43 protein-coding genes, 2 tRNA genes, 2 rRNA genes, 1 other RNA gene and 1 pseudogene (2 of these 49 only partly in view) are annotated in these 54,307 nt (G+C 71.2%); 22 read left to right on the forward strand and 27 right to left on the reverse strand.

The features are described 5' to 3' along the window. Positions 1-625: the 3' portion of an ionic transporter y4hA gene (locus O7612_RS28455; RefSeq protein WP_282268964.1), read on the forward strand. The gene continues 566 nt to the left of window position 1, outside the view; the window shows 625 of its 1,191 coding nt (coding positions 567-1,191); its start codon lies beyond the left edge, outside the window; the stop codon is at positions 623-625. 47 nt (positions 626-672) lie between these two features. On the opposite strand, the gene O7612_RS28460 is transcribed toward O7612_RS28455, so the two are convergent. The 3 genes from O7612_RS28460 to O7612_RS28470 form a co-directional block, all read right to left on the reverse strand. After that, the gene (locus O7612_RS28460) at positions 673-1,149 is read right to left on the reverse strand and encodes a hypothetical protein (protein WP_282268966.1); all 477 of its coding nucleotides are present in this window, start codon (positions 1,147-1,149) and stop codon (positions 673-675) included. A 245-nt stretch (positions 1,150-1,394) separates the two neighbouring features. Continuing rightward, on the reverse strand, positions 1,395-1,853 hold the full coding sequence (locus O7612_RS28465; protein ID WP_282268969.1) for a lamin tail domain-containing protein: 459 nt from the start codon (positions 1,851-1,853) through the stop codon (positions 1,395-1,397). A gap of 142 nt (positions 1,854-1,995) precedes the next feature. Continuing rightward, complete coding sequence (locus O7612_RS28470) at positions 1,996-2,679, reverse strand: histone deacetylase (protein WP_282268971.1); 684 nt, start codon at positions 2,677-2,679, stop codon at positions 1,996-1,998. A gap of 176 nt (positions 2,680-2,855) precedes the next feature. Between O7612_RS28470 and O7612_RS28475 the strand changes: the two genes are divergently transcribed. After that, positions 2,856-4,277 (forward strand): diguanylate cyclase, encoded by a 1,422-nt coding sequence (locus tag O7612_RS28475; protein ID WP_282268973.1) that lies wholly within the window; start codon positions 2,856-2,858, stop codon positions 4,275-4,277. A 109-nt stretch (positions 4,278-4,386) separates the two neighbouring features. Here the strand turns inward: O7612_RS28475 and O7612_RS28480 are convergent, their stop codons facing one another. Beyond that, positions 4,387-5,445 (reverse strand): aspartate-semialdehyde dehydrogenase, encoded by a 1,059-nt coding sequence (locus O7612_RS28480; protein ID WP_282268975.1) that lies wholly within the window; start codon positions 5,443-5,445, stop codon positions 4,387-4,389. A gap of 5 nt (positions 5,446-5,450) precedes the next feature. Then, positions 5,451-6,716, reverse strand: coding sequence for an aspartate kinase (locus O7612_RS28485; RefSeq protein ID WP_282268977.1), 1,266 nt, complete (start codon positions 6,714-6,716; stop codon positions 5,451-5,453). A gap of 327 nt (positions 6,717-7,043) precedes the next feature. Between O7612_RS28485 and O7612_RS28490 the strand changes: the two genes are divergently transcribed. The 3 genes from O7612_RS28490 to leuA all read left to right on the forward strand — a co-directional run bounded on the left by O7612_RS28490 (position 7,044) and on the right by leuA (position 10,451). Beyond that, a complete protein-coding gene (locus O7612_RS28490) occupies positions 7,044-7,808 on the forward strand; it encodes a hypothetical protein (protein ID WP_282268979.1) in 765 nt (254 codons plus the stop codon). 84 nt (positions 7,809-7,892) lie between these two features. Further along, on the forward strand, positions 7,893-8,423 hold the full coding sequence (locus O7612_RS28495; protein ID WP_282268983.1) for a nitroreductase family protein: 531 nt from the start codon (positions 7,893-7,895) through the stop codon (positions 8,421-8,423). A gap of 276 nt (positions 8,424-8,699) precedes the next feature. After that, positions 8,700-10,451 (forward strand): 2-isopropylmalate synthase, encoded by a 1,752-nt coding sequence (gene leuA / locus O7612_RS28500; RefSeq protein ID WP_282268985.1) that lies wholly within the window; start codon positions 8,700-8,702, stop codon positions 10,449-10,451. Positions 10,452-10,560: 109 nt separating this feature from the next. Here leuA and O7612_RS28505 read toward each other — a convergent pair. Then, positions 10,561-11,991 (reverse strand): annotated as a pseudogene (locus tag O7612_RS28505) (MFS transporter); the annotation flags it as partial. A 107-nt stretch (positions 11,992-12,098) separates the two neighbouring features. On the opposite strand from O7612_RS28505, the gene O7612_RS28510 reads away from it, so the two are divergent. Continuing rightward, positions 12,099-12,758: an HNH endonuclease family protein gene (locus O7612_RS28510; RefSeq protein ID WP_282274085.1), complete on the forward strand. Its 660-nt coding sequence runs from the start codon at positions 12,099-12,101 to the stop codon at positions 12,756-12,758. Beyond that, on the forward strand, positions 12,740-13,219 hold the full coding sequence (locus O7612_RS28515) for a hypothetical protein (protein WP_282268989.1): 480 nt from the start codon (positions 12,740-12,742) through the stop codon (positions 13,217-13,219). Before O7612_RS28510 ends, O7612_RS28515 begins: the two co-directional genes overlap by 19 nt. Before the next feature lie 69 nt (positions 13,220-13,288). On the opposite strand, the gene O7612_RS28520 is transcribed toward O7612_RS28515, so the two are convergent. The 5 genes from O7612_RS28520 to O7612_RS28540 all read right to left on the reverse strand — a co-directional run bounded on the left by O7612_RS28520 (position 13,289) and on the right by O7612_RS28540 (position 19,638). Continuing rightward, the gene (locus O7612_RS28520; RefSeq protein WP_282274086.1) at positions 13,289-14,365 is read right to left on the reverse strand and encodes an ABC transporter ATP-binding protein; all 1,077 of its coding nucleotides are present in this window, start codon (positions 14,363-14,365) and stop codon (positions 13,289-13,291) included. Positions 14,366-14,628: 263 nt separating this feature from the next. Then, entirely contained in the window at positions 14,629-15,615 is a 987-nt protein-coding gene (locus O7612_RS28525) for an ABC transporter ATP-binding protein (protein WP_282268990.1), read from the reverse strand. 172 nt (positions 15,616-15,787) lie between these two features. Then, on the reverse strand, positions 15,788-16,729 hold the full coding sequence (locus O7612_RS28530; protein WP_348774314.1) for an ABC transporter permease: 942 nt from the start codon (positions 16,727-16,729) through the stop codon (positions 15,788-15,790). A gap of 125 nt (positions 16,730-16,854) precedes the next feature. Next, entirely contained in the window at positions 16,855-17,862 is a 1,008-nt protein-coding gene (locus O7612_RS28535; protein ID WP_282268993.1) for an ABC transporter permease, read from the reverse strand. Between the two features lie 99 nt (positions 17,863-17,961). Then, positions 17,962-19,638 (reverse strand): ABC transporter substrate-binding protein, encoded by a 1,677-nt coding sequence (locus O7612_RS28540; RefSeq protein WP_282268995.1) that lies wholly within the window; start codon positions 19,636-19,638, stop codon positions 17,962-17,964. Between the two features lie 714 nt (positions 19,639-20,352). Here O7612_RS28540 and O7612_RS28545 point away from each other — a divergent pair. Continuing rightward, positions 20,353-20,943 (forward strand): hypothetical protein, encoded by a 591-nt coding sequence (locus tag O7612_RS28545; protein WP_282268997.1) that lies wholly within the window; start codon positions 20,353-20,355, stop codon positions 20,941-20,943. A 204-nt stretch (positions 20,944-21,147) separates the two neighbouring features. Here O7612_RS28545 and recR read toward each other — a convergent pair whose 3' ends face one another. From recR to ffs, 4 genes are all read right to left on the reverse strand, one after another. Next, entirely contained in the window at positions 21,148-21,741 is a 594-nt protein-coding gene (gene recR, locus O7612_RS28550) for a recombination mediator RecR (protein WP_067309855.1), read from the reverse strand. 7 nt (positions 21,742-21,748) lie between these two features. After that, on the reverse strand, positions 21,749-22,057 hold the full coding sequence (locus O7612_RS28555) for a YbaB/EbfC family nucleoid-associated protein (protein ID WP_067309858.1): 309 nt from the start codon (positions 22,055-22,057) through the stop codon (positions 21,749-21,751). 108 nt (positions 22,058-22,165) lie between these two features. Next, positions 22,166-25,006 (reverse strand): DNA polymerase III subunit gamma and tau, encoded by a 2,841-nt coding sequence (locus O7612_RS28560; RefSeq protein WP_282269000.1) that lies wholly within the window; start codon positions 25,004-25,006, stop codon positions 22,166-22,168. 106 nt (positions 25,007-25,112) lie between these two features. Next, positions 25,113-25,202, reverse strand: an RNA gene (gene ffs / locus O7612_RS28565) — signal recognition particle sRNA small type. 82 nt (positions 25,203-25,284) lie between these two features. Between ffs and O7612_RS28570 the strand changes: the two genes are divergently transcribed. Next, positions 25,285-25,369, forward strand: a tRNA-Ser gene (locus O7612_RS28570). 1,363 nt (positions 25,370-26,732) lie between these two features. On the opposite strand, the gene O7612_RS28575 is transcribed toward O7612_RS28570, so the two are convergent. Next, on the reverse strand, positions 26,733-26,864 hold the full coding sequence (locus O7612_RS28575) for a hypothetical protein (protein ID WP_282269002.1): 132 nt from the start codon (positions 26,862-26,864) through the stop codon (positions 26,733-26,735). Between the two features lie 435 nt (positions 26,865-27,299). Between O7612_RS28575 and O7612_RS28580 the strand changes: the two genes are divergently transcribed. The 7 genes from O7612_RS28580 (at position 27,300) to O7612_RS28610 (ending at position 34,005) form a co-directional block, all read left to right on the forward strand. Continuing rightward, positions 27,300-27,425 (forward strand): hypothetical protein, encoded by a 126-nt coding sequence (locus O7612_RS28580; RefSeq protein WP_282269004.1) that lies wholly within the window; start codon positions 27,300-27,302, stop codon positions 27,423-27,425. Positions 27,426-27,642: 217 nt separating this feature from the next. After that, positions 27,643-28,845 carry a helix-turn-helix transcriptional regulator gene (locus O7612_RS28585; RefSeq protein ID WP_282269006.1) on the forward strand — a complete coding sequence of 401 codons (1,203 nt, stop codon included), beginning with the start codon at positions 27,643-27,645 and terminating at the stop codon, positions 28,843-28,845. Between the two features lie 21 nt (positions 28,846-28,866). Then, entirely contained in the window at positions 28,867-29,394 is a 528-nt protein-coding gene (locus tag O7612_RS28590) for an NUDIX hydrolase (protein WP_282269008.1), read from the forward strand. Between the two features lie 115 nt (positions 29,395-29,509). Further along, the gene (locus O7612_RS28595; RefSeq protein ID WP_282269010.1) at positions 29,510-30,124 is read left to right on the forward strand and encodes a hypothetical protein; all 615 of its coding nucleotides are present in this window, start codon (positions 29,510-29,512) and stop codon (positions 30,122-30,124) included. Beyond that, positions 30,121-30,651: a hypothetical protein gene (locus tag O7612_RS28600; protein WP_282269012.1), complete on the forward strand. Its 531-nt coding sequence runs from the start codon at positions 30,121-30,123 to the stop codon at positions 30,649-30,651. The genes O7612_RS28595 and O7612_RS28600 overlap by 4 nt, the downstream gene beginning before the upstream one ends. A 452-nt stretch (positions 30,652-31,103) precedes the next feature. Further along, positions 31,104-33,458, forward strand: coding sequence for a hypothetical protein (locus tag O7612_RS28605; RefSeq protein ID WP_282269014.1), 2,355 nt, complete (start codon positions 31,104-31,106; stop codon positions 33,456-33,458). 349 nt (positions 33,459-33,807) lie between these two features. Next, positions 33,808-34,005 carry a hypothetical protein gene (locus O7612_RS28610; RefSeq protein ID WP_282269015.1) on the forward strand — a complete coding sequence of 66 codons (198 nt, stop codon included), beginning with the start codon at positions 33,808-33,810 and terminating at the stop codon, positions 34,003-34,005. 130 nt (positions 34,006-34,135) lie between these two features. Here O7612_RS28610 and O7612_RS28615 read toward each other — a convergent pair. After that, positions 34,136-34,222, reverse strand: a tRNA-Ser gene (locus O7612_RS28615). Positions 34,223-34,297: 75 nt separating this feature from the next. Here O7612_RS28615 and deoD point away from each other — a divergent pair. Continuing rightward, a complete protein-coding gene (gene deoD / locus O7612_RS28620) occupies positions 34,298-35,008 on the forward strand; it encodes a purine-nucleoside phosphorylase (protein WP_282269017.1) in 711 nt (236 codons plus the stop codon). Between the two features lie 163 nt (positions 35,009-35,171). On the opposite strand, the gene O7612_RS28625 is transcribed toward deoD, so the two are convergent. The 4 genes from O7612_RS28625 to O7612_RS28640 all read right to left on the reverse strand — a co-directional run bounded on the left by O7612_RS28625 (position 35,172) and on the right by O7612_RS28640 (position 37,032). Then, the gene (locus tag O7612_RS28625; protein WP_282269019.1) at positions 35,172-35,627 is read right to left on the reverse strand and encodes a nucleoside deaminase; all 456 of its coding nucleotides are present in this window, start codon (positions 35,625-35,627) and stop codon (positions 35,172-35,174) included. A 136-nt stretch (positions 35,628-35,763) separates the two neighbouring features. Next, positions 35,764-36,300, reverse strand: coding sequence for a tRNA adenosine deaminase-associated protein (locus O7612_RS28630; protein ID WP_282269021.1), 537 nt, complete (start codon positions 36,298-36,300; stop codon positions 35,764-35,766). 111 nt (positions 36,301-36,411) lie between these two features. After that, entirely contained in the window at positions 36,412-36,579 is a 168-nt protein-coding gene (locus tag O7612_RS28635; RefSeq protein WP_168222581.1) for a hypothetical protein, read from the reverse strand. Between the two features lie 72 nt (positions 36,580-36,651). Beyond that, a complete protein-coding gene (locus O7612_RS28640; protein WP_282269023.1) occupies positions 36,652-37,032 on the reverse strand; it encodes a hypothetical protein in 381 nt (126 codons plus the stop codon). 128 nt (positions 37,033-37,160) lie between these two features. Between O7612_RS28640 and O7612_RS28645 the strand changes: the two genes are divergently transcribed. The 3 genes from O7612_RS28645 to O7612_RS28655 all read left to right on the forward strand — a co-directional run bounded on the left by O7612_RS28645 (position 37,161) and on the right by O7612_RS28655 (position 42,127). Then, a complete protein-coding gene (locus tag O7612_RS28645) occupies positions 37,161-37,922 on the forward strand; it encodes a peptidoglycan DD-metalloendopeptidase family protein (protein WP_282269025.1) in 762 nt (253 codons plus the stop codon). A 142-nt stretch (positions 37,923-38,064) separates the two neighbouring features. Beyond that, positions 38,065-40,983 (forward strand): glycosyl hydrolase, encoded by a 2,919-nt coding sequence (locus tag O7612_RS28650; RefSeq protein ID WP_282269027.1) that lies wholly within the window; start codon positions 38,065-38,067, stop codon positions 40,981-40,983. Between the two features lie 73 nt (positions 40,984-41,056). Continuing rightward, positions 41,057-42,127, forward strand: a complete 1,071-nt coding sequence (locus O7612_RS28655; RefSeq protein WP_282269029.1) for a PHP domain-containing protein — start codon at positions 41,057-41,059, stop codon at positions 42,125-42,127. A 33-nt stretch (positions 42,128-42,160) separates the two neighbouring features. On the opposite strand, the gene O7612_RS28660 is transcribed toward O7612_RS28655, so the two are convergent. Next, the gene (locus O7612_RS28660) at positions 42,161-43,153 is read right to left on the reverse strand and encodes a DMT family transporter (RefSeq protein WP_282269031.1); all 993 of its coding nucleotides are present in this window, start codon (positions 43,151-43,153) and stop codon (positions 42,161-42,163) included. A gap of 161 nt (positions 43,154-43,314) precedes the next feature. Between O7612_RS28660 and O7612_RS28665 the strand changes: the two genes are divergently transcribed. Continuing rightward, positions 43,315-44,985: a DUF885 domain-containing protein gene (locus tag O7612_RS28665; RefSeq protein WP_282269032.1), complete on the forward strand. Its 1,671-nt coding sequence runs from the start codon at positions 43,315-43,317 to the stop codon at positions 44,983-44,985. A 69-nt stretch (positions 44,986-45,054) separates the two neighbouring features. Here the strand turns inward: O7612_RS28665 and O7612_RS28670 are convergent, their stop codons facing one another. Together O7612_RS28670 and O7612_RS28675 are read right to left on the reverse strand one after the other, a co-directional pair. After that, the gene (locus O7612_RS28670; RefSeq protein ID WP_282269034.1) at positions 45,055-46,614 is read right to left on the reverse strand and encodes a DUF6114 domain-containing protein; all 1,560 of its coding nucleotides are present in this window, start codon (positions 46,612-46,614) and stop codon (positions 45,055-45,057) included. An 80-nt stretch (positions 46,615-46,694) separates the two neighbouring features. Next, positions 46,695-47,237 carry a DUF6230 family protein gene (locus O7612_RS28675; RefSeq protein WP_282274087.1) on the reverse strand — a complete coding sequence of 181 codons (543 nt, stop codon included), beginning with the start codon at positions 47,235-47,237 and terminating at the stop codon, positions 46,695-46,697. A 669-nt stretch (positions 47,238-47,906) separates the two neighbouring features. On the opposite strand from O7612_RS28675, the gene O7612_RS28680 reads away from it, so the two are divergent. After that, the gene (locus O7612_RS28680) at positions 47,907-49,736 is read left to right on the forward strand and encodes a VanW family protein (protein ID WP_282269036.1); all 1,830 of its coding nucleotides are present in this window, start codon (positions 47,907-47,909) and stop codon (positions 49,734-49,736) included. Positions 49,737-49,912: 176 nt separating this feature from the next. Here the strand turns inward: O7612_RS28680 and O7612_RS28685 are convergent, their stop codons facing one another. From O7612_RS28685 to O7612_RS28695, 3 genes are all read right to left on the reverse strand, one after another. Then, positions 49,913-50,539: an NAD(P)-binding domain-containing protein gene (locus O7612_RS28685; RefSeq protein WP_282269038.1), complete on the reverse strand. Its 627-nt coding sequence runs from the start codon at positions 50,537-50,539 to the stop codon at positions 49,913-49,915. Positions 50,540-51,136: 597 nt separating this feature from the next. Further along, positions 51,137-51,253, reverse strand: a 5S ribosomal RNA gene (gene rrf, locus O7612_RS28690). Positions 51,254-51,346: 93 nt separating this feature from the next. Further along, positions 51,347-54,307, reverse strand: a 23S ribosomal RNA gene (locus O7612_RS28695) (it continues 149 nt past the right edge of the window).

The following is a 54,307-nucleotide window of genomic DNA, read 5'->3' on the forward strand; positions in this document are numbered from 1 at the left end:
CCGGCACCGGGACTACTTCCTCCCGGTGACCGGCGACGGCAGTGTGCCCGACTCCGACGGCAGCACGCCCGCCCCCGCCGGCAGTGTGCCCGACTCCGACGGCAGCACGCCCGCCCCCGCCGGCAGTGCGCCCGACTCCGACGGCGACGGGCACGCCGATCCGCCGTCGACGCGGACCGCCGTGACGAGTCTGGTGCTGCTCCTCGTCGCCCTGGTCGCCGTGGTGGGCGACGCGAAGACCGTCTCCCCGACCATCGAGGCCGGGGTCGCGGCGGCGAACCTGCCGCAGGCCTTCGTCGGGGTGGTCATCGCGCTGCTGGTGCTCCTGCCGGAGACCCTCGCCGCCGCCCGCGCGGCCCGGCGGGACCGGGTGCAGATCAGTCTCAACCTCGCGCTCGGCTCCGCGATGGCGAGCATCGGCCTGACCATCCCGGCGATCGCGCTCGCCTCGATCTGGCTGGACGGGCCGCTGCTGCTCGGCCTCGGTGGCACCCAGTTGACCCTGCTGGCGCTGACCGTCGTCACCGGGGTGCTGACCGTGGTCCCGGGCCGGGCCACCGTGCTCCAGGGCGGGGTGCACCTGGTGCTGCTCGCGGCGTTCGTCTTCCTCGCCGCCAGCCCCTGACCCGGCGGTGACGCCGCAGCGGCCGGGCGGTACCGCCCGGCCTGCGGTCAGTCGTCGTGCCGTTCGGTGCGGGCCACCTCGCTGAACGCCGCCTCCAGACAACCCGCGAACGGGATCCCGGTCACCTCGAGCAGGTCGGTCACCAGCAGCGGGGCGTGCCGGGCGATGGTCACCGGGTCGGGCGAGGCGTCGCCGTCACCCGGATCGTAGATCCCGAGCGCGCCGGCCAGCAGCACCAGCACGACGTGCGGATCGACGTCGGACTGCCAGGTCTCGGCCGACCGGATGCAGTGCTCCAGCACCCGCCGGACGTCGCTGCCGTCGAGCCCGTCGGGGTGCGCCTGTTCGAGCAGGAGCCGGACCATCCCGCCGAGGACCAGCCCGGCGCGGTCGGCACCGGCGAGCCGGAGCACCGCCCGGTCGTACGTCGCGCCGTCGTGGGCCTGTGCGGCCTCCACCGCTTCGGTGGCGGCCACCGCGATCTCGCGGGCCGGAGTGGGTAGGTGTCGCCAGGTCACCGTCACCCGCCCAGCATGGCAGAAACGACCGATACGCACCCGCCCGCAGGCCCGGGGCAGGGTCGGCGCGGAGACCCGGGGCAGGGTCGCCGGACGGTGGAGACGGGTCGACCGCCCCGGGAACCGGCCCGCGACCCCCGGTGCGAGGAGTCGCCGGCCGTCTTCCCGGGACGGTCGGACGACAACCGGAGTACGCCCCTCAACGCTCCGGCCATCGTGGGTACCGCGCGGGCCGTCACCGGCCCGGGTGGTCAGCAGTACGTGTAGCTGCCCTTGCTCCCCCAACCGCAGGAGTCGATCCTGGTGCCGGCGGAGTTGCGCAGGTAGGCGGTGTCCCCGGTGTTGTTCCAGACGTAGTTCCCGGAACCCCAGTACCGGTGCGCAGCGCTGTTGGTGCCCTTACCGGTGTGGACGTAAACGCTGGCGCCCTTGGCGAGCCGGACGTCGCCGGAGAACGTGTAGACGTGGTTGGACTTGTCGCGCAGCGTCCAGGACTTCAGGTTGAGCGTCGAGCTGCGCCGGTTGGTCAGCTTGACGTACTCGGCGTTCAGGCTGGTGTTGGAGCGGTTGTCGGTGCCCGGCGAGTTGTAGTAGACCTTCGTGATCTCCACGGCGGGCGTGGCGGCCTGGGCCGGGGCGGCGACGGTGAGCGAGCAGCCGATGGCGACGGCGAGCGCTGCGGTGAATCCGACGAGCCTGTTGTTCTTCACACGTACCCCCACAGGTTCACGGGCCGGCGTCGGAGGACGCCGACCACGGAAAGTGGGCCGAGGCTATCGGTGCCGACCGTCAACTGTGGACTCGAAAGGCGTCGCGCCGGCAAACCGGTCCGCCAGTCCCGGCAGTGGGACCTTAATGGCGATCATGGTCGACGCGATCGTCCGGCGACGGCGGCCCTTCCACCGACCCGCACTCCCCCGCCGGGTGGAGCAGGGTGGCCAGCCGGGTCCGGGTCCAGTGGCCGGCGATCCCCGGCCGGTCGGCCAGGTAGTCGACCGTTGCGGTCGGCGACCAGCCGTGGGCCTCCCGCAACCCGTCGGCGATCATCCGCAGGTAGACCGGGGCGGGTGGGGTCCACGCCACGTCGGCCGCCCGCCACGGGGCGGTGAAGGTGAGCATCGGGAGCCCGTCGCGGGTGCCGACCCGCAGCAGGGTCTCGTAGCGTCCCGGCCCGAGGGCGGCCCGGCCGTCGGTCACCGCCTCGTCGAGCGCGGGCAGGTCGTCGCCGGGTGGGCGGTACATCTCCTGCGCGGCGAGGTCGGCGAACTGTGCCCGGCTGAGCAGGTAGCCCCGGGCCGCCGCGACGCCGGGCAGCGCCGGGTCGTAGAAGGCCATCCCGCCGGTCCAGGCCCGGGACTCCCCGGCGAAGTAGACGCCGCCGGGGATCCGTACCGGCAGGGTCCGGCGGGGTGGTCGCCGGTCCCGACAGCCGGGGTACGCCCGCAGCCCGCCGGGCGGGCGGCCACCGGCGAGGTAGTAGCCGAGCCGGGCGGCGTGCAGGTTCGAGCCGTAGGCGACGTACCACAGCAGTTCCACCCCGGCTCCTCCCCGCCCGCCCGGCATCCCACGCTATCGACCGCCGGGACCGCCCGTCCCCGGCGGAACGGGTCGCGGGCAGCCATAAATGATCTTGGCATGGCGGCCCGTGCCCTGCTGAGTACGCTTGATCGCAGCTCCCGGCACCCGCCGGGTCCTGTTGACCTGGGAAGAACGTGGATCACGAGCGAGTCGTCCGGGACGTCACGGTCCGCCTGCCGATGGCGTCGACCCCGGCCGAGGCCTGCCGGTGGACGGTGACCGCGCTCGCCCGGTACGTCCCCGCCACGGTCGCCGTCCTGCTCCAGGTCCACGACCGGCTCCGCTGTGTCGCCGCGACCGGTGCCTGGCAGGTCTTCTCCGCCGTCCCGCCCAAGTCGGGCATCGTCGGCCGGGTGTACGCCTCCGGCGCGGGTGCCACCGTCGCCGACGTCAGCGCCGACCCCGACTACCTGCCGCTACGCCCGGACGTCACCGCCGAGGTCTGCGTGCCGGTACGCGACCCGGCGGGCCGACCGGTCGGCGTGCTCGACCTCCAGTGGAGCGGAGCGGTGGATCTCGCCCCGTGGCGGGAGACCGCCGAGCGGGTCGCCGAACGACTCGGCGCGCGGATCGCCGCGCTGGGCGGACCACCGGCCGAGAGCCGCAGCGAGAAACTGCTCCGGCACGCCACCGCGATGACCTCCGCCCCCACCGACTGGGACCTGATGACCGCCGCGCTCGCCGCCGCCCGGGAGGTCTCCACCCTCTCCGCCGCCGTGCTGGTGCTCGCCGGCCGACGCGGTCCCCGGCTCGGCGCACCCACCGGCACCCCCGGGGAGCTGGAGTCGCGGGTGCGGGCCGCCCTGGCCGACGCACCGGTCGGGCAGCTCGGTCGGCTCGTCGCGCGGGCACACCGGTACGGCGCGGCGTACACGCTGGGCGAGGCGGGGTGCCCGCCCACCGAGGAGCATCTCGCCCTGACCCGCGCCGGGGTACGCACCCTGGTGTCGGTGCCGGTCGGCCCACCGGACGGCGGCGGCGTGCTGCTGGTCGCCGACGACCGGCTGCTGCGTCCCGACCCGACCACGGTCAACCTGATGGAGCTGCTCGCCGGCCAGGCGTGGGCCGCGTTGGAGCGGCTGCGCACCCTGGCCCAGCTCCGGGAACAGGCCAGCCTCGATCCGCTCACCGGGCTACGGCACACCGGCACGTTCGGGCGACGGATCGCGGCGGCCAGCCCCGGCAGCACCGCGCTGCTCGCCATCGACGTGGACGGCTTCAAGACGGTCAACGACACCTACGGCCACCAGGCCGGGGACCGGCTGCTGGTGGGGCTGGCCCGCGCCCTGGAGGCGGCCCTGCGGCACGGCGACGAGCTGTACCGCACCGGGGGCGACGAGTTCGTCGCGGTGATCGACGTGGGCCACCCCGACGAGGCGGTCCGGATCGCCGGACGGCTCGTCGAGGCCGCCCGCCGCACCGGCCGTACGATCAGCGTGGGGGTGGCCCTTCCCCACCCGGGCGAGCCGGCGGACCGCACCCTGCACCGCGCCGACCAGGCCCTCTATGCCGCCAAGAGCCGGGGGCGGGACACCGTGCACCTCTCCACCCCCTGAGGCGGGGCGGGTGCGCGGTGCCGTGGCGCGGACGGGCCGGTCCCGGTGACGGCAGGGCACCGGCGGGCGACAGGCATGTCCCGGTGACCGCGAGGGACCGGCGGGCCGGTCAGCGGGAGCGGTCCCGGACGACGAGTTCGGCGATCTGGGCGGTGTTGAGGGCGGCGCCCTTGCGGAGATTGTCGCCGGTGACGAAGAGGTCGAGGGCGCGCGGGTCGTCGACGGCCCGGCGGATCCGGCCGACCCAGGAGGGGTCGGTGCCGACCGCGTCGATCGGCATCGGGAACTCGCCGGCCGCCGGGTCGTCGACCAGGATCACCCCGGGGGCGTTACGCAGCGCCTCCCGGGCGCTCTCCGCGTCCACCTCGACGCCGAAGACCGCGTGCACCGCGACCGAGTGGCCGGTGACCACCGGCACCCGTACGCAGGTGGCGGAGACCTTCAGGTCGGGCAGGCCGAGGATCTTGCGGGACTCGTTGCGGATCTTCATCTCCTCGGAGGACCATCCCTGGTCGACCAGCGAGCCCGCCCACGGCACCACGTTCAACGCCAGCGGCGCCGGGAAGGGCCCCAGCTCGTCGCCGACCGCCTGCCGGACGTCGCCGGGTCGGGAGCCGAGCACCCGGTCCCCGGCGACCTTGCCGAGCTGCCGCTGCAACGCGTCCACCCCGGCCTGTCCCGCCCCCGACACCGCCTGGTACGACGCGAGCACCAGCTCGCGCAGGCCGTACTCACGGTGCAGCGGGGCGATCGCCACGATCATGGTCAGCGTGGTGCAGTTGGCGTTGGCGAGGATCCCCCTGGGCCGGTGGTGCACCTGCTCCGGGTTGATCTCGGGCACCACCAGGGGGACGTCCCGGTCCATCCGGAAGGCGCCGGAGTTGTCCACCACCACCGCGCCCCGGTCGGCCGCGACCGGTGCCCAGCGCGCCGACACCTCGTCGGGCACGTCGAAGACCGCCACGTCGACACCGTCGAACGCCTCCGGGGTGAGCGCGCCGACGGTCAGCTCCTCCCCCCGGCAGCGCATGGTGCGCCCGACCGAGCGGGCCGAGGCGATCAGCCGGATCTCCCCCCAGACGTTGCGCCGGGAGGAGAGCAGGTCACACAGCACGGTGCCGACAGCCCCGGTCGCCCCGACCACGGCCAGGGTGGGCAGCGACGCCACCGGGGCTACCGCCCTGTCCCCGCGTACACCACGGCCTCGGAGTCGCCGCCCAGCTCGAACTGGTCGTGGATGGCCCGGACCGCCCGGTCGAGATCGGTGTCCCGGCAGACGACGGAGACCCGGATCTCCGACGTGGAGATCATCTCGATGTTCACCCCGGCCGCGCCGAGCGCGGCGAAGAAGCCGGCCGCGACGCCCGGGTGCGAGCGCATGCCCGCGCCGATCAACGACACCTTGCCGACGTGGTCGTCGTAGAGCAGGCCCTTGAACTTGACCGGCTCCTGGATCTTGCTGAGCGCGGCCATGGCGGTCGGTCCGTCGGCCTTGGGCAGGGTGAACGAGATGTCGGTGCGGCCGGTCCCCTCGGTGGAGACGTTCTGCACGATCATGTCGATGTTGATCTCGGCACCGGCCACGGTGTCGAAGATGCTGGCGGCGGCCCCCGGCTCGTCGGGCACCCCCACGATCGTGATCTTCGCCTCGCTGCGGTCGTGGGCAACCCCGGTGATCAGTGCCTGTTCCACGGGAAGGTCCTCCATCGATCCGGTGACCATGGTGCCGGTGTTGGTCGAGTATGACGAACGGACGTGGATCGGCAGCCCCGCGCGCCGCGCGTACTCGACGCTGCGCAGGTGCAGCACCTTCGCGCCGCAGGCGGCCAGCTCCAGCATTTCCTCGTACGTGATGTGCTTGATGTGCCGGGCGTTGGGCACGATCCGCGGGTCGGCGGTGAAGATGCCGTCCACGTCGGTGTAGATCTCGCAGACGTCGGCGTGCAGCGCGGCGGCGAGCGCCACGGCGGTGGTGTCCGAGCCGCCCCGACCCAGCGTGGTGACGTCCTTGGTGTCCTGCGAGACGCCCTGGAAGCCGGCCACGATCACCACCGCGCCCTCGTCGAGCGCGCCCTTGAGCCGCCCGGGGGTGACGTCGATGATCCGCGCCCGGCCGTGCGCCGAGGTGGTGATCACGCCGGCCTGCGAACCGGTGAACGAGCGGGCCTCGTACCCCAGGTTGTGGATCGCCATGGCCAGCAGCGCCATCGAGATCCGCTCCCCGGCGGTGAGCAGCATGTCCAGCTCACGGCCCGGCGGCAGCGGGCTGACCTGGTTGGCCAGGTCGAGCAGCTCGTCGGTGGTGTCGCCCATCGCGGAGACCACCACCACGACGTCGTCGCCGGCCTTGCGGGCGGCGACGATCCGCTCGGCGACCCGCTTGATCCGCTCGGCGTTGGCGACGGAGGACCCGCCGTACTTCTGCACCACGAGTGCCACGACGGCGCACTCCCTCCCAGCGACGACCCTGAGCGTGCCGACGCCGCCGGCTGAAGTCCGGCGGCGCGTGTCAGACCACCCCAGGGTATCGGGCGGTACGTGAGTGCGGGTCAGGTGATCCCACCATCCGGCGCAGGTAGCCGATCTGGAGGGCGTCGCCGGGGGGCCGGCACCGGTCCGCCGGCCCGCCCCGGACCGGTCGCGCGCGGGGCGGTGACGCCCGGCCGCCCGGCGCAGAATGACCCGGTGCATGACCGCCCGCGCCGTATCCTCCGCCGGCCGACCGACGTCCCGACCCCGTTCCGGCCGGTGCCGCCGGTGTCACCGGTGCTGCTGACACTGCCGGTGCTGCTGACACTGCCGGTGCTGCTGGCGTTGCTGACCGGCTGTGCCGCCGACGGCCCGGGCGCACCGCCGACCGGGCCGGTCTCCGATCCGGTCCCCGCCCCGGGGGACACCGCCCGGGACGAGCTGGCCGCGCTGGCCGCCGCCGCCCGGGACCGGCACCTGACCGCCCGGTACACCCTGTCCGGCACCGGCGGACCGACCCGCGACATCACGGTGACCAGCGCGAACGACGGCAGTTGGCGGGTGGACGTGCCCGGGGGTGCGCTCGGCGGGACGGCCGACGTCGCGCTCGCCGCCACCCCGGCCGGGCTGTTCCAGTGCGCGCTGCCCTCGGCCGGTCGTCCCGCTCCGGCGACCTGCGCACGGTTGGGTGACCGCGACGACACGGTGCCGCGCCAGCTGGATCCCCGGGTGCAGCACCCGTTCACCGACTGGCTGACGGTGCTCACCGACCGGCGTACCGCCCTGTCGGTCTCGGCCGCGACCGCGCCGGCCGGGGTGGCCGGACGGTGCTACGCGGTGGACACCACGGCCGCCTCGCTGACCCCTCCGTTGGACGTCGGGATCTACTGCTTCGCGCCGGACGGCACCCTCACCTACGTGCGGGCCGCGCTGGGCACGTTGACCCTGGCCGGACCGCCCGGCCCGGCACCGGACACGGTGCCGCTGGCGGGGCCGGTGGTGGCCGGCGAGCCGCTGGGCCAGCAGCCGGCGGGGACCTCACCGAGCCCGGTGACGACCTGACCCGACTGACCGTTACGGGTGGTCTTGGCCACATTCACCCAGGGGTTTTAATCGGTCAAATCACCCATGGGTGATTCTTCACCCATGGCTGACCTGACCGCGCTGCTCGCCTTCCGCTGGAGCCCCCGGGCGTTCCACCCGACCGCCGAACTGACCGACGACGAGGCCGCGTCCCTGCTGGAGGCGGCCCGCTGGGCACCGTCGGCCGGCAACCTCCAGCCGTGGCGGTTCGCCCTGGGGCACCGCGACGACGAGACGTGGAAACGGATCCTGGTCAGCCTCCCCGCGGCCGACCAGCGCTGGGCCAGACACGCCGCCGCGCTGGTGCTGGGCGCGTACACCGGGGACGACCCGGAGCGGTGCGGGTACGACCTCGGCCAGGCGGTCGCCCACCTGAGCGTCCAGGCCACCGCGCTCGGTCTGTACGTGCGCCAGATCCGCGACGTCGACCGGGCCGCGCTCGCCGTCGACCTCGACCTGCCGCCGGGGATCCGCCCACTGGTGGTGACCGCGGTGGGCCGGCTCGGCGACCCGGCCACCCTGCCCGAGGAGCTGCTCCGGCGGGAGACCGCCCTGCGCCACCGGCACCCGCGCCAGGCCCTACTGCTGTCCTGACCAGGACGGGCGACCACTGGGTGCGATTCCCATCTCAGAGTCCGGACCCATCTTCCCACCCCCCGTCTCATCACGTAGGGTCACTCTGTCATGTGGCGGGCGTACCTTCTCCTTGGTCGCCGCGACGGGGCCTGACCGGCCGGCACCCCGTCGCGGAGTCGAACCGCGCCGTCCAGCAGATCCGAACCACTTCTCGGCAGCCGTCCGGGCACCGTCGCCCGGCACCGCCGACACCTTCGCATGCTGACGCCACCTGACCCACGGGAGCACTCCGTCATGGCTCAACCTTTCACCGACGTCGAGACCGACCCGATCGCCCGGCAACGTCCCAGCCGGATGCCGTACCAGCGCTACCAGCCGTACCACCAGCAGTTCCGGATCGACCTGCCGGACCGCACCTGGCCGACCCGGCACGTCGAGGCCACCCCCCGCTGGTGCGCGGTCGACCTGCGCGACGGCAACCAGGCGCTGATCGACCCGATGTCGCCGGAACGCAAGCGCCGGATGTTCCAGCTGCTGGTGCAGATGGGCTACAAGGAGATCGAGGTCGGCTTCCCGTCGGCCAGCCAGACCGACTTCGACTTCGTCCGGCAGCTCATCGAGCAGGACCTGATCCCCGAAGACGTCACCATCCAGGTGCTCACCCAGTGCCGGGAGCACCTGATCGAGCGGACCTTCGAGTCGCTGCGCGGGGCCCGCCGGGCCATCGTGCACTTCTACAACTCCACCTCCACCCTCCAGCGCCGGGTGGTCTTCGGGCTGGACCGCGACGGCATCACCGACATCGCCACCCAGGGCGCCCGGCTGTGCCGCAAGTACGCCGAGATCCACACCCCGGACACCGACATCTACTACGAGTACTCGCCCGAGTCGTACACCGGCACGGAGCTGGAGTACGCGGTGGAGGTGTGCGGCAAGGTCATCGAGGTGATCGACCCGACGCCGGACCGGAAGCTGATCATCAACCTGCCGGCGACCGTCGAGATGGCCACCCCCAACGTGTACGCCGACTCGATCGAGTGGATGCACCGGCACCTGCCCCGCCGGGACAGCCTGGTACTGAGCCTGCACCCGCACAACGACCGGGGCACCGGGGTGGCCGCCGCCGAGCTGGGCCTGCTGGCCGGCGCGGACCGGATCGAGGGCTGCCTGTTCGGCAACGGCGAGCGCACCGGCAACGTCGACCTGGTCACCCTGGGCCTGAACCTGTTCTCCCAGGGCATCGACCCCATGATCGACTTCTCCAACATCGACGAGATCAAGCGGGCCGTCGAGTACTGCAACCAGCTGCCGGTGCACGAACGCCACCCGTACGCCGGGGATCTGGTCTACACCGCCTTCTCCGGCTCCCACCAGGACGCCATCAAGAAGGGCTTCGACGCGCTGGCCAGGGACGCCGAGGCGGCCGGGGTGCCGATCGACGACTTCACCTGGGGGGTGCCCTACCTGCCGGTCGACCCCAAGGACCTGGGCCGCACCTACGAGGCGGTCATCCGGGTCAACTCGCAGTCCGGCAAGGGCGGCGTGGCGTACATCATGAAGTCCGAGCACCAGCTCGACCTGCCCCGCCGGCTCCAGATCGAGTTCTCCGGCGTCGTCCAGCAGGTCACCGACCACGACGGCGGCGAGGTCGAGCCGGGCACCATGTGGCAGATCTTCGCCCGCAACTACCTGCTCGACCACCAGGTCGACCCGGTCCTCACGCTGGCCGGCTACACGATCTCCACGATCGACGGCAAGGTCGAGATCGAGGCCCAGGTGACCGTGGACGGCACGGCGCGCACCCTCACCGCCGTCGGCAACGGCCCCATCGACGCGTACGTCAACGCACTCCAGTCGGTGGGCGTGGCGGTACGCGTGCTCGACTACCACGAGCACGCGCTCTCCTCCGGCGGCGACGCCCGGGCCGCCGCCTACGTGGAGTGCGACATCAACGGCCGGACGGTCTGGGGCGTCGGCACCGACCCCAACATCGTCACCGCCTCGATCAAGGCCGTGACCAGCGCCACCAACCGCGCCCGGCACTGATTCCGGAGCCCCCTGCGGGGCGGCGATCCCGCAGGGGGCCGGCAGTGGCCGGCCCGGCTAGGCGGCAGACCCGCTAGGCGGCAGGCCCGCTAGGCAGGAGGCCCGGCTAGGCGGCAGGCTCGGCACGGGGCGGACGGTGGACCAGCAGCGCCGCCAGCAGCGCGCCGCCGAGCAGCAGGCCGGCGCACCAGGCCATCGCGCCCCGGAACGCCCCGGTGAGGGCGGCGGCCTGCTCGTAGCCGGTACCGGAGAGACCGACCAGCAGCGGCAACGCGGCCACCGCGAGCAGCCCCCCGGTACGCGACGCGGCGTTGTTGAAGCCGCTGGCCACCCCGGCGAACCGGTCCGCCACGGCGGCCAGCACCGACGCGGTCAGCGGCGCCACCACCAGGGTCAGCCCGACCCCGAACAGCAGCACCCCGGGCAGCACGTCCCACCAGTACGACGCCCCCGGCCCGACCCGGCGCAACAGCAGCAGGCCGCCGGCGGCGACGACCGGGCCGACGGTCAGCAGCAGCCGGGGGCCGGTCCGCGCCGACAGCGCCCCGGCCCGCGCCGAGCCGAGCAGCAGCAGCACCGTCATCGGCACGGTGGCCAACCCGGTCCGCAGCGCCGACCAGCCGACGACGTTCTGCAGGTAGACGGAGAGGAAGAAGGTGAACCCGCTCAGCGCGGCGTAGACCAGCACGGTGAAGACGTTCAGCACCGAGAAGAGCCGGCTGCCGAAGATCGTGGTGGGCAGCATCGCCCCCTCGCCCCGACGCCGTTCCAGCAGCACGAAGGAGACCGCCGCGAGGACACCGGCACCGGCGGCGAGCAGCACCGGCCAGGAGCCGGCCCCGCGTACCGGGGCGTCGATCAGGGCGTAGGTGAGCCCACCCAGCGCCGCCGCGCCGAGCAGCGCACCGGCGATGTCGAACCGCCGACCGGCGCTGCGCGAGACGTTCTCGTCCCGGCTCTCCGGCACCCAGCGCACCGCCGCCAGCAGCACGCCGACCGCGAGCGGCAGGTTGATGAAGAAGATCCACCGCCAGGAGAGCGCGTCGATCAGCCAGCCGCCGACGAACGGGCCGAGCGCGGTGGACACGCCGGACAGCCCGGACCAGGTGCCGATCGCCCGGCCCCGGTCGTCGGGGTGGAAGCTCGCCTGGAGCACCGCGAGTGAGCCCGGGGTGAGCAGCGCGCCACCCGCGCCCTGGAGGAACCGCGCGGCGATCAGCTGGTTGGTGTCCTGGGCCAGCCCGCAGAGCACCGAGGCGACCGCGAACCAGACCACCCCGATCAGGAAGATCCGCCGCCGGCCGAACCGGTCCCCCAGCGACCCGCCGAGCAGGACGAAGGCCGCCAGCATCAGGGCGTACCCGTTGACCGTCCACTGGAGACCGGCCACGGTGGCGTCGAGTTCGGCACCCAGCCGGGGAAGCGCCACGTTGACCACGGTGCTGTCCAGGAACACCATGCCCGAGGCGAGGATGGCGGCGAGCAGTGTCCCCCGCCCGGCCGGGGTACGGATGCGCAGTGCGTGAGCCGGTGCGGTCATGGGTACCAATCTGCCCGGACCGGGCCGGAGACGCCACGAAACGCGGAAACCGTGCTTGGGTACTGTGCGGGATCGCCGGAAGCCCGCAAGCTGGAGAGGTGTCGTCTGTGCGTACCAGATCAGGAGGCCGCGCGGCGGTGGCGGCGGCCCTTGCCGCGCTGCTCGCCCTCGGCGTGGGTGGTTGTGACGTCTCGGTCGAGGAGCCGGAGGCGCCTCCCGCCAACTCCGGCAACGTCGGCGAGCAACTCGCCGAGTTGACCGTCGCCGAGGCCGGCTCGATGAAGGGCTACAGCCGGAACCGCTTCCCGCACTGGCGGGACACCGGCAAGAACTGCGACGTCCGGGACAGCGTGCTCCAGCGGGACGGCAAGGACATCCGTCTCTCCGGCTGCAACGTGGTCGGTGGGCGGTGGGAGAGCGTCTACGACGGGCGGACCTTCACCGACCCTTCCGACGTGGACATCGACCACATGGTGCCGCTGGCCAACGCGTGGCGCTCCGGCGCCGACGAGTGGGACGACGCCAAGCGGGGCGACTTCGCCAACGACCTGACCCGGCCGCAGCTCTTCGCGGTCTCCGCCAGCTCCAACCGGTCCAAGGGTGACCAGGACCCGGCGCAGTGGAAACCGCCGAACCGCGCCTACTGGTGCACCTACGCGGAACACTGGGTAGAGGTGAAACACCACTGGCGGTTGACGGTGACCAGCGCCGAGAAGGCCGCCATCAGCGACATGTTGGGGGGGTGCACATGGGCGAGCAAGCGGTGACACCGACCGGTCCGGGCGGCGACGCCGGACCGGACCCGACCGGACCGGCCGCCGAACCCGGGGGCGGTTCCGGGGCGGACGGGGGTGGGGTCGACCGGGCCGCACCGGCGACCGGGGCGACCACCGCCGGGATGACCGCCGACGGCAGACCCGCCGCGTCGGCCGGAGTGCCCGGCGCGGGGATGACCGCCGACGCCGGCGGCACCGGCACGCCCCGGGAGTTGACCGCCGACCTGGTCCCCGGCCCCGGCGGGGTGATGACCGACGAGGTGGGCGTGGTCACCGGCGAGCTGACCCTGCTCACCCGGTACGCCGACGGCCAGGTCACCCTCACCGTGCAGTACAAGGACGCCGACGAGTGGTACGCGGTGACCGGCGGGACCGCCAAGCTGGCCGACCCGGCCGACCTGGACGCGGTGCACACCGTCGCGGTCGCCCTGCTGCACCGCCCCGAGGGCTGACCGCCCCGGCCCGTTCGTCGAGACAGGCCCCCTCCCGCAGTCCTCGGGAGGGGGCCTGTCGTCGGCCGGTCAGGGGGTGGGGATCAGTTCACCGGGATCACCCGGCGCCCCGCCGTCGTCCGGTCGGACGAGTTCCGGTTCCACCTCGTGCGGGCGGAGCCGGCCGGCGGCGATGTCCTCGGCGAAGTGGCAGGCCACCCGGTGCCCACCGACCACCTCGCGCAGCGCCGGCCGCTCGTCGGCGCAGCGGGTCGGCTGCGCCCACGGGCACCGGGTGTGGAACCGGCAACCGGGCGGCGGGTTGGTCGGCGACGGCAGGTCACCGGCGAGCAGGATCCGCTCCCGCCGGTCCTCCACCAGCGGGTCCGGCACCGGCACCGCCGACATCAACGCCTTCGTGTACGGGTGCATCGGCTCCCGGTAGAGGTCGTCGCTGGACGCCTCCTCCACCAGCCCGCCTAGGTACATCACCCCGACCGTGTCGGCGATGTGCCGGACCACCGCCAGGTCGTGCGCGATGATCAGGTACGTCAACCCGCGCTCGTTCTGGAGGTCCTCCAGCAGGTTGAGCACCTGGGCCTGGATCGACACGTCCAGGGCCGAGACGGGTTCGTCGGCGACGATCAGATCCGGGTCGAGCACCAGCGCGCGGGCGATGCCGATCCGCTGCCGCTGCCCGCCGGAGAACTCGTGCGGATACTTGCTCAACGCCGACGCGGGCAGGCCGACCGCCTTCAGGGTGTCCCGCAGCCGCTGGCTGGTCGCCTCCCGGTCGCCAGCCAGGCCGTGCGCCTTGAGCCCCTCCACCAGCAGCGACTCCACCGACTGACGGGGATCCAGGCTGGACAGCGGGTCCTGGAAGATCATCTGCATCCGGCGGCGGGTCCGGCGCATCGACTCGCCCTTGAGCGCACGGACGTCGGTGCCGTCGAAGACGATCTCGCCGTCGGTCGGTTCGACCAGCCGGAGCAGACCCCGGCCGAGCGTCGACTTGCCGCACCCCGACTCGCCGACCAGCCCGTACGTCTCACCCGCGTTGATCGACAACGACACGCCGTCGACCGCGTAGACGTATCCGACGGTACGGTCGAAGAGCAGGCCGCTCTTGATCGGGAAGTGCACCTTGACGTCGCGCAACTCGATCAGGGGGCGCTCCGCTCCGGCCCGCCCGCCACCGGCGTCGTCCCGCGCTCCGGTCGTCGCGGTCGCGGTCGCCGCCGGCTCGGGTGCGGCGGGTGCGGCTGCCGTCGGCTCGGGTGCGGCGGGTGCCGCTGCGGTCGGCTCGGCCACGGCCGGCGCGGTCGCCGTCGGCTCGGGTGCGGCGGGTGCGGCTGCCGTCGGCTCGGGTGCGGCGTGCGCCGCTGCCGTCGGCTCGGCCACGGCGTCGTCCTCAGGTCCGGTCCGCTCGGTCACAGCGCCGCCACCTCCTCCGAAACGGGGTTGTTGCATCGCAGGTCGCCGCCGGTGGCGGTGGGCTCCAACGGTGGCGGGACGTCCAGGCAGGCGTCCACCACGTTGTCGCAGCGGGGCGCGAAGGCGCAGCCCTCGACCCACGGGATGTTGTCGGCCACCGAGCCACGGATCGCGTGCAGCCGCTCGCCCCGCACCGAGTCGAGTCGGGGCACCGAGCTGAGCAACCCGTGCGTGTACGGGTGCCGGGGGCGGGCGAACAGGTCGTGCCGGGCGGCCCGCTCCACCACCTTGCCGCCGTAGAGCACGTTGACCGTGTCACAGAGGCCCGCCACCACCCCGAGATCGTGGGTGATCATGATGAGCGCGGTGCCGGTCTCGTCCACCAGTTGCTTGAGCAGGGTGAGGATCTGCGCCTGGATGGTGACGTCCAGCGCGGTGGTCGGCTCGTCGGCGATGAGCAGCCGGGGCTTGCAGGCCAGCGCGATGGCGATCAGGGCGCGCTGCCGCATGCCGCCGGAGATCTGGTGCGGGAACTCCGACAGCCGGCGGTCCGGGTCCGGGATGCCAACCGCGTCGAGCAGTTCCCGGGCCTCCCGCAGCGCCTTGCGCCGGTCCATCCCCCGGTGCCGTTCCAGCACCTCGGCGACCTGCACCCCGATCGGGATGACCGGGTTCAGCGAGGAGAGCGGATCCTGGAAGATCATGCCGATGTCCCGGCCCCGCCGGTCCCGCAGGTCGTCGGGGCGGAGCCGGAGCAGGTCGGTGCCCTCGAAGAGCACCTCGCCGGTGACCCGGTTGCCCCGCTTGGGGAGCAGCCCCATGATCGCCAGGCTGGTCACGCTCTTGCCGCAGCCGGACTCACCGACCAGGCCCACGGTCTGCCCCGGCTCCACCGTGAAACTGACCTGGTCGACCGCCGTGAACGGCCGTTCGCCCCGCCGCTGGAACACCACGCTCAGGTCGCGTACGTCGAGCAGGCTCATCGGGTCACTTCCTCACTGTGCTGGTGGTTCGCTCCCGACCGCGGTCGCCGGCCCGCCGGGTTCGCTCCCGACCGCAGTCGCAGGCCCGCCGGGTTCGCTCCCGACCGCGGTCGCCGGCCCGCCGGGTTCGCGCCCGGCCCGTGGCGACCGGTCACCCCGGCCCGCACCGCCGTCACCGCCGGTTCTTCGGGTCGATCGCCTCGCGCATCGCCTCACCGAGCAGGGTGAAGCCGAGCGCGACCACGATGATCGCCAGCGCCGGGTAGTAGGCCAGCTCGGGGCGGACCTCGAAGTAGCGCTGGCCGTCCACGCCGAGCATCAGGCCCCACTCGGCCCGGTTGATGTCCGGGTCGCCGAGGCCGAGGAAGGACAGCGCCGCCGCGTCCAGGATCGCCACCGCGAAGGTCAGGGTGGCCTGCACGATCACCGCGGTCAACGAGTTGGGCAGCATGTGCCGCAGCACGATGTTGCGTTCCTTGACGCCCAGCGCCCGCGCGGCGAGGACGTGGTCGCTCTCCCGCTGGGCCAGCATCGAGCCACGCAGCAGCCGGGCGAAGATCGGCACGCTGACGATCGCCACCGCGAAGATCACCGTCCACTGGCTCGACCGGCTGGCCATCGCGACCAGGGTGATCGCCAGCAGCAGGCTGGGCAGCGCCAGCATCACGTCGGTGAGGCGCATCAGCACCACGTCGACCCAGCCGCCGAAGGCGCCGGCGACCGCGCCGAGCAGCACCCCCAGGGTCAGGCCGATCAGGGTGGCGAGCACACCCACGAAGAGGGTCTGCCGGCTGCCGTGGATCATCCGGGAGAGGAAGTCCCGGCCGAGCGGGTCCGAGCCGAAGGGGTGACCGGCGGTGGCGCCGGGGATGCTGTCCACCGTCAGGTCCCGGGTCAGCTCGTCGAAACGCTGCACCGGGTCGTGCGGGGCGATCAGCGGGGCGAAGAGCGCCACCAGCACGAACAGCCCCACGATGACGAAGCCGATGATGGCCACCGGGTTCCGGCGCAACCGGCGCAGCGCGTCCCGGTAGAGACTGACCCCGCCCTGGTCCGCGGTGGCCCGCGCCAGCTCGTCCAGCCGGGCCCGCTTGCGGTCGCCGAGCCGGCCGATGCTGCGCTCGCCCCGGCTGCCACCGGGCTGGCCGGTGGGGCTGCCGGCCGGGTGGTCGGCCGGGTGGTCGGTGGGGGTGTCGCCGGTACGGGGCTTGCCCACGCCGGGGCGGGTGGTCGGATCGCTCATCGGACACGCACCCTCGGGTCGATGAAGGCGTAGGAGAGGTCGACCAGCAGGTTGACCAGCACGAAGACCAGCGCGGCGAGCAGGATGATCGCCTGGAGCACCGGATAGTCCCGGCCGCCGCTGATCGAGTCGGTGATCAGGGTGCCGAGGCCGCCCCAGTTGTAGACCTTCTCGGTGAGCACCGCGCCGGAGAGCAGCGCGCCGGTCTGGAGGCCGATGGTGGTGACCACCGGCAGCAGGGCGTTGCGCAGGATGTGCCGGCCCCGGATGGTGCGGTGCCGCAGGCCCTTCGCCTCGGCGGTCCGCACGTAGTCCTCGTTGAGCACGTCGAGCACACTGGCCCGGGTGATCCGCACGATCACCGCCAGCGGGATGGTGGCCAGCGTGATCGCCGGCAGGACCAGGTGCCAGAGCGCGTCGGCGCTGGCGTCGAACTCCCGGGTGAGCAGGCCGTCCAGGACGTAGAACCCGGTCACGCTGGTGTTGTCCATCCCGGTGCTGATCCGCCCGGACGGCGGGAACCAGTGGATGTCCTGGGTGAGTACGTCCTTGAGCAGGTAGCCCAGGAAGAAGATGGGGATCGAGATGCCGAGCAGGGTGCCGGCGATGGTCAGGTTGTCGAGGAGACGGCCCCGGTAGCGGGCGGCGAGGTAGCCCAGCGGCACGCCCAGGCCGACCGCGATGATCATGGCGGCGACGGCCAGCTCGATGGTGGCCGGGAAGGCGCGGGCGATGACGTCGGTGACCGGGTCACCGGAGCGGATCGAGTTGCCCAGGTCCCCGGTGAGGACCCGCTGCATGAACTTGCCGTACTGCACGAGGATCGGTTGGTCGTAACCGAGGGCCTTGATCAGCAAAGCCCGGCGTTCCGGGGTGGCCCGCTCGCCGAGCAGCGCCTCGACCGGCCCACCGGGCAGGTTCCGCAGCCAGACGAAGATCAGCGCGGACAGCGCTATCAGCGTCACCACCAGCTGCAGCAGGCGGCGGACTATGACTCGCAACATCTCTCACACACCAGACTCTCGATGGTCGCGGCATCGGCCCGGGTCGGCACTTGCTCCCGACCCGGGCCGATACACGCCTACGGCGTCAGCCGACTGACGTCACTTGTTGACGCTGACCGTGTTGAACCGCTCGTCGGTCAACGGGCTGGCGATCATCCCCTGCACGTCCTTGGTGACGACGATGGCCGGCGGAGCGTGCCAGACCGGCACGGCCGGCAGCCACTTGGCGGCGATGTCCCGGTTGACCTGCTCCCAGGCCGCCTTCTTGCCCGCCTCGTCGACGGTGCCGTCGGCCTTGGCGATCGCGTCGAACATCTCGGTCATGGCCTGGTCGCCGAACTCGACCTTGCCCCGGCCGAAGAAGGTCCCGACGAAGTTGCCCGGGTCGTTGTAGTCACCGGTCCACCCGAGGATGTGCAGGTCCTGCTTGCCGAACTGCTGCACGTCGTCCTTGAAACCACCGTTCCACGGACGCGGCACACCGTTGACCTTGATCCCGACGGCCTGCAGGTCGTTGGCGAGGACGGTGAAGATCTCCTGCGGGTTCGGCATGTACGGGCGGGAGACGTCCGGCGGGTAGTAGAAGTTGAGGGTCAGGCCCTCGGCGCCGGCCTCCTTGAGCAGCTGCTTGGCCTTGTCCGGGTTGTGCTCGTACTTCTGCACGTCCGGGGCGTAGCCGAGCACGGTGTCCGGCATGAACTCGTCGGCGACCTTGGTGCCACCCGGGCCCTTGGTCTGGACGAGCTGCTCGCGGTTGAGGGCGTAGGCGATCGCCTGCCGCACCCGCAGGTCCTTCAGCTTCGGGTTCTTCTGGTTGATGCCCAGGTAGAGGATGTTGAAGGCGGGGCGGTCCAGGACCTGGAAGCCCTCACCGGAGAGCGCCTTGCGGTCGGCCGGGGCCGGGAAGTCGATGCCCTGGACGGTGCCGGCCCGCAGCTCCTGCTTACGGGTGTTCTCGTCCTTGATCACCTTGATGATGACCTTGTCGACCTTGGCCTTCTCGCCCCAGTAGTCGGGGTTCCGGTTCAGGGTGATCTCGTTCTTGGCCTTGTCCCAGCCGCCGAAGGTGAACGGGCCGGTGCCGACCGGGGTGGTGGTCGCGAACGAGCTGTACTCGAAGGAGTCGCCGTTCTGCTTGACCGTGTCGGCGTCACCCTTCTTGAGGGCCTCCGGGCTGGCGATCGAGAGCGCGGTCAGCGCGAACGCGCCGGGGAACGCCCCCTTGTACTTGTTGAGGGTGACCACGGCGGTGCCGTCGTCCTTGGCCTCGCACTTGTTGTAGAGCGCCTCGCCGGCACCCTCGGCCTCGTTCTTGGCGAACCCGCCGAAGACGTCCTGGTAGTAGATCATCTGCGACTGGGCGGCGGCGCCCTTCATGTTGTACCAGCGGTCGAAGTTGTAGCAGACCGCGGCGGCGTTGAAGGGGGTGCCGTCGTGGAACTTCACACCCTGGCGGAGCTTGAAGGTCCAGACCTTGCCCTCGGGGTCGTGCTCCCAGCTCTCGGCCAGGCCACCTACCAGATCGGCCGTGCCGGGCTTGTGCTGGACCAGCGTGTCGTACATCTGCCGGACCGGCCGGAACGACTCACCGTCGTCGTTGAAGATCGGGTCGAAGTTCTTCGGGTCACCGGCACCGGCGAAGATGAAGGTGCCGCCCGTCTTGGCCTCGCCACTGTTGTCATCGCCGCGGTCACTCTCCGCACAGCCGGCCGCGCCGACCGCCAGGGCTGCAACGGCCACGAGGCTCACGGCCGTCCTTAGCCTTCTCGCCTGCATCTCTCACCTCTGTCATCCGCCTGAACAACGCCGGTCCATGGCTCGGTCCGTGAGCGGGAGGCTATGACACGACACACCGAAGCGGAACGGCCGTTAGGCAATCGCTACCAAGCCGACACCAACCGCTTTGTCTGACACCGGCAGATCCCGCGACAAACGGGACTGTCACAGCGACGCCCCGGCGCGATGTGGTGAAATCGGCGGATAATCCGAAACCGCGTGCCGGTGCTGCTCACCCACCGTCACCCCGCCCCCTCCCCCGCTCCGCGTGGGCCACCCGGGTGCCCGACGGACCCCCGGATGTCCGGTCCGGCGGGCTGCCCACGGGGGTTTTCGCCGGCTCCGAGCGCGGAGGGGTCGGTGTCCGGTGACCGTCGGCGCCGCCGGGCCGGAATCCCGGCCGGGCCGACGGCGTTACACCCTGCGTACGACCGCAGCAGCACCCCAGCCGGCGGATCTCCAGCCCGGCAGACCCCACCCGGCCCGGCAGGTCCCGCCGCCCCCGGTGGAATGACCCGGGGCCGGCGGTCGTTACACCTGACTCGGCACGAGAGGCCGCCCCCCGGGCAGGCCCCGCCGCACCCCCGCACCCCACCCCCCGCACGAGCGCCCGACGTGGTGCCCACACCCGCCGCGCCAGTCCCCCCGGACCGGCGCACCCCGACCCTCGCCGGCCGGGAGCCAGGGTGTCGACCCCCGAAGGAGCTACCCCCCATGAACACCACCATCCTGCGCAAGACCGCCCTCGGTATCGCCGGCCTCGCCTTCACCGGCGGCATCCTCGCCGGCCCCGCCACCCACGCCCACGCCACCACCCCCACCGCCGGCACCACCGCCGTCCAGGCCGACAAGCCGGCCGTGGACAAGGACAAGCTGATCCCGCACGGGGTGCAGGGCGAGCAGTCCCGCATCGACCTCGACGACGAGCAGACCGGCAACGTCAAGGCCATCATCGCCGCCACCAAGAAGGCCGGCATGGACGAACGCGCCGCCGTCGTCTCCCTCGCCACCGCCCTCCAGGAATCCAAGCTGAAGAACCTCGGCCACCTCGGCGACCGCAACGACCACGACTCCCAGGGCCTGTTCCAACAGCGCCCCTCCTCCGGCTGGGGCACCGTCGAACAGATCACCGACCCCGAATACGCCACCACCGCGTTCCTCAAGGGCCTCAAGCAGGTCGACGGCTGGCAGGACATGCCCCTGACCAAGGCCGCCCAGACCGTCCAGGTCTCCGCCTACCCCGACCACTACGCCCAGTGGGAACAGCAGGCCGCCGACCTCGTCACCCAACACTGGAACAGCTGACCCACACCCGCACCCGCGAAAGACGTCGCTGGCCGGCACCCCACCAGGGGTGCCGGCCAGCGGCATGTCGCAGTGAACTGTGGAGAGTTGTTGCTGCCCCAGCAACAACAACTCTCCACGGACATCGGCCTGCGGAACGCAGCGACCACCTACCCGGGGACGGTGGGCAGCAGCGCCGGACCACCCCTCCGGGCGCAGGGGGTGTCAGACCGCGCGGCGGCCCTCGAAGGCCCGGCCCAGGGTGATCTCGTCGGCGTACTCCAGGTCGCCGCCGACCGGCAGGCCACTGGCCAGCCGGGTGACCGCGATCCCCATCGGCTTGACCATCAGCGCCAGGTACGTCGCGGTCGCCTCGCCCTCGGTGTTCGGGTCGGTGGCGAGGATCAGCTCCCGGATCGTGCCCGCGCTGAGCCGGCTCATCAGCTCCCGGATGCGCAGGTTGTCCGGGCCGATCCCCTCCAGCGGGTTGATCGCCCCGCCGAGCACGTGGTAGCGGCCCCGGAACTCACCGGTCCGCTCGATCGCCACCACGTCCTTGGGCTCCTCGACCACGCAGATCACCTCGTCGGTGCGGCGCGGGTCGCGGCAGATCCGGCACTGTTCCGACTCGGCGACGTTGAAGCAGGTGGTGCAGAACCTCACCAGGTCCTTGACCTTGCGCAGCGCGCCGGCCAGCCGGTTGACGTCGGCCGGGTCCGCCGAGAGGACGTGGAAGGCGATCCGCTGGGCGCTCTTCGGGCCGACGCCCGGCAGCCGCCCCAGCTCGTCGATCAGGTCCTGGATGGCACCCTCGTACATCCGCGGGTCAGAATCCGGGCAGGCCGAGGCCGCCCATGCCGCCGGCCACCGGACCCATCTTCTGGTCGGTCAGCTCCTTCGCCGCCTCGGCCGCGTTGTGCAGGGCCGCGACGACCAGGTCCTCCAGGGTCTCGACGTCCTCCGGGTCGACCGCCTTCGGGTCGATCCTGATGCTCTTGATCTCGCCGGAGCCGGACACGGTCGCGGTGACCAGACCGCCACCGGCGGTGCCGGTCAGCTCGGCCTCGGCCAACTCGGCCTGTGCCTTGGCGATCTGCTGCTGCATCTTCTGCGCCTGCTTCAGCATCTGCTGCATGTTCGGCTGTCCACCTGGGCGCACGGAGGGCTCCTTCTCGCACTCGTCTGCTCGGCCGCGCCCAGCCTAGTCGGGGGCGACCGGTGGTCCCGTCCGGGGAACGGCGCGTCAGCGCGCGTCCACCTCGTCGATCGTCTCGGCACCGAACGCCTCCCGGAGCAGCTGCACCGCCTGCTCCTCGCTGGACTGCCGGGCGGTCCGCTCGTCGATCACCTCGTCCAGCGGCTCGTCGCCCGGATCGAACCCCTCGTAGGCCGGGGCGGTCGGGGGAACCCGGCCACCGCCCCGCACCGGCCCGTCGTAGTCCGGGTCGTACGGCGGTTCACCGGCCCAGTCCGCGTCGGCCGTCTTCCGGGCCGGCTGGGCGGAGCGCGGCCCCTTGGCGGTGCCGGCGGCAGCCGCCGCCGCAGCCGCCCGGGCCGCCGCGATCGCACTGCTCTTCGGCCCGCCGGACGCACCCGGCGCGGGAGGTGGCGGGCTGGCCGGCGGTCCGGCCGGCTTCGCTACGACCGGCTTCGCTGCGGCGGCAGCCGGCTGCTCCGGTACGGCGGGAGCCGTCGGCGCGGTGGCCGTGGCCCCGCCCGGACGGGCCGCCTCCGGCCAGTCCTCCTCGTCGTCGGCCGGAGCAGCGCCCGACGGACCGTCCCCGGCTACCGGCACACCGGTCCCCCGGGGCTCGCCCGCACCCGCCCGACCGGCGGCAGGGGCCGACCCGGCACCGGCCGGACCGCCCCGGTCCGCGCCGACTCCCGCCGGACCCGCGCCGCCGACCGGACCGCCCCGGTCCACCCCGACGCCGGCCGCACCCGCGCCGCCGGCCGGACCCGCGCCGCCGGCCGGACCGGCCAGGCCACCGGAATCGGCACCCGGAACGGCCGCCGGGCGGGGCGGGGCGGACTGCCGGGCCGGGCCGCCGAGCGCGGAGCCGCCCCGCTCACCGGCCACTTCGCAGCGGATCTGCCAGCGACCGCCGAACTCCTCGTAGAGCGCATCGGCCAGGACCGAGGTGTGCGCGCCCATCATCTGCGCGAGCACCGGCGACTTGACGGTCAGCACCAGGACGTCCCCGTCCACGTCGCGGACCACCGCGTCGCGCATCAGCGCAGCGGCCGGCTTCTTGACCCGATTGACCTTGGCCACGATCTCGGGCCACACCCGGCGCACCGCGACCGCGTCGAGGGCACCGGGCGCGGCGGCACCGGGCCGAGGCGGCTCCGGGGTCGCCGGGTCGGGCATCACCGCCGAGGCCGGCACCGAACGGCGGACCGGCGCTTCGACACCCGGCTGACCGACGGCGGGACCACCGGATCCGGTCGGCCTGACGGAGGCCGGGTCGGAGCCCGTCGGGCCTGCAGAGGCCGCCCCGGAGCCCGTCGGGCCGGCGAAGGCCGGGTCGGCGCCGGTCGGGCCGGCAGCGGCCGCCCCGGAGCCCGTCGACCCGGCGGGAGGAGCGGAGGCCGGGCCGGGCGGGCCACCCCGGGCGGGAACGTCGGCAGCCGGACCGCCTACCCCAATGCCGGCGGCCGGAGCCCGACGGGTGTCCGCCGTGCCGGCAGGATCGCCGGGAGCGGGACGCGGGCCGGGCGAGGTGGGCCGGGCACCCGCCGCCGCGGCGGCGGCACGGGCGGCGGCCGCCCCGGTCAGCCCACCGGCAGCCGCCGGCGGGCCGGCGGTCACCGGGTCGGACGCGGCGGCAGCCGCCCCCGGGGCGGGGGCCGTGGGGCGTACCTCCGGGGAGGTGGTGGGGGGTGCGGAGCCGGCGGGGGCCGGCGGCAGTTCCCCGCCCCCCAGGGTGAGCCGGCGCTCCAGCCGTTCCAGGCGCTGGAGCAGGCCGCCGGTGGAGTCGTCGGCCCCGGGGAGCAGAATCCGGGCGCAGATCAGCTCCAGCAGCAGCCGGGGCGCGGTGGTGCCCCGCATGTCGACCAGGCCGTTGTGCACGATGTCGGCACAGCGGGACAGGGTGGCCGGGCCGAGCTGCTGGGCCTGGGCGGCCATCCGCTCGATCTGGTCGGCCGGGCCGTCGATCAGGCCCTTGCCGGCGGCGTCCGGCACCTGCTGGAGCACGATCAGGTCGCGGAGCCGTTCGAGTAGGTCGGCGGCGAAGCGGCGCGGATCGTGCCCGGCCTCGGCCACCCGGTCGACGGTGGCGTACGCCGCCGCGCCGTCCCCGGCGGCCAGCGCGTCGCACATCTCGTCGATCAACGCGGCATCGGTGACGCCGAGCAGCGCGGCGGCCCGGGGGTAGCTGACCCCCTCCGGGCCGGCACCGGCGATGAGCTGGTCGAGCACGGAGAGGCTGTCCCGGGCGCTGCCGCCCCCGGCACGCACCACCAGCGGGAAGACCGCCGGATCGACCTTCACCCCCTCGGCCTGGGTGAGCTGCTCCAGGTACGGCCGGAGCACCTTCGGCGGGATCAGCCGGAACGGGTAGTGGTGGGTCCGCGACTTGATCGTGCCGAGGACCTTCTCCGGCTCGGTGGTGGCGAAGATGAACTTGACGTACTCCGGCGGCTCCTCGACCAGCTTGAGCAGCGCGTTGAAGCCGGCCGACGAGACCATGTGCGCCTCGTCGATGACATAGATCTTGAAGCGGCTCTGGGCGGGCGCGAAGAAGGCCTTCTCCCGCAGCTCACGGGCATCGTCGACACCGCCGTGGCTGGCCGCGTCGATCTCGATGACGTCGATCGAGCCGGACCCGTCGATGGCCAGCGACCGGCAGGAGTCGCACTGCCCGCACGGCTCCGGGGTCGGACCCTGCTCGCAGTTGAGCGAGCGGGCCAGGATCCGGGCGCTGGAGGTCTTGCCGCAGCCCCGGGGACCGGAGAAGAGGTAGGCGTGGTTGAGCCGCCCGCTGCGCAGCGCCTGCGACAGCGGCTCGGTGACGTGCTCCTGGCCGATGATCTCGGCGAAGGTGCGCGGCCGGTACTTGCGGTAGAGCGCCAGCGTCACTCGCCCCGCCTCCTCTCGACCGAGCCATTCTGCGCCGGTCGGGCGCGGGTGACCACCCACCACCCCGGACCAGACCCGCAGGTACGGTACCGGTGGGGGGAGACGAAAAGGCCTCCCGTGCACCCGGCAGAGCTCGCTTATCCTTGCTGCCTTCCGGCCCTGGGGAGGTTCACGAGATACCGCCGCACGGGAGGTAGGCACCACCCTACCCGACCCCTGGTGGATCTTCGGGGGGTGGTGGGGTGGCCGGGCCGACGGGGACCTGTATCCTGGCTCGCGGAGGATTCGCCTAGAGGCCTAGGGCGCACGCTTGGAAAGCGTGTTGGGATAAAACCCTCACGAGTTCGAATCTCGTATCCTCCGCTCGTCTGAGCAGCACCAACGACAGGGCCGGCCCCCACAGGACCGGCCCTGAGTCGTCTCTACCGTCGCTCTCGTCTCAGTTCGTGCCGACAGAACCCACGCTTCACCCCGGCGGTCACCGACGAGAACGGGGAGTCCGCTTTCCAGTAGTGCCGGAGCGAGGGCGACCACGAACGGCCGGCTGTCGGCCATGACGCTGCGAAGCCTGAGCAGGCCGACTGTCGCGCTGCGCCCTGGCGAGGATCACCGTGAACACACCGATCAACACCGTGAGGATGCCGCCCCCCACGAGGACCATCCATACGCTCTCGACCACGAGCTGCGAAGCAGCAACGGTCCCAGCGGCCATCATGGTCATCAGGAAGAGGCCAACCACTCCCGTAACCGCTGCCGCAGGAAGGTCACGCCCCTCCCACTCGACTCCCTTCTGGTGGATCTTGAGGCGCGCACGACGCTCATCTGAGGGGTCAGGTTGCGGCTCAGTGACGGTGAAGTCGACTTCCGTCTGCGCCGACCTGCTGTTGTCTTTCCTCGGCATGCACCTGTCCTTCTGCTCAAAAGGTACACAAGGGGGCACTTGCAGGACTTACGCTCACCGTATCGGCCAGCTCGTGTACCCGTAAGAGCTGGTCTCACCTCCGCCATGCGCAGGACGCCGAACGTAACATGTAGCCCCGACCGCCCCGATCCCCACCCCCCGTCCGGTTCCGACCCCGGAAAGTGACCCGGGCCGCCGCAGGGTCGTCTGAAGTGCAGAACAGCAAGGAGCCATACATCATATGGCTATAGGGTTGCCTTCCGGTCATACGTCCGGCAAGGTAGACGGCGCCCAAGATGACCGCCGCCACAAGAACGATCATCAGGCGCAGAGACGAAGAGACCAGCAGCCTCGCAGCAGAGGCCTCGCCCCCGGGCGGCTGCGGTAACAGCCACCCGAAGGGAGAGGATCACAAGAGGGAGAGGCAATGCCATCCGCGACCGCCGTTGCTCCAGTCCAAAATGACCGGCCACAAGAACGCGAACCCAAACAGCCAGAAGGCAATCTCGCACCACCAGCACCTCCGATGAGCCGCGGAAACGGAGGATCGCTCACTAAAGTGACCGTGAACCTACTCCCTCGGACGGTCACTGCGCTTGAGCAAGCAAGCGATGTAACGGGCGACAGCAAGACGGACACGATAAACCGGGCCGTTCAGCTTTATGCCTGGGTGCAGCGAATGATCGATTCCGGCGAATCGCTTAGGGTAGTTAGCCCAGACGGACAAACCAGAGAAATTCACCTATTTTAAGAACAAAAATGCATTAATGGCGGGCAGGCGAGCGCTGTCCGCCATTAATGCATCCACCTAATCCTGTTCCCAGATCAGCCGTTCAGGTTCTGCGCGATGTCCCCACGCACCGGGTCAGTCAAGTGCTGGTGCCGGACAGCCATCGAGTTGGACCAGCCCAAGGTGCCCATCACGGTGCGGCTGGAGACGCCGAGGACCAGGAGCACAGCGGCGATGGTTTGCCGGGCATCGTGCAACCGCCGCCCCGCACCCTGGCGAGCGCGAGCAGCAGACGATGTTTTCGGGTGGTGACGACATAAGACCCTCTCGAATGGCTCAAGTACTGACAGTGACGGACCCGAGGACGAGTCTCCAGACGAGGAAAAATGCCATAGTTGATGTCCACTCTTGGCTACGCGGCTCAACCATCTCAGTTGTCGTCTCATCCGACCACGTTCGAGGCCATCTGTCCAGCTCGTTCGAGGCGATAGCGCTGATTCTCCAATCGGCGGCAGCCCTCGGCGGACACAAGACGACAGACTTGGAAAGCGTGTTGGGATAAAACCCTCACGAGTTCGAATCTCGTATCCTCCGCTCGCCTGAACGGTCGATCCCGTCCACGGCGGTGGTCTGCGCCGGGGGACCGGGCCACCCCGCCGGAGGTGCAGCGCGCCCAGGCGGCACGGGCGGGGCGGACGGTGGAGCTGGCCACCGGGCACCACCCGATGCTCTCCCACCCGGAGCTGCTCGCCGCGCTGCTGCGGGAGATCGTCGCCGAACACGACTGACGACGTATGCGTGGGACGCATACCGTTCACCGGCCGGGGAGGTGGAATGGGCCGATCCAGCGCCTACGGAGGGGAGCCACCTGTGTCCGAGCCGTCGACGACCACCGGCTGCGCGCGGTGCGGTGGTCGCCTCGCCCGGGACAACCACACCGGCAGGTGTGCGCCCTGCCATATGGCGGAGCGGGACCGACTGGTCGCTCCGCCGGAGGTCCCGGGCATGTTCTGGGAGCACGGGCCGATTCGCCGGTCCCTGACCGAACGACATTTCGGGCGGCTACTGCGCGCCTACCGCCACCATCCCTATCACGGTCGACAACCGCTGCCCCAGACGATCGTCGCCGGCTGGCTCGGACTGACTCAGGCGCAGCTCAGCCGGGTGGAGACCGGCGCACCGGTCGTGCACCTGGATCGGCTCGTCCGTTGGGCGCGTCTGCTTCAGGTGCCCGCTGCCCAGCTCTGGTTCCGGCTTCCTCAGCCCAGGACGGAATCGGTCGTCATCGGCGACGACGCGGTGCCCGACTCCCATCTGCTGCAAGCGCTTCGGTCGGCCGACCGGCAGATCGGGGGCAGGCACCTGTACGCCACCGTGGTGGCACACCTGGACCGTTTCTCCCAATGTTCGGTAGAAGGCGGTTCATGGCCACGCCGAGCATTCGCCGTCGCCGCCTCGATGCACGAGATGGCGGGGTGGATGGCGCACGACTCCAGATCACCGAGGCTGGCCGACCGTCACTTCCGGGACGCGCTGGGGCTGGCCGAACGCAGCGGCGAAACCGGTCTCGCCGGTCAGATCCGGGGAAGCCTGAGCCATCTGGCCAGTCATCAGGGCGAGGCGGTCGCCGCGATCTCCCACGCGGTCAGCGGGCTGAACGTCCTCGCCGACGATCGCACCGACGGCGCGACCCGGGCCCGGTTGTTCGCACTCCACGCGCGCGGGTTGGCGTTGGCGGGCAGGACCGATGAGTGCCACGCTGCGCTTCAGCAGGCCGAGCGGGCGTTGACCGCACCCCACGCCCCGCGCGCGGAGTGGTTCAGCCCGTTCGACGCCAACTCGCTACAGGTCGACGTGGCCCGCTGCCTGCTCCGACTCGGCGATCTGACAGCAGCGGTCGATGTGCTTGACGGCATCATTGACGAACAACCTGTCGGACGGGTGCGTAGTCAGGCGCTCGCTCGGCTGCTGCTCGCCGCCGCGATGATCGGCCAGGGGCGGGCCGACGAAGCCTGCCCGGTGGTGCACCAGGCGATGGAGCAGAGCACCGGGCTCGGTTCGGCGGTAGTCGTCGACCACATGCGGCAGGTCGCTCTGCTGCTGCGCTCGCACGTCCGCCGTTGCGCGGAGGTGCCACCGCTGCTGGACCGGCTCCAGCAGACGTTCCAGGAGAGGAACTGGTTGGCCACCCCGCTGCCGAATGCCTGAGACCCGCCCACAATGGCTGTCATGGCCGATCAGCGCCCGCTCTACGAACGCGATCCGGACGCCTGGCAGGCGTACCTTGCGGAAGGCAACGCGAAGCAGGCCCGGAAGCGGGTCGGCGCAGACGTGCTGCTCCGCAACGAACGGGGTGACGTCCTGCTGGTCGATCCGGACTACAAGCCGGACTGGGATCTTCCGGGCGGGATGGTCGAGGCCAACGAGGCACCCCAGTCGGCGGCCGAACGGGAACTGCACGAAGAACTGGGCCTCCGGCGGCGGGTCGGTCGCCTGCTGGTCGTGGACTGGGTCGCGCCACACGGCCCCTGGGACGACAGCTTGATGTTCGTCTTCGACGGCGGGCTGCTCGATGCCGAACCGACCCCGGCGGACGGGGAGCTGCGCAGATGTGGCTTCTTCCCCGCCGATCGGGCCCGGACACTCCTGCGGCCCTACCTCTGGAGCCGGCTCCGCCATGCCCTCGACGCGGCCGAGGACGGCTGTCCGCGCTATCTGGTCGACGGCATGGACCAGGGGTCGACATCGCGCGGGTGACCGAGCGCATCGGCTGAATTGCCGCACCGAACCAGTACCGTACGGGCACTCACGGCGGCCCAGGATCCGTCGTACACATGTGCTATCCACAGGCTGTGGACGGCGGAGGAATCGGATGAGTTACCAGCTCAGCGCGGTCGTCGCGGATGTCGAGCTGCTGCGCGAGCAGACCGCCGACCTGGATCACGCGGTGCTGGCGGCGCTCCGGCAGGACTTCGCGTTGCTGCCGGTGACCCCGCACCTGGTCGAGGAGCTGACCGGCGCGCTGCCGGACTTCCATCCCGAGGAGCCGACCGCCGAGCAGCCGTTCGAGCTGGTCTTCTCACCGGCCCTCGGCGCGCTGCTCGACAGCTGGTCCCGGCGCGGTCCGGTGGCGTACCTGGAGGCGGAGTTCGCCGGCGGCCTCGGCCGTCAGGCCTCGGCGGTCTGGCTGGGCGGCCGACTGAGCTGGGGGCCGCGCTTCGACCACGCGTTCACGCTGCCGCGTGGGGAGTGGCCGATCAACGCGGCGCTGGTCCGGCTCGGCGTGGAGCCGGGGCGGTGGCTCGACCCGTTCGCCGAGCTGGGCCTGCACCTGGAGCGGAACACCGCCGGCTGGTTGGCCCACGGCCGGCGCGGGCTGACCGCCGACTACTGGGACGAGTTGGCCGAGGAATGGGAGGAGCGGCAATTCCCGGCTGACCAGCAACCTGAACGCCCCGGTCCCGTTGTGGACTGGGGGATTCTATGAAATTGCGACAATTCGCCGTGCTCGCGGCGTTACTGGTAGCTGCCTCGGCATCGGGCAGCGGCACCCATCCGTCCGGACCCGACATCCCGGCGCGGCCGATCGGCCCCGGCCAGGTGGTCGGCCTGCACGGCCTGTCCGGGGCCGAGTTCGGCGACAGCGAGACGGAGCTGACCCGACGCGGGATGCTCCGCACCGCCGCCGACACCTGCGGTACGACGCTGGCCGGGCACGGGACGGCCAGCCCGATCTTCGTCGACGACCGGCTGGTGCTGCTCTGGCTCGACGACCCGATGAGCACCCCGGAGGGGATCACCGTGGGCACCCCGGTCGGGGTGGTGCTGAGCCGCTACCCGTCGGCGGTCCGGCTGCACGCGCCACCGCGGACGTACCGGTTCGACGGGCTGCTGGCCCGCGACGGCGAGCGGGGCTACCTCTTCCTGCACGACGGCACCGCCGTCCGGGAGATCATCGCCGGGTACGCCGACTGGGCCCGCCGCCTCTTCGACGAGGGCTACGGTCCCTGCTGAGCCGAGAGCTACGGCCCCTGCTGAGCCGACGTCGCGGACCGGGCGAGAATCCGGCGGACCAGCCGAGTATCCGATGGCCCATGATCGACCACCGTGGAATCATCTGCTCGCCCGCGCAGCGGCGCGGCAGCCCACGGGGAGTCATGGTGAGAACGAAGCTGTCCACACGCCCGCACCGCCGACCGGGCGCGAGGTGGCTGGCGGTCGTCGCCACCGTCGCCGTGACCATCCTGATCGGACCGGCGGCCACCCTGGCGGCCGGCCCGAACCTGCCGAGCGGCGACGCCACGACCGGTGCGCGGCCGGCAGCACCGACGCCGGCCCCGACGCCCGCCGCACCGGGAGCGGCACCGGTCGGAGCGGGAGCGGCGGCGGTCGGACCGGGAGGTGCGACGGTCGCACCGGGAACAGCGGCGGTCGGAGCAGGAACAGCGGCGGGTCGCCCCGGGGCCGTGGTGACCACGCCGGGGGTGACGGCCGGGCGTCCGGCACCCGCCGGGAAGCCGGCGGCCGAGACGACCGAACCGCCGGTACGCACCTCCACCCGCACCGCGCCCCCGCAGGCACCCCGCCCCGGGCGCACCTGCGGTGGGATGCTCCCGCTGGGCACCGTGGTGACGTGCGCGGCGATCGTCGACACGCAGCAGCACCGGTGGACGGTCACCACCTCCGCCGACCAGGACATCCTGGTCACCCAGCTCACCCGGGGCAGCGGCGACCACGCCCAGGGCTGGGTCACCGACTCCACCGGCGCGCACGTCTGCTGGTTCGGCATCGACTCGGACAGTTGCCAGCTCGGCCCGGCCGGCACCTACACGGTCACCGTCAAGCTGCCCTACCCCACCGGCCGCGGCGACTACACCCTGGCCGTCGAGTCCACCCGTGCCCCGTCGACGTGTCGGGAACTGCCCGAGTCGTTCTTCTCCTTCACCTTCCCCGGGGTCACCGGCACCCTGCCGGCGGGCGCGGCGGCCCACTGCTTCCGCTTCGACCAGCCGGTGCACTCGGTGCTGCGGACGTACGACCCGAGTGGGGAGTTCGACGTGCGGGGGCAGGTCCTCGACGCCGACTTCCAGCCGCTGTGCGAGGTGCGGTACGTCGACCGGTGCACCCTGGACCGGCCCGGCCCGTACCGGCTCCTCCTGCGGGAGCAGTACGGCACCGCCAGCGCGTACACCCTGCGGATGCCACGGCTGTCGCACCCGGTCGGCTGCCCGGCCGTGCCGCTGGCCCCGTTCGGTGATCCCGGCGCGGCCGTGGGCAGCGGAACGGTGAGCCAGCAGGAGGAGGTCGGCTGCCACGTGGTGACCACCCCGGCCGCCGGTCCGCTGCTGGTCCGGCTCAACCAGTACCACGACCAGTACATCTCCTGGACGATGTACGACGCGGCCGGCGACCAGGTCTGCTCCGAGTACGACCCCGGCCGGGGCTGCCCGGTCCCGGCCGCCGGGTCGTACACGCTGCTGATGCTCAACCGGAACGACTTCGGCACCGCGATCGACTACCAGGTGGCGGTGACCCGTCTCGACCACACCGACGGCTGTGCCCCGGCCACCGGCACGTCCTGGGACCAGGCCGCCCTCCGGCTGCACCAGACCTCCCAGGTGCAGACCAACTGCCAGCCGTTCACCGGCACCGCCGGCCAGCGGATGGTCACCTACGTCGCGCCCGACAGGTACAACGACGCCTGGTCCTGGCTGGTCGACTCCGCCGGCACGGCGATCTGCACCGGGTCGTCGGACGAGGACGGCTGCGTGCTGCCCGCCACCGGCACCTATCGGGTGATCACGTACCTGAGCTGGTGGCAGGCCGACAGCACCGACCTGACGTACCGGTTGCAGGTGCGCCGGCTCTCCGACCCGGCCGGCTGCCCGACGATCACGCCCGGGGAGTACGATGCCCCGCCCGCCGGTGCGCTGGGCGGCATCCGGTGCCGGATCCTCGACCTGCCCGCCGCCGGCACCTACCGGGTCAAGGCGATGACCGACGACAACTACCGGCGGTACGGCAACGTCTACGACAGCACCGGGCACAAGCTCTGCACCGGCATCTCCTGCGAGGTGCCGGCGGCGGGGCGGTACACCCTGGTCCTCGACGGCAGCATGACCCGCACGGTGATCGACAACGACGCCCAGCACGCCTTCGCGCTGCTGCCCTGGCAGGTCACCGGCTGCCCGACCGTTTCCGACACGGGGTGGCGGGACGCGCCGCACCGGGGCACCTTCGAGGTCCCCGCGCAGTACCGCTGCCTGCGGCTGCCCAGCCCGGCCGGGGCCCGGGTGGTCGGGCTGCTGCCGGGTGACGCGACGGAGGCGACCACGCCGGAGATGAGCGTGGTCGACGCGACCGGCGACGAGGTGTGCGACTACTACTCGCTGCGTCAGTACGCCTGCGCGCTGACCGGGCCGGCCCCGCACTCGGTGCTGCTCAGTGCCCGTGACGGCTATCCCTCCACCTCGTACACCTTCGGGGTGGCCCGGGTGGACGGCCCGCCGGCCTGCCCGGTGCTGGCCGGCGACGCGGCGGGGTCCACGGTGACCACCGGCCCGGACCGGTTCGCGGTCTGCCTCTCGGTGCCGGCCGACCAGCACGCTGCCCGGCAGAGTTTCACCTGGTCCCGGACGGCCGGTGCCGGCGATGCGCGGCTGTCGGTCTTCGACGCCCAGGGCGTCCGCTACTGCGGCCCGAGCGGCTACTCCGTGGGGCGGACGATCACCTGCACGCTGCCGGCCGGGCCGGTCACCGTGCTGCTGGAGTCGGACGCGCTCGCCGCGACGTACCGGCTCACCCACGCGCCAGCGGAGTGACCCGTGGTGGGGTCGGCACGCGCCGGCCCCACCGCGACGCCCGAGGCCCGACGACGGCCCTGACCACAAGGAACGCGGGCCGTACCGCTGTCCGCCCTGGACACGACGTTTACGGCCCCGACCGGGGAGCACGTATGCGCCCGGTTCCGCCAGCCTGCTCCGTGTTGATCACGCACGGGGGATCCCACTGTGACGCCAGGTGCCCTATCATCAATATGCACGTGCATATGCACGTGCATATGCACAGTCCTGAGACGCCGACCGTCGCGCCGAGGAAGGCCCGAAAGCGCGACGGCACCCGCTGCCACGGGTGCCGTCAGGGATCTCCCACCAGAAAGGACATCCGCAGATGAGGCTACGTCAGCCCGCCGGAACCCCGCACTCCGCACCGGACCTTCCGCTCCGGATTCTTGTCATCACGGCGGTCTCCGCTCTGTTCGGCATGCTCGCGTGGCAGGAGCCGGGGACGGTGAACCCGATGCTCACCGCCGTCGCCGTCTACGCGGTGCTGGACCGGCTGACCGACCGCCGGCCCGACAACCGGTAGTCCCGGCCACGAGGGCACCCCGGGCCGACCCGCCGACCCGGCCCGGACAACCGAGACCGGAACTGGGACCGCGAGCGAAACGCCCGGTGCGATCCTCACGGATCGCCCGGGCGTTTCGCCTGTTCGCGAGCGGTGGCGGCGGGATTTGAACCCGCGGAGGGCGTAAACCCTCACACGCTTTCGAGGCGTGCTCCTTAGGCCACTCGGACACGCCACCGCCGACGAGGGTACAGGAACCCCGGTTCGGATGCCGCACCGGTATCGCTCCGGGCGGCCTGGCAGGATCTTTGCCATGAGTACGCACATCGGCGCGAAGCCGGGCGAGATCGCCGAGCGGGTCCTGATGCCGGGCGACCCGCTGCGGGCCAAGTGGATCGCGGAGACCTACCTCGAGGACGCCACCTGCTACTCGACGGTGCGGGGCATGCTGGGCTTCACCGGGCGGTGGAACGGCGTGGACGTCTCCGTCCAGGGTTCCGGGATGGGCATGCCGTCCGCCTCCATCTACGCCCACGAGCTGATCAACGAGTACGGGGCGAAGACCCTGATCCGGGTCGGCTCCTGCGGCGCGCTCACCGAGGACCTCCGGCTGCGCGACGTGATCGCGGCAATCGGGTCGTCGACCGACTCGAACATGAACCGGATGCGCTTCGACGGGCTGATCGACTACGCCCCGGTCGCCGACTTCAGGCTGCTGCGCACCTCGGTCGAGGTGGCCGAGCGGCGCGGCATCACCATGCACGTCGGCCCGATCCTCGCCGCCGACGCCTTCTACACCGACCGGCCGGACCTGTACGACACCCTGGCCGACTACGGCGTGCTGGCGGTGGAGATGGAGTCGGCCGCCCTCTACACGATCGCCGCCCGGTTCAAGGCCCGCGCGCTGACCCTGCTGACAGTCAGCGACCACATCAAGACCGGCGAGAAGACCACCGCGCAGGAACGCGAGCAGACCTTCGGCCAAATGGTGGAGATCGCCCTGGACACCGCCGTCACCCGCTGACCGCCGCCCCGACGCCCCGACGGCTCGACGGCTCGACGGCTCGACGGCTCGACGGGGCCGATGTTGCGGTGTCCCACCCAGGCGATACCGCAACATCGGCCCCGTCGCCCCAACCCAACCAACCCCAACCCAACCCGCCCGGTCCCGTCGGCCCGACGCGGGGTCAGCGGAAGAAGGCGCGCAGGACGGCGGCGTTCTCGGCGACCAGGACCCCGCCGTAGACCTCGGGGCGGTGGTTGAGACGACGGTCGCGCAGGACGTCCCAGAGCGAGCCGGCGGCCCCGGTCTTGGGCTCCCACGCGCCGAAGACGACGGTCGAGATCCGGGCCAGCACCAGTGCGCCCGCGCACATCGTGCACGGCTCCAGGGTCACCACCAGCGTGCAGTCGTCCAGCCGCCACCGGCCCAACCGGGCGGCGGCCCGGCGCAGCGCCAGCACCTCGGCGTGCGCGGTGGGGTCGCCGGTCAGCTCCCGCTCGTTGCGGCCGACGGCCAGCTCGGTGCCGTCCGGGCCGTAGACGACCGCGCCCACCGGCACGTCGTCCTGCGTCGTCCCGTCACCGGGGCCACCGGCGGGCGGTTCGGGGCCGGTGACGGCGATCTCCAGCGCGCGGCGCATCCACCGCTCGTGCCGCTGACGGCGATCGGTCGGGCCGGGGTCGGCGAGCGAAGCCGGGACGGGGTCGGACAGTCGAGCCGGGTCGGGGTCAGGCAGCCGCGCCGGGTCGTCGGCGGCCGGGGAGGGGGGAGGTCGGTCAGACCTCACGCAGCTCCTCGACCTCGTCGGCGCAGCCGAGCACCTGGCACACCTCGGCGGTCACGTCGGCCGGGAGCATCCCCTCGTGGGCGCAGAGCTTGAGCAGACGTTGGGCGGAGACACCCAGGTCGGCGAGGATGTCGGCCTCGCCCACCGGGTCGGCCTCGGGGTCCACGACCGGTTGCTGCCCGCTCTCCTCGTCGCCCCCGCCGACGGTGGCCGACGGCGGCTCGTCGACGTCGTCGAGGTCGGTGACCGAGGTCTTGAGGTCGCCGACGAGCAGCGCACCCAGCCGGGACTCCTCCGCGTACGCCGAGTCGGAGCCGAAGACCCGCAGGTCCTCCCCCTCGTCGAGGCGCAGCAGCACCAGGTACGCGTCGTCCGCCTCGACGAAGAGCAGTGACACCTCGGCGTCCGGCGCGACGTCGCGCAGCCGGTCGGCGACCTCGTCGACGTCGGTGGCGCCGCGCAGGTTCACCTCGGCGGCGCTCCAGCCGCCCTCGACGCGCACCACGGCGGCAGCGAAGTACGACATGGTTCCCCCAAAAGACCTCGGCACAGCCGACCCGTTACGCGTGCACGTTAACCGGTCGGGTCGGCAGCCGACCGGTCAACGCCCCGAAGGGCCGGCAATCCGGGAAATTCGTCAGCCGGCGACGCGGCGGCGGGTGGCGATGAGCTGGCGCAGCCGCTCGGTACGTTCCCGCTGCGGCCGTTCCCGCTGGCGTACCGCGCGGGCTCCCGCCAGCTCGGCGAGAATCTGCAGGCGGCGGCGGCTCCGCTCGGAGTCGAGCCGCGGGGTGTTCCAGGCCATACCAAGAGCGTCCCCAGTCACAGCGAGTACGTCAAGATGGTGCGGCAAACGAAGCCGTGCGATGACACAGTGTCACCACATCGGCCAGTCCGCGCTCACCGCCCACCGCGTGACGACGACCGCGAACGCGATGCTCCAACCACCGGCGGTGACGATCGCGACGCCGGTGCCGACCCCCCGGTCGCCGTACCGGATCAGGGCCAGCGCGACCAGCCAGGCCAGCGCGCCGGCGACGAGCGTCCACCAGGCGTACCCGCCGACGTCCCGGCCGAGCAGGCCGAAGAGCGCCAGCCAGGCGGCGGCGAGCGCGCCCCCCGCGGCCACCGCCGCGCCGGTGACCGGGTGCGGTTCCCGCCAGGTCGGCCGGCGGGGCGGCCCGGCGGGGAAGAGGCCCGACGGGACGTACGGGAACCGGGGTGGCAGGGGTCCGGGTTGCTGGTTCGTCGTGGTCACTGTTCCCCCTCCGGCCTGCCGGACCGCGCCGTACCCGCGACGCCCGGCGTGGGTCGGGGACCGGGCCGGCGGGCCGAGGTGCCGCTGTCGGTGTGCCCTCCACCGTAGCCGTCTGCCAGGATGGCCGAATGTCCTCGCTGCGGCCCGACCGACGGCGCACCCGTCCGGCGTACCCCGTCCTGCTGCTCGTGGCGGCGTTGCTGGGTGGCTGCGGGACGGACCGCCCGGTCGCGCCCCCGGTCTGGGACGACCCGGCGGCGACGGCGAGCGGCGGGCCGACGGCGACCCCGACGGGCTCGCCCTCGGCCACGCCCACCCCGACCGGCTCGCCGTCGGCCGGCCCGCCCCCCGCCGCCCTGCGCCGGGTCTTTCCGGTACGGGCGGACGACGTCTCCTACCACCCGACGCACTCGGGGTACCCGGGCACGGACATCTTCGCCGACTGCGGCGAGCCGGTGGTGGCGGTCACCGACGGGACGGTCCTGGAGGTCAGCCGGGTGGACCGGTTCGACCGGAAGGGGCCGCTGGGTCCGTACAACGGAGGCCTGTCGGTGTCGCTGCTGGGCGACGACGGGGTGCGGTACTACGGGTCGCACCTCAGCGTGGTCAGCGCGGGGATCGAGGCGGGGGTCCGGGTGTCCGCCGGGCGGCAGCTCGGCGAGGTGGGCCGGACGGGGAACGCGAACAACGTCTGTCACCTGCATTTCGGCCTGTCGCCGAAGTGCACCGGACACGACGACTGGTGGATCCGGCGGGGCGTGGTGTGGCCGGCGAAGTACCTGGACTCCTGGCGGGGAAAGGGGAACCGGTCGCCGGTCGCGGCGGTGACCGCCTGGGAGCGTGAGCACGGCTGCCCCCGGGCGCCCCGCGGCTCGTCGAGCGCCGGGTAACCGGCGGTACGCATTGACGTAGGTATTACCCGTCGGTTAACGTCCCGGAATGAGAGAGCGCTCTCTGGGATAACTATCCTCCCCAATTCCGACGAACCGCGTGTAGCTGGTCGTCCCGGCGACCCCGCGCGGAGGAGGCCCGATGACACCTCCCGTCCCCCGGCGCCGCGCCCCCTGGGTGCTCGCCACCACCACCGCGCTGACCGTCCTCGTCGGCGGACTCACCCTCGGCACCGCCGACGCCCCCGCCCAGGCGGCCACCGTCGGCGCCGGCAGCTACACCACCGACCCGGTCGGCCCGCTCCCCACCGGCTGCGGCGACCTGTCCACCAACCCCCGCCAGTACGCCACCGCCAACGCCCCCGCCGGGCCGGTCCCCACCAACGACTGGTGGTCGTCGCTGCTGTGGAAGAAGACCAACTGCTCCTACGGTGAACCGCTGCACGCCCACCCGCTGTCGTACCAGACGTTCGCCGACGGACTCGGCTTCTCGGCGCCGTCGGCCGCCACCGTGACCGGCAGCCCGACCGGCGTGGGCGAGTTCAAGTACACCTACACCGAGGACATCCGGGTCGGGGTGGCCGCGCTCGGCGCACCGGTGGTCAAGGTCGACGACTGGTCCGACTGGACGGTCACCCCGTACTGGAGCGACGGGTCACGGACCCTGCGCGCCACCATCGGCCACGGACTGCCGTTCGCCTACTTCCAGGCCAGCGGCGGGAACGCCCAGATCAACCCGACCGGCGGCGCGGCCACCGTCTGGTCGAACAGCGGCAGCACCGTCGGCTTCACCGTCCGGGGCCACGACTACGTCGGGTACGCCCCGACCGGCGCGACCTGGACCGTCGCCAACGGACGGATCACCTCCACCCTGGCCGGCAGGGGCTACTTCTCGATCGCCCTGCTGCCGCCCACCGCCGACGCCACCACCCGCGCCACCCTCGCCGCGAGCTACGGCCGGTACGCCCACGCGCACGTCACCGGCACCCGGGTCGGCTACACCTACGACCCGGCGACCAGCGCGGTGAACACCACGTACTCGTTCACCACCACCGCCCGGGAGGGCACCGCCGGGCAGACCGTGGTCAGCCTCTACCCGCACCAGTGGAAGGCGCTCGCCGGCAGCACCCCGCTCAGCCAGACCTACCCGTCGGCACGCGGCCGGATGAAGGTGCTGACCGGGGTGGCCTCCTTCCGCACCACGATGACGTTCCGCGGCGTCCTGCCCGAGGTGCCCGCCGTGGCCACCGGGTCCGGGTCCGACCTGGCCCAGCTCAGGGAGCAGCTCGCCGCCGTCCGGGGCAACCCGATGGACCAGCGCGGCGGCGACACCTACTGGACCGGCAAGGGCCTCGGCCGGGCCGCCCGGATCGCCGAGATCGCCGACCAGGTCGGCGACACCCAGACCCGCGACGCGGCGCTGACCGCCATCCGGAGCACCCTGACCGACTGGTTCACCGCCACCCCGGGCAAGACCGCGAAGGTCTTCTACTACGACCGCAACTGGGGAACCCTGATCGGCTACCCGGCGTCGTACGGGTCCGACCAGGAACTCAACGACCACCACTTCCACTACGGGTACTTCATCGCGGCGGCGGCGACGCTGGCCAAGTTCGACCCGGCGTGGGCCGCGCAGGGCCAGTACGGCGGCATGGTCGACCTGCTCATCCGGGACGCCAACAACTACCAACGCTCCGACACCCGCTTCCCCTACCTGCGGGACTTCGACATCTACGCCGGGCACGACTGGGCCTCCGGACACGGCTCGTTCAACGCCGGCAACAACCAGGAGTCCTCGTCCGAGGGGATGAACTTCGCCAACGCGCTGATCCAGTGGGGGCAGGCCACCGGCAACACGGCCGTCCGCGACGCGGGCGTGTTCATCTACACCACCCAGGCCGCCGCGATTCAGGAGTACTGGTTCGACGTCGACGACGAGAACTACCCGCAGGCGTTCGGGCACTCCACCGTCGGCATGGTCTGGGGAGACGGCGGGGCGTACGCGACCTGGTTCAGCGCCGAGCCGGAGATGATCCAGGGCATCAACATGCTCCCGGTCACCGGCGGACACCTCTACCTCGGCTACCGGCCGGCCTACACCAGGGCGAACTACGCCGAGCTGGTCCGCAACAACGGCGGTGAACCCACCGTGTGGCAGGACATCCACTGGCAGTTCCTCGCCCTCGGCGACCCGGACGCGGCGCTGGCCAAGCTGCGCGCCAACCCCGGCTACACCCCGGAGGAGGGGGAGAGCCGGGCGCACACCTTCCACTGGATCCGCAACCTCGCCGCGCTCGGCCAGGTCGACACGACGGTCACCGCCAACCACCCGCTGGCCGCCGTGTTCAGCCGCAACGGCGTCCGCACCTACGTGGCCAGCAACATCACCGCCGCGCCGCTGACCGTGCGGTTCTCCGACGGGACCGGCCTCACCGTTGCCGCCGGGAAGACCGCCACCACCGGGGCGTACAGCTGGAGTGGCGGCAACGCGGCCGGCGGCACCAATCCGAGCCCGACGCCGACCGGCTCCCCGACGACGTCGCCCACCCCGACGCCGACCAGCCCGACCCCGCCGCCGACCACCCCGCCGGCCGGCTCGCCGACCCGGTACCTGCTGGCCGGCGGCGGACTCGGGGCCGCCGGCAGCGCGGCGACGGCCACCGTGCCCGGCAGCGGGGGCGTCAACCACGACGGCACCCCGGCCAACCCGGTGGTCTTCACCGCCACCGGCCTCAACCTCACCCACACCGGGGGGCAGACCGCATTCGACCTGTTCCTCGACGCCGGCCAGTCGGTCGGCAACGGGGTGCAGGCCCGGGTCTCCTACGACCTGACCGGGGACGGCACCTTCGACCGGGTGGAGACGTACCGGTACTTCGCCACCGATCCGGTGCCCGGCTACGAGCACTACACCCAGAACGCCGGCCTGTTCTCCGCCACCGGCACGCTGGGCAACCTCTCCCGGGGCACGGTCCGGGTGGAGGTGTGGTCGGCGATCGGCGTCAACCCGTCCACCCTGGGCATCGGCAACCAGTCGGTGGTACGGCTGCCGTACTCCTGATCCGGTCCGCACCGCCACCCCCGCGCCGCCGGTCGTCACCCGACCGGCGGCGCGGGCGCGTAGGTTGCCAGACATGAGCGCCAGAGACCCCGTCGCCGACCTGCGCCGGATCGCGTTCCTGCTGGAGCGGGCCAACGAGGCCACCTACCGGGTACGCGCGTTCCGCTCGGCGGCGGCGGCCCTCGCCGCGCTGCCGGCGGCGGAGCTGACCGCGCGGACCCGGGCCGGCACGCTCACCGACCTGCCCGGCGTCGGCGACGTCACCGCCCGCTGCGTCACCGAGTCGCTGGCCGGCGAGGAACCGGTCTACCTGCGCCGGTTGGTCGCCACCGAGGGCACCGACCTCGACGAGGCGGCCGGTGCGCTGCGGGCCGCCCTGCGGGGCGACTGCCACACCCACTCGGACTGGTCCGACGGCGGGTCACCGATCGAGGAGATGGCGCTCGCCGCGGTCGAACTCGGCCACGAGTACGTGGTGCTGACCGACCACTCGCCCCGACTGACGGTGGCCCGGGGCCTCACCGCCGACCGGCTGCGCCGGCAGCTCGACCGCGTGGCGGCGGTGAACGCGGCGCTGCCCCGGGGGTTCCGCATCCTCACCGGGATCGAGGTGGACATCCTCGCCGACGGCACCCTCGACCAGGACGAGGAGCTGCTGGCCCGGCTCGACGTGGTGGTCGGCTCGGTGCACAGCGGCCTGCGCGACGAGCGGGCCAGGATGACCCGCCGGATGCTCACCGCGATCGCCAACCCGCACCTGGACATCCTCGGCCACTGCACCGGACGGATGGTGTCGTCCCGCCCGGCGGGGGTGACCGGCCCGGGTGACCGGGGGCACCGGGCGCGGACCCGCCCCGAGAGCGAGTTCGACGCGGACGCGGTCTTCGCCGCCTGCGCCGAACACGACGTGGCCGTGGAGATCAACTCCCGGCCGGAGCGGCAGGACCCGCCGAAGCGGCTGATCCGCCGGGCGCTGGAGGCCGGTTGCCGGTTCGCGATCGACACCGACGCGCACGCCCCGGGGCAACTGGACTGGCAGCGGTTCGGTTGCGTCCGGGCCGCGCAGTGCGGCGTCCCCGCCGACCGGGTGGTCAACACCTGGCCGGCGGACCGCCTGCTCGACTGGACCCGCGCCCGCGCCTGACCCGGCCGCCCCACCCGGGCCGCCGGAGGCGGATCAGCGGACGGCGGCCTCCACCACCGCCGCGGGCGGGCCGGCGGCGACGGGTGGCGGCGCTTCGCCGGTGCGCGGTCGGCGGGGGCCGACCAGGCCCTGCGCGACAGCCACGCCGAGCAGCACGACCAGCGCGCCGGCCGGCTGGTGCCAGGTCAGCCGCTCACCGAGCCCCAGCGCGCCGAGCAGCACCGCGAAGATCGGCACCAGGTACGTCACCGTGGCGGCGGTGCTCGCCCCGACCACCCGGATGTTGCGCAGGTTGATCACGAAGGCCAGCCCGGTGCCGAGCGCACCGAGCGCCAGCACACTGCCGACCACCGGTGCCGACAGGCTGGCCGGTGCCGGTGGGGTTCCGGACACCAGCGGCCCGACGACCGCCAGTTGGGCGGTGGCCACCAGCAACTGCGCCGTCGAGAGCGACAGCCCGGAGTGGGCGCTGCCGGCGACGAACCTCTTCTGGTACGGGATGGCCACGCCGTAACAGGCTGCCGCGCCGAAACACATCACCTGGCCGGTGAAGTGCGCCCCGCCCACCCCGGTCCAGACACCGAGCACCACCAGCACCCCGAGGAAGCCCAGTGCGAGCCCGACGGCGGCCCGCGCGGTCAGCCGCTCGGTACGGAACACCAGCACCGCCAGCGGCAGCACGAACAGTGGCGTGGTGGCGTTCCAGATGCCGGCGAGCATCGACTCGACCCGCTGCTCGCCGTAGCCGAACAGGGTGAACGGGATCGTCACGCCGAACGTGGCGAGCACCACCAGGTGCGCCCAGACCCGGGGACCGCCGGGCAGCCGGTCCCGCAGCAGCACCAGCACCACCAGCAGCGTCGCCGCGCCGGTCGCCACCCGGTAGAGGGTGAGGTGCAGGGGGTGCAGTTCGGCGACGCCGACCTTGATGAACAGAAAGCTGGATCCCCAGATCGCCGCCAGGGCGAGGAACCCCGGCAACCAGCTACGCAGCGCCGGACGGTCAGGAGTGGGAGGCCGTGTCACCCCTTGCACTCTGCCGCAGCGGCACGACGAAGTCGCCGGAATTCCGGCCACCGTGTCCACGGCCACAGCGGTCGCCCGCCCCGGTCGCACCCCGTCCCACCGGCCTGCCGCCCGGCAAACAGGTTGGACAACCGGACCCGACGATCACGTAGGGTCGCGTCGTGGGACGAATCGATGACCTCGCGAACCGGTACGTGGCCGACTGGGCGCCGCTGACCCCGACCGGTGCCACCTACGTCGGCATCACCGGCTACGACGACCAGCTCGACGACCTCTCCCCCGCCGGCTACGAGGCGCGGGCCGAGCTGACCCGGCGTACCCTCGCCGAGCTGGACGTCACCGCGCCGGAGTCCGAGGCGGAACGGACCGCCAAGGAGGCCATGCAGGAGCGCCTCGGCCTGGAACTGGCCCGCTACGAGACGGGCGAGCTGACCAGCGAGGTGAACGTCATCGCCAGCGGCCTGCACGAGATCCGTCTGGTCTTCGACCTGATGCCCACCGAGGGTGAGCGGGAGCGGGCCGACATCGCCGCGCGGCTCAACCGGTTCGCCGGCGCACTGGAGGGCTACAAGACCACACTGCGCGAGGCCGCCGCCGCCGGCCGGGTCAGCTCCAGGGTGCAGCTGACCGAGGTGGCCAAGCAGTGCGACATCTGGACCGACCCGCACGGCGACAACTTCTTCCACGGTCTGGTGCAGCGGCTGGACGCCGACGGCACGCTCGGTGCCGAGCTGCGCCGGGGCGCGGCGGCGGCGACCGCGGCGACCGCGGAGTTCGCCCAGTTCCTGCGCACCGAACTGGTCCCCCGGGGGCGGGACAAGCAGGCCGCCGGCCGGGAACGGTACGAGCTGGCCTCGCAGTACTTCCTCGGCGCGAAGGTCGACCTGGACGAGACGTACGCCTGGGGTTTCGCGGAACTGGCCCGACTGGAGGCCGAGATGCGGACGGTCGCCGGGCGGATCGCCGGGTCGGGCGCCAGCATCGACGAGGCGGTGGCCGTACTGGACGCCGACCCGGCCCGGACCATCCAGGGCAAGGAGGCGTTCCGGGACTGGATGCAGGCGCTGGCCGACAAGGCGATCGGCGACCTGCACGGCACCCACTTCGACATCCCCGAGCAGGTCCGCCGGATCGAGTGCTGCCTCGCCCCGACCAGTGACGGGGCGATCTACTACACCGGGCCGAGCGAGGACTTCTCCCGTCCGGGCCGGATGTGGTGGGCGGTGCCGCAGGGGGTCACCGACTTCTCCACCTGGCGCGAGGTGACCACGGTCTACCACGAGGGCGTCCCCGGCCACCACCTCCAGGTCGCCCAGACCGCCGTCCGGGCGGAGCTGCTCAACCGCTGGCAGCGGCTGCTGTGCTGGGTCTCCGGCCACGGCGAGGGGTGGGCGCTCTACGCGGAGCGGCTGATGGACGACCTCGGCTACCTGGAGGACCCGGGCGACAAGCTCGGCATGCTCGACGGGCAGGCGTTCCGGGCGGCCCGGGTGATCATCGACATCGGCATGCACCTGGAGCTGGAGATCCCGAGGGACAACCCCTTCGGGTTCCACCCGGGCGAGCGCTGGACGCCGGAACTGGGCTGGGAGTTCATGCGTGCGCACTGCCGGGTGCCGGAGGAGAACCTGCGGTTCGAGCTGAACCGTTACCTGGGCTGGCCGGGGCAGGCGCCGTCGTACAAGGTGGGCGAGCGGATCTGGCTCCAGGCCCGGGAGGACGCGAAGGCCCGCCGGGGTGCCGACTTCGACCTCAGGGAGTTCCACCGGCAGGCGCTCGACCTGGGCGCGCTCGGGCTCGACCCGCTGCGCCGGGCACTGGCCCGACTCTGAGGCGGCCCGGGAGCAGTGGTCGGGGGCGGGCGGGTGCCCGCCCCCGACGCACCTGGGGGTGGAGTGAGGTCAGGACAGGCGCAGGTTCAGCGCGGGCCGGGCGGTCAGCGAGTCGGACTCGACGAAGGCCAGGTCGATCACCGGGTCGGTGAAGGTGATCGGGATCGGTGAGGTGATCGGGATGCCGTCGGGAAACGGCAGGGACGGGGTCAGCGTGATCGTGATGCCGAGCAGCTTGCCGACGAACCGGGTGGCGTAGAACGCGACGTCACCCCGTACGGTCAGCTCGTCGGTGACGTACCGCTGGTGGCGACCCGCCGGCCCGTCGGCGAGCAGCATGAAGTCGGCGGTGACCGCCTTGGCCATGCTGAACTTCAGCGTCGTCAGCGTGCCGTCCGCGGTCGGCAGGTCGACGATCCCCTCGAACCGCAGCCCGGTCATGGTGACCTTGGTGCCGGTCAGCTTGGACGGCTGCCCGGCCACCGTCGGCTGCCCCTGGTCGGGGGCGATCCTCGGCAGCGGCTTGCCGACCTCGACCCGCTTGGACGCGCTCGGCACCGGCTTCGCGCAGGTTCCCCGGCCGGGCCGGGCGGACGCCGTCGGGGACGGTGGGGTGACCCCGGTGGCCGGGACGGTCGCGCCCGGTCCCGGCCGGATCGCCGAACCGACCGGCCTGCTGGCACCGGGTTCGGGGGTGGGGGAGGCCGCCGTCGTCCCCGCGTCGTCGTCACCGGTGAACAGGTCGGTGATGCCGTCGAGGATGTCGGTGAGCAGGTTGCCGTCGGGTGTCGCGGACGGCGTCGGGCTGGGAGCGGCCGGGACGGACGGACGTGCGGACGGCGCGGACGCGGTCTTCGCCGGCCGGGGGCAGGTCGGCTCCGCGAGCGCCGGTTGCGCCCCCCGGACCGCGAGCAGCGTGGCCATGGCGGTGGTGGTCAGCACCAGCAGGGTCGCGTACAACCGTGGATCCCGGTGGTTCGGGTGGTAGGGGCCACCCGGGTCGACCGTCGGCAGGATCTGCGTGGTGTCGCCGGCTCCCTCCCGGTCACCCCGGACCGGCTCCCGCAGCGGGTTGCGGGGCGGGGGCAACGTGTCGGTCAGCGGTCCGGTGGTGTGTTCCTCCCGCCAGGGCGGCATCAGCTCGTCGACGAGGGGCTCCTCCTCGGCCGCGGGGTCCTCCCGCGCTGCCGTACCGTCGTCCGCCGCGGCCCCGTCCCCGGCGGGCGGGGACGCCGGGGTGCGGGCCGGCACCCAGGCGAAGCCCAGCGCGCTGCCCACCATGCCCAGGAACAGCCCGATGAAGAACCCGCCGAGGTTGACCCCGATCAGCGAGTAGACCGCCGTCACCGCCGCGATGACGGCATAGAAGAGGCGCTGTTGCGGGGTGAACCACATCAGCATCCCGCAGGTGACCAGGATGACCGGGATCAGCCAGGACAGGAAGCCGGTCGGCCCCATCTGGAAGGTCAGACCACCGAGACTCATCTGGGTGGTGGCGAAGATCTCCACGCCGGCCAGCGCGGTGAGGAGGCCGCCCCAGAACGGCCGTGCCCGCCGCCACCGACGGAAGGAACGCCAGACCTGGCCGATCCGGCTCTGTCGGGCGGGCCGCGGTTGGGCGGATGTCACGTGTCCTCCTGGCGATTCTGACGTCGGTGGTACCGGGCCGGGGCCCGTCGCGGATGGCCGCCACGGGCCCGGTCCTCAGCTCAGAAGCACTCCTTGGCGGCGGCACCGACGTTGATCTTCAACTTCAGGCCGTTGAGGGTGAAGACACCGGCGCTGGTGGAGCGGGCCACCTGCTCCAGGTCCTTGATGACGACCTTGTCGGCGCTCTGGCCGAAGGACTTCGGCGTGGCCCCGGCGTTGAGGTCGGTGGCGTCCCGACCGATCTTGATGTTCGTGAACTCCGCGTCACCGCCGAGCGAGTCCATGTCGATCAGCAGGCCCTCGGCCGTCGCCGGCTTGCCGTCGCCACCGGCGTTGATGGTGAGCACGATCGGCATGTCCGGCACCTTCACCGACTGGCAGAGGTCGTACAGCTTGGCGTTGGTGATCTCGGAGACGGCCACCGGGTGCGCGGTCCCGTCCTTCTCCTTCACGAAGCCGCCGTACTGCTTGAAGCCGGTGCCCTCCAGCTTGGAGGCACCGACCTTGAAGGTCTGTCCGGATACGGCGAACGACGCGGCGATCGCGCCGTTGGACATGCCGAAGACGATCGCCCCGGCCACCGCGGTGGCCGGCACCATCATCGCGGCGAAGCGACGCCACCGTGTGCCGCCGCCGAGCTGGCGGCCTTCCGTTTCAGTCACGGGGTTCTCCTTGACGAGGGGGGTCAGCACCGAACGCGGACGCGGTTCGGGAGGAGGTGGAGGGTGCTGCGGTCGCCACCGGATCGGTGGCCGCGTGCAGTACGCGGATTGGATGTTCCCGCGAAGCGACCTACCTCACAAGACCCCTTGCTACCGGCCGGTAACGGGCAAGAATCTTGGGGATGTCCGGATGTTACCGACGGTTAACATTGCTGGACTGACAAGCTCTCTCAATTCGCCCAGAACGCAGTGGCCGAATGCGGTTCCGCCACCCTGGGTAGAGACAGGCTCACAAACATCACCTTTTGATAACGCTGGCCTGAGGGTTGTCTGTGGGTGACGATCGTGGCGCACAGCGGTACGCACCGCCCGCCCGCCTGTCACGCCGCCCGTGCCGCGGGACCACGAGCCCGGGCGGGTCGTCCGCCCCGGGTCGCACGGCCAGGCCCCTCCACCCGGACACCGTGCCACGAACTGCCATACACCGTGTGACCGGCCACGACACGCGGTGGTGAGGATGACCGGACGCACGCTGTCGGCTGACCGTCCGGTTGGCTACCGTAGGTGTCCCCGGGGGCCGCAACCCCCCGCGTGGTACGTCCGATCGAGGTGGCTGTGACCCTGTACGGCGACAACCAGGTCTCCGACGACCGCCCCACGGTGCAGGTCACCGCGGTGAGTTGGCCGGGCGAGGAGGAGCCCGCGACGGCCGACGGGGCCGCGGGCCCGCCTCCCCCGCCCTCCGCCGGCACGCCGTGGTGGCGACGCGGGCGGGTGCTGCTCGCCGGTGGGGTGACCGCGGCCGTGCTGGCCGGGATGGTCGGCACGGGCGCCTGGGCGTACGCCGGGGACGTCCCCCGTGGCACCAGCGTGCTCGGCACCGAGCTGGGGGGTCGCAGCCGTGCCGAGGCGGCGAAGGAACTCCGGGCCGAGCTGGAGAAGCGGGCCGGTGCGTTGAACTCGCCGCTGACCGTGCTGGTGGGCGAGAACCGGGCGGAGATCAACCCCGCCGACGTCGGCCTGACCGTGGACGTCGACGCCACCGTCGCCGCCGCCACCTCCGCGCAGGCGCACCCGGTGGACCGGCTGTTCGGCTCCCGCTCGGTCGAGCCGGTGGTGACCGTGGACGCCGCCAAGCTGGACGCGGCGCTGCGTACGGTCCTCGGTAAGCAGGGGCGGGACATGACGATGCCGGCGATCATCTTCACCGGCACCACCCCGAAACCGGTCTACCCGAAGCCGAGCCTGACGCTGGACGCGGAGCAGTCCGCCCGGGTGGTCCGCGCGGGTTGGCTGGCCGGGCAGCCGGTGACGGTGCCGGTGGTGGAGAAGAGCCCGGCGACCACCCGCGAGGAGGTGGACCGGTTGGTGGCCGAGTTGGCGAAGCCGGCCGTCGCCGCTCCGGTCACGATCACCTCCGACAAGGGGTCGGTCAGCGTCCCGCCCGCGGCGATCGCCCGCGCGCTGCGCTTCTCGGCCGACGACGAGGGGAAGCTGACGCCGAAGGTCGACGTGAAGCGGCTCCGGACGGCGCTCGGCAGCAAGCTGGCCACGATCGAGTCGACGCCGAAGGACGCCGGCCTGACCATCTCCGGTGGCAAGCCGAAGGTGGTACCGGGCCGGGCCGGGCAGCAGCTCGACTCGACGGCGCTCGGCCGGGACCTGCTCGCGGTGCTGCCGAAGACGGAGGGCCGGACGGTCACCGGGCAGCTGAAGGCGGCCGAGCCGGAGCTGACCGAGGCGAAACTCGCCGAGCTGGGCATCAAGGAGCGGGTCTCCACCTTCTCCACCAAGTTCCCCGGCGGCCTCTCCTCGCCGCGGAGCCAGAACATCATCCAGGCCGCGAAGGACGTGGACGGCACGATCGTGCAGCCGGGGGAGACCTTCTCGCTCAACGGGCACACCGGTGAACGCGGCTACGCCCAGGGCTACAAGGACGCCCCGGTGATCGTCGGCGGCAAACTGGTCCCCGGGGTGGGCGGCGGCGTCTCGCAGTTCACCACCACGCTCTTCAACGCCAGCTACTACGCCGGTCTCCAGGACGTCGAGCACAAGCCGCACTCGTTCTACTTCAGCCGCTACCCGGCGGTGATCGAGTCGACCATCTTCTGGCCCGACCTGGACTTCAAGTTCCGCAACAACACCCCGCACGGGGTGCTGATCGACACCGCGTACACCTCGGACACGATCACCGTGTCGATGTGGAGCACGAAGATCTACGACAGCGTCAAGACCGAGTACGGCCCGCGCCGTAACGTCACCGCGCCGAGGACGGTCTACCTGGAGCCCGGCCCGAAGTGCATCGCCGCCGGCGGCAGCAACGGCTTCAGCCAGGACGCCTACCGGGTCATCAAGAAGGACGGCAAGGTCGTCAAGCGGGAGAAGTTCAGCTGGACGTACGACCCCGAACCCAACTTCGTCTGCGGTCCCAAACCCTGAACCGCCCCGCCCCGCCACGGCCGGGGTGGTCCTGCCCCCGCGTCACGGAACACACGCGTGAGCCCCGCCGGCCGATCGCCGACGGGGCTCCGTGCTCTCCGGGGCACCCCGGTCGGGCCGCGTGCGGGATTCCGCCGCCCTGCGGCGGTCGCGCCCGGGTATCCCACCGGGGGTGGTCAGGGACGGGCCTCGGCGAGTCCCTGACGGACCCCCTCGGCGTCCCGGTCGGTGCCGTACACGGGGGTGTCGGGCTGCTGTCGCCAGCTCTCGTCCAGGGTGCCCGCGTCCACCGGGTCGAAGCCGAGCGCGTCGACGAGCTGCATCACCAGCTGCTTGGCTTCGGCGTCGTCACCCGCCACCGGCAACGCGATCCGGTCCCCGGCACCCGCGGGCCTGCCCCGGTCCATCAGATGCGCGGCCTGGATGTTGTTGAAGGTCTTCACCACCCGGGCACCCTTGAGGTGGTCGGCGGTCCACCGGCTGGAGGTGAGGCTACGGTCGAGCAGCTCGGCGATGTCGCCGTCCCGCTGCGGGTAGTAGTTGTCGGCGTCCACGACGATCTTGCCGTCGAAGAGCGGGGCCGGCAGCTCGGGCACCACGAGCAGCGGAACCGCCACCACGACCAGCTCCGCGTCCTGGACGGCCTGCTCCAGGGTGCCGGCCACCGCCCCGGTCTCCTGGGCCAGGTCGGTCAGGCTGTCCGGACCCCGCGAGTTCGTGACGGTCACGTCGTGTCCGAGGGACCGCAGCCGCCGGGTGAGGGTGCCGCCGATGTGACCCGAGCCGATGATTCCGATCTTCATGACCACTCCTGCCTCCGCCGCTTCCGACGGTCAGTTCCGGTTCTACGCTCAGCAGGTACCCCGCCTGGTCCGCTGCGATTGCGGACGGGGCGTACCCCACGTCACGTTTCGCCGGACGGTGCGCGGACACCGGGAAAAGCCGTTACCGCACCGACGGTACGAGGTGACGGCCGCTGCCCGGGGCGGTTCACCGAACGCGGGCCGCCGGGGTGGCTTCCCGTCGGGTCGACGCGGCAGCCTGTCGACGCGGCAGCCCCGTCCCTTCGGGTACAGGTCGTCGTGAGCCTGGCTCCTTCTCTCCGCTGGTCCGGTGCCGGGAGGCGTGGGTCGGTGTCCGAGGGATCGGTTCGGGGCGCGTGGGTCGATGTCCGAGGAGTCGGACCGGGAAACCGGGCGCGTGGGTCGCGGTGTCCTTGGCCTGGCACAGGGAACCGGTCCGGGAATCCTGGCTCGGGGAGCCTGACTCGGGGCTCCTGGCTCGGGAATGCGGAAGTGCCCTGTCGCTGCGGGATGCCCCGGGGCGGATCAGAGCACGAAAAAGAATACGGTCGAGGCCCACCCCCCTGTAAAAGGGGATGGGCCTCGACCGTGAAGTATGTCCGGCGGTGTCCTACTCTCCCACACCCTCCCGAGTGCAGTACCATCGGCGCTGGAGGGCTTAGCTTCCGGGTTCGGAATGTAACCGGGCGTTTCCCCTCCGCCATGACCGCCGTAACCTTATGAACATATCAAACAACACACACACCCACACCGTGGGGGGTTGCCGATCATTTGTTCAGAGTTGCACAGTGGACGCGTAGCAGCTTCGTAGTCAAGTCCTCGGCCTATTAGTACCGGTCAACTGAACCCGTTACCGAGCTTACATTTCCGGCCTATCAACCCAGTCGTCTAGCTGGGGGCCTTACCCCCACAACGTGGGGTGGGATACCTCATCTTGAAGCAGGCTTCCCGCTTAGATGCTTTCAGCGGTTATCCCTTCCGAACGTAGCTAACCAGCCGTGCCCCTGGCGGGACAACTGGCACACCAGAGGTTCGTCCGTCCCGGTCCTCTCGTACTAGGGACAGCCCTTCTCAAGTATCCTACGCGCACGGCGGATAGGGACCGAACTGTCTCACGACGTTCTAAACCCAGCTCGCGTACCGCTTTAATGGGCGAACAGCCCAACCCTTGGGACCTGCTACAGCCCCAGGATGCGACGAGCCGACATCGAGGTGCCAAACCATCCCGTCGATATGGACTCTTGGGGAAGATCAGCCTGTTATCCCCGGGGTACCTTTTATCCGTTGAGCGACACCGCTTCCACACGCAAGTGCCGGATCACTAGTCCCGACTTTCGTCCCTGCTCGACCTGTCAGTCTCACAGTCAAGCTCCCTTGTGTACTTGCACTCAACACCTGATTGCCAACCAGGCTGAGGGAACCTTTGGGCGCCTCCGTTACCCTTTAGGAGGCAACCGCCCCAGTTAAACTACCCACCAGACACTGTCCCTGAACCGGATAACGGTCCGAAGTTAGATACCCAAATCAACCAGAGTGGTATTTCAAGATTGCCTCCACCCATACTGGCGTACAGGTTTCACCGGCTCCCACCTATCCTACACAAGCCCATTCAGATACCAATGTCAAGCTATAGTAAAGGTCCCGGGGTCTTTCCGTCCTGCCGCGCGTAACGAGCATCTTTACTCGTACTGCAATTTCGCCGGGCCTGTGGTTGAGACAGTGGGGAAGTCGTTACGCCATTCGTGCAGGTCGGAACTTACCCGACAAGGAATTTCGCTACCTTAGGATGGTTATAGTTACCACCGCCGTTTACTGGCGCTTAAGTTCTCCGCCTCGCCCTTACGGGCTAACAGGTCCCCTTAACGTTCCAGCACCGGGCAGGCGTCAGTCCATATACATCGAATTACTTCTTCGCATGGACCTGTGTTTTTAGTAAACAGTCGCTTCCCCCTGCTCTCTGCGGCCATACAACGCTCCACCCGCACGGGGCTTCACGTCTCCGGCCCCCCTTCTCCCTAAGTTACGGGGGCAATTTGCCGAGTTCCTTAACCACAGTTCGCCCGATCGCCTCGGTATTCTCTACCTGACCACCTGTGTCGGTTTGGGGTACGGGCCGCTCAGAACTCGCTAGAGGCTTTTCTCGGCAGCATAGGATCACTGACTTCACCTGAATCGGCTCGGCATCACGTCTCAGCCCCATGACATGCGGATTTGCCTACATGTCGGCCTACACGCTTACCCCGGCACAACCACCGGCCGGGCTCAGCTACCTTCCTGCGTCACCCCATCGCTTGACTACTACCCACCAGGTTCCCAGCCTCCCCATTCTTGGTCCGAAGACCGCCAACAGTTCAGGTGGTTAGCACAGCAAGGTTCATCACGGGCGCTCCTTCGCGGGTACGGGAATATCAACCCGTTGTCCATCGACTACGCCTCTCGGCCTCGCCTTAGGTCCCGACTCACCCAGGGCGGATTAGCCTGGCCCTGGAACCCTTGGTCATCCGGCGGAAGGGTTTCTCACCCTTCTTTCGCTACTCATGCCTGCATTCTCACTCGTGCCGCGTCCACAACTAGGTCACCCCGCTGCTTCACCCCCGGCACGACGCTCCCCTACCCATCCACACACCTGCACCAGACACCAAAATGCCTGACGAAGTATCATGTGAATGCCACAGCTTCGGCGGTGTGCTTGAGCCCCGCTACATTGTCGGCGCGGAACCACTTGACCAGTGAGCTATTACGCACTCTTTAAAGGATGGCTGCTTCTAAGCCAACCTCCTGGTTGTCTATGCGACCCCACATCCTTTTCCACTTAGCACACGCTTAGGGGCCTTAGCTGGTGATCTGGGCTGTTTCCCTCTCGACTACGAAGCTTATCCCCCGCAGTCTCACTGCCGCGCTCTCACTTACCGGCATTCGGAGTTTGGCTGATTTCGGTAAGCTTGTAGGCCCCCTAGACCATCCAGTGCTCTACCTCCGGCAAGAAACACACGACGCTGCACCTAAATGCATTTCGGGGAGAACCAGCTATCACGGAGTTTGATTGGCCTTTCACCCCTAACCACAGATCATCCCCCAACTTTTCAACGTTGGTGGGTTCGGCCCTCCACGCGGTCTTACCCGCGCTTCAGCCTGCCCATGGCTAGATCACTCCGCTTCGGGTCTAGAACATGCGACTCAAACGCCCTCTTCAGACTCGCTTTCGCTACGGCTACCCCACACGGGTTAACCTCGCCACATGCCACTAACTCGCAGGCTCATTCTTCAAAAGGCACGCCGTCACCCCGCAAGGCTCCGACGGATTGTAGGCGAACGGTTTCAGGTACTATTTCACTCCCCTCCCGGGGTACTTTTCACCATTCCCTCACGGTACTCGTCCGCTATCGGTCACCAGGAAGTATTTAGGCTTACCAGGTGGTCCTGGCAGATTCACGGCAGATTTCAGGAGTCCGCCGCTACTCGGGAACACCCACAGAAGATCAGCAACTTTCACCTACCGGACTCTCACCGCCTACGGTCAGCCATTCCAGACTGTTCGGCTAGCCACTGACTTGATAACTCCTCGAACAAGTGTCAGCCTGTTCAGCAGGGTCCCACAACCCCGACCACGCAACCCCTGACAGGTATCACACGCAACCGGTTTAGCCTCAATCCGCTTTCGCTCGCCACTACTCACGGAATCACTATTTGTTTTCTCTTCCTACGGGTACTGAGATGTTTCACTTCCCCGCGTTCCCCCCACACACCCTATGTGTTCAGATGTGGGTG

It is taken from the genome of Micromonospora sp. WMMD987 (assembly GCF_029581435.1).
Lineage (GTDB): Bacteria > Actinomycetota > Actinomycetes > Mycobacteriales > Micromonosporaceae > Micromonospora > Micromonospora rifamycinica.

What these genes read in the sequence shown, in the direction of transcription:
- O7612_RS28495 (WP_282268983.1), top strand. Translation starts at nt 7,893, where the DNA reads ATGGCTGACCTGACCGCGCTGCTCGCCTTCCGCTGGAGCCCCCGGGCG.
- leuA (WP_282268985.1), top strand. Translation starts at nt 8,700, where the DNA reads ATGGCTCAACCTTTCACCGACGTCGAGACCGACCCGATCGCCCGGCAA.
- O7612_RS28515 (WP_282268989.1), top strand. Translation starts at nt 12,740, where the DNA reads ATGGGCGAGCAAGCGGTGACACCGACCGGTCCGGGCGGCGACGCCGGA.
- O7612_RS28525 (WP_282268990.1), bottom strand. Translation starts at nt 15,615, where the DNA reads ATGAGCCTGCTCGACGTACGCGACCTGAGCGTGGTGTTCCAGCGGCGG.
- O7612_RS28535 (WP_282268993.1), bottom strand. Translation starts at nt 17,862, where the DNA reads ATGTTGCGAGTCATAGTCCGCCGCCTGCTGCAGCTGGTGGTGACGCTG.
- O7612_RS28540 (WP_282268995.1), bottom strand. Translation starts at nt 19,638, where the DNA reads ATGCAGGCGAGAAGGCTAAGGACGGCCGTGAGCCTCGTGGCCGTTGCA.
- O7612_RS28545 (WP_282268997.1), top strand. Translation starts at nt 20,353, where the DNA reads ATGAACACCACCATCCTGCGCAAGACCGCCCTCGGTATCGCCGGCCTC.
- recR (WP_067309855.1), bottom strand. Translation starts at nt 21,741, where the DNA reads ATGTACGAGGGTGCCATCCAGGACCTGATCGACGAGCTGGGGCGGCTG.
- O7612_RS28555 (WP_067309858.1), bottom strand. Translation starts at nt 22,057, where the DNA reads ATGCAGCAGATGCTGAAGCAGGCGCAGAAGATGCAGCAGCAGATCGCC.
- O7612_RS28585 (WP_282269006.1), top strand. Translation starts at nt 27,643, where the DNA reads ATGTTCTGGGAGCACGGGCCGATTCGCCGGTCCCTGACCGAACGACAT.
- O7612_RS28590 (WP_282269008.1), top strand. Translation starts at nt 28,867, where the DNA reads ATGGCCGATCAGCGCCCGCTCTACGAACGCGATCCGGACGCCTGGCAG.
- O7612_RS28595 (WP_282269010.1), top strand. Translation starts at nt 29,510, where the DNA reads ATGAGTTACCAGCTCAGCGCGGTCGTCGCGGATGTCGAGCTGCTGCGC.
- O7612_RS28600 (WP_282269012.1), top strand. Translation starts at nt 30,121, where the DNA reads ATGAAATTGCGACAATTCGCCGTGCTCGCGGCGTTACTGGTAGCTGCC.
- O7612_RS28610 (WP_282269015.1), top strand. Translation starts at nt 33,808, where the DNA reads ATGAGGCTACGTCAGCCCGCCGGAACCCCGCACTCCGCACCGGACCTT.
- deoD (WP_282269017.1), top strand. Translation starts at nt 34,298, where the DNA reads ATGAGTACGCACATCGGCGCGAAGCCGGGCGAGATCGCCGAGCGGGTC.
- O7612_RS28625 (WP_282269019.1), bottom strand. Translation starts at nt 35,627, where the DNA reads ATGCGCCGCGCGCTGGAGATCGCCGTCACCGGCCCCGAACCGCCCGCC.
- O7612_RS28630 (WP_282269021.1), bottom strand. Translation starts at nt 36,300, where the DNA reads ATGTCGTACTTCGCTGCCGCCGTGGTGCGCGTCGAGGGCGGCTGGAGC.
- O7612_RS28635 (WP_168222581.1), bottom strand. Translation starts at nt 36,579, where the DNA reads ATGGCCTGGAACACCCCGCGGCTCGACTCCGAGCGGAGCCGCCGCCGC.
- O7612_RS28645 (WP_282269025.1), top strand. Translation starts at nt 37,161, where the DNA reads ATGTCCTCGCTGCGGCCCGACCGACGGCGCACCCGTCCGGCGTACCCC.
- O7612_RS28650 (WP_282269027.1), top strand. Translation starts at nt 38,065, where the DNA reads ATGACACCTCCCGTCCCCCGGCGCCGCGCCCCCTGGGTGCTCGCCACC.
- O7612_RS28655 (WP_282269029.1), top strand. Translation starts at nt 41,057, where the DNA reads ATGAGCGCCAGAGACCCCGTCGCCGACCTGCGCCGGATCGCGTTCCTG.
- O7612_RS28675 (WP_282274087.1), bottom strand. Translation starts at nt 47,237, where the DNA reads ATGATGGTGCCGGCCACCGCGGTGGCCGGGGCGATCGTCTTCGGCATG.
- O7612_RS28685 (WP_282269038.1), bottom strand. Translation starts at nt 50,539, where the DNA reads ATGAAGATCGGAATCATCGGCTCGGGTCACATCGGCGGCACCCTCACC.